Source organism: Endozoicomonas sp. ALD040, assembly GCF_049275945.1.
GTDB lineage: Bacteria > Pseudomonadota > Gammaproteobacteria > Pseudomonadales > Endozoicomonadaceae > Endozoicomonas_A.
Window position 1 is genome coordinate 3,232,058 of sequence record NZ_CP184829.1, and the last position, 57,671, is coordinate 3,289,728.

At 48.6% G+C, this 57,671-nt stretch carries 46 protein-coding genes, 1 tRNA gene and 2 pseudogenes (2 of these 49 running past the window's edge); 14 read left to right on the forward strand and 35 right to left on the reverse strand.

What is annotated here, in order from left to right; genetic code table 11:
• Nucleotides 1-734: the 5' portion of a PLP-dependent aminotransferase family protein gene (locus ACOJUN_RS11720; protein WP_422136783.1), read on the reverse strand. The gene continues 664 nt to the left of window position 1, outside the view; the window shows 734 of its 1,398 coding nt (coding positions 1-734); its start codon is at nucleotides 732-734; its stop codon lies off the left edge, out of view.
• Between the two features lie 202 nt (nucleotides 735-936).
• Here ACOJUN_RS11720 and ACOJUN_RS11725 point away from each other — a divergent pair, with 202 nt between their 5' ends.
• The 3 genes from ACOJUN_RS11725 (at nucleotide 937) to ACOJUN_RS11735 (ending at nucleotide 2,841) form a co-directional block, all read left to right on the forward strand.
• Nucleotides 937-1,161: a PhzF family phenazine biosynthesis protein gene (locus tag ACOJUN_RS11725; protein WP_422136784.1), complete on the forward strand. Its 225-nt coding sequence runs from the start codon at nucleotides 937-939 to the stop codon at nucleotides 1,159-1,161.
• A complete protein-coding gene (locus tag ACOJUN_RS11730) occupies nucleotides 1,161-1,775 on the forward strand; it encodes a LysE family translocator (protein ID WP_422136785.1) in 615 nt (204 codons plus the stop codon). Before ACOJUN_RS11725 ends, ACOJUN_RS11730 begins: the two co-directional genes overlap by 1 nt.
• 127 nt (nucleotides 1,776-1,902) lie before the next feature.
• Nucleotides 1,903-2,841, forward strand: a complete 939-nt coding sequence (locus ACOJUN_RS11735; protein ID WP_422136786.1) for a universal stress protein — start codon at nucleotides 1,903-1,905, stop codon at nucleotides 2,839-2,841.
• Nucleotides 2,842-2,872: 31 nt separating this feature from the next.
• Here ACOJUN_RS11735 and ACOJUN_RS11740 read toward each other — a convergent pair whose 3' ends face one another.
• Complete coding sequence (locus ACOJUN_RS11740; RefSeq protein WP_422136787.1) at nucleotides 2,873-3,322, reverse strand: c-type cytochrome; 450 nt, start codon at nucleotides 3,320-3,322, stop codon at nucleotides 2,873-2,875.
• Nucleotides 3,323-3,692: 370 nt separating this feature from the next.
• A complete protein-coding gene (locus ACOJUN_RS11745; protein ID WP_422136788.1) occupies nucleotides 3,693-4,352 on the reverse strand; it encodes an RING finger domain-containing protein in 660 nt (219 codons plus the stop codon).
• A gap of 534 nt (nucleotides 4,353-4,886) precedes the next feature.
• Between ACOJUN_RS11745 and ACOJUN_RS11750 the strand changes: the two genes are divergently transcribed.
• A tRNA-Arg gene (locus ACOJUN_RS11750) sits at nucleotides 4,887-4,961 on the forward strand.
• Between the two features lie 550 nt (nucleotides 4,962-5,511).
• On the forward strand, nucleotides 5,512-5,736 hold the full coding sequence (locus ACOJUN_RS11755; protein WP_422136789.1) for a hypothetical protein: 225 nt from the start codon (nucleotides 5,512-5,514) through the stop codon (nucleotides 5,734-5,736).
• Nucleotides 5,737-6,506: 770 nt separating this feature from the next.
• On the opposite strand, the gene ACOJUN_RS11760 is transcribed toward ACOJUN_RS11755, so the two are convergent.
• Nucleotides 6,507-8,123 carry a VRR-NUC domain-containing protein gene (locus tag ACOJUN_RS11760; RefSeq protein WP_422136790.1) on the reverse strand — a complete coding sequence of 539 codons (1,617 nt, stop codon included), beginning with the start codon at nucleotides 8,121-8,123 and terminating at the stop codon, nucleotides 6,507-6,509.
• Nucleotides 8,124-8,188: 65 nt separating this feature from the next.
• Here ACOJUN_RS11760 and ACOJUN_RS11765 point away from each other — a divergent pair, with 65 nt between their 5' ends.
• Nucleotides 8,189-8,452 carry a hypothetical protein gene (locus tag ACOJUN_RS11765; protein ID WP_422136791.1) on the forward strand — a complete coding sequence of 88 codons (264 nt, stop codon included), beginning with the start codon at nucleotides 8,189-8,191 and terminating at the stop codon, nucleotides 8,450-8,452.
• Between the two features lie 18 nt (nucleotides 8,453-8,470).
• On the opposite strand, the gene ACOJUN_RS11770 is transcribed toward ACOJUN_RS11765, so the two are convergent.
• On the reverse strand, nucleotides 8,471-8,965 hold the full coding sequence (locus ACOJUN_RS11770; protein WP_422136792.1) for a threonine/serine exporter family protein: 495 nt from the start codon (nucleotides 8,963-8,965) through the stop codon (nucleotides 8,471-8,473).
• On the reverse strand, nucleotides 8,965-9,753 hold the full coding sequence (locus ACOJUN_RS11775) for a threonine/serine ThrE exporter family protein (protein ID WP_422136793.1): 789 nt from the start codon (nucleotides 9,751-9,753) through the stop codon (nucleotides 8,965-8,967). Before ACOJUN_RS11775 ends, ACOJUN_RS11770 begins: the two co-directional genes overlap by 1 nt.
• 485 nt (nucleotides 9,754-10,238) lie before the next feature.
• Between ACOJUN_RS11775 and ACOJUN_RS11780 the strand changes: the two genes are divergently transcribed.
• The 3 genes and pseudogenes from ACOJUN_RS11780 to ACOJUN_RS11790 all read left to right on the forward strand — a co-directional run.
• Nucleotides 10,239-10,922, forward strand: coding sequence for a zinc metallopeptidase (locus tag ACOJUN_RS11780; RefSeq protein ID WP_422136794.1), 684 nt, complete (start codon nucleotides 10,239-10,241; stop codon nucleotides 10,920-10,922).
• An 816-nt stretch (nucleotides 10,923-11,738) separates the two neighbouring features.
• Nucleotides 11,739-12,086: pseudogene (locus ACOJUN_RS11785) on the forward strand (UPF0149 family protein); the annotation flags it as partial.
• 225 nt (nucleotides 12,087-12,311) lie between these two features.
• Nucleotides 12,312-12,380: pseudogene (locus ACOJUN_RS11790) on the forward strand (SEC-C metal-binding domain-containing protein); the annotation flags it as partial.
• Between the two features lie 88 nt (nucleotides 12,381-12,468).
• Here ACOJUN_RS11790 and ACOJUN_RS11795 read toward each other — a convergent pair.
• A complete protein-coding gene (locus ACOJUN_RS11795; RefSeq protein WP_422136795.1) occupies nucleotides 12,469-13,464 on the reverse strand; it encodes a CobW family GTP-binding protein in 996 nt (331 codons plus the stop codon).
• 156 nt (nucleotides 13,465-13,620) lie between these two features.
• Between ACOJUN_RS11795 and ACOJUN_RS11800 the strand changes: the two genes are divergently transcribed.
• On the forward strand, nucleotides 13,621-14,238 hold the full coding sequence (locus tag ACOJUN_RS11800; RefSeq protein ID WP_422136796.1) for a hypothetical protein: 618 nt from the start codon (nucleotides 13,621-13,623) through the stop codon (nucleotides 14,236-14,238).
• Between the two features lie 15 nt (nucleotides 14,239-14,253).
• On the opposite strand, the gene ACOJUN_RS11805 is transcribed toward ACOJUN_RS11800, so the two are convergent.
• Nucleotides 14,254-14,718: a hypothetical protein gene (locus ACOJUN_RS11805; RefSeq protein WP_422136797.1), complete on the reverse strand. Its 465-nt coding sequence runs from the start codon at nucleotides 14,716-14,718 to the stop codon at nucleotides 14,254-14,256.
• A gap of 76 nt (nucleotides 14,719-14,794) precedes the next feature.
• Nucleotides 14,795-15,970, reverse strand: a complete 1,176-nt coding sequence (gene chrA / locus ACOJUN_RS11810; RefSeq protein ID WP_422136798.1) for a chromate efflux transporter — start codon at nucleotides 15,968-15,970, stop codon at nucleotides 14,795-14,797.
• A gap of 387 nt (nucleotides 15,971-16,357) precedes the next feature.
• Between chrA and tatC the strand changes: the two genes are divergently transcribed.
• Nucleotides 16,358-17,116, forward strand: coding sequence for a twin-arginine translocase subunit TatC (tatC, locus tag ACOJUN_RS11815; protein WP_422136799.1), 759 nt, complete (start codon nucleotides 16,358-16,360; stop codon nucleotides 17,114-17,116).
• 71 nt (nucleotides 17,117-17,187) lie between these two features.
• Here tatC and ACOJUN_RS11820 read toward each other — a convergent pair whose 3' ends face one another.
• Nucleotides 17,188-17,769 carry a sugar O-acetyltransferase gene (locus ACOJUN_RS11820; RefSeq protein WP_422136800.1) on the reverse strand — a complete coding sequence of 194 codons (582 nt, stop codon included), beginning with the start codon at nucleotides 17,767-17,769 and terminating at the stop codon, nucleotides 17,188-17,190.
• A 414-nt stretch (nucleotides 17,770-18,183) separates the two neighbouring features.
• Between ACOJUN_RS11820 and ACOJUN_RS11825 the strand changes: the two genes are divergently transcribed.
• Entirely contained in the window at nucleotides 18,184-18,852 is a 669-nt protein-coding gene (locus tag ACOJUN_RS11825; RefSeq protein WP_422136801.1) for a YdcF family protein, read from the forward strand.
• Between the two features lie 46 nt (nucleotides 18,853-18,898).
• Here the strand turns inward: ACOJUN_RS11825 and ACOJUN_RS11830 are convergent, their stop codons facing one another.
• Nucleotides 18,899-20,302 (reverse strand): class II fumarate hydratase, encoded by a 1,404-nt coding sequence (locus tag ACOJUN_RS11830; protein ID WP_422137068.1) that lies wholly within the window; start codon nucleotides 20,300-20,302, stop codon nucleotides 18,899-18,901.
• A 277-nt stretch (nucleotides 20,303-20,579) separates the two neighbouring features.
• Here ACOJUN_RS11830 and ACOJUN_RS11835 point away from each other — a divergent pair, with 277 nt between their 5' ends.
• Nucleotides 20,580-21,419: an isopenicillin N synthase family dioxygenase gene (locus tag ACOJUN_RS11835; protein WP_422136802.1), complete on the forward strand. Its 840-nt coding sequence runs from the start codon at nucleotides 20,580-20,582 to the stop codon at nucleotides 21,417-21,419.
• A gap of 79 nt (nucleotides 21,420-21,498) precedes the next feature.
• On the opposite strand, the gene lnt is transcribed toward ACOJUN_RS11835, so the two are convergent.
• The 16 genes from lnt to ACOJUN_RS11915 form a co-directional block, all read right to left on the reverse strand.
• On the reverse strand, nucleotides 21,499-23,043 hold the full coding sequence (lnt, locus tag ACOJUN_RS11840; RefSeq protein ID WP_422136803.1) for an apolipoprotein N-acyltransferase: 1,545 nt from the start codon (nucleotides 23,041-23,043) through the stop codon (nucleotides 21,499-21,501).
• Between the two features lie 106 nt (nucleotides 23,044-23,149).
• Complete coding sequence (locus ACOJUN_RS11845; RefSeq protein ID WP_422136804.1) at nucleotides 23,150-23,989, reverse strand: HlyC/CorC family transporter; 840 nt, start codon at nucleotides 23,987-23,989, stop codon at nucleotides 23,150-23,152.
• Nucleotides 23,990-24,050: 61 nt separating this feature from the next.
• Nucleotides 24,051-24,530, reverse strand: coding sequence for an rRNA maturation RNase YbeY (gene ybeY, locus ACOJUN_RS11850; protein WP_422136805.1), 480 nt, complete (start codon nucleotides 24,528-24,530; stop codon nucleotides 24,051-24,053).
• Nucleotides 24,530-25,552 (reverse strand): PhoH family protein, encoded by a 1,023-nt coding sequence (locus ACOJUN_RS11855; RefSeq protein ID WP_422136806.1) that lies wholly within the window; start codon nucleotides 25,550-25,552, stop codon nucleotides 24,530-24,532. The genes ybeY and ACOJUN_RS11855 overlap by 1 nt, the downstream gene beginning before the upstream one ends.
• 199 nt (nucleotides 25,553-25,751) lie before the next feature.
• Nucleotides 25,752-26,489, reverse strand: coding sequence for a 4-hydroxy-tetrahydrodipicolinate reductase (dapB, locus tag ACOJUN_RS11860; RefSeq protein WP_422136807.1), 738 nt, complete (start codon nucleotides 26,487-26,489; stop codon nucleotides 25,752-25,754).
• Between the two features lie 312 nt (nucleotides 26,490-26,801).
• Entirely contained in the window at nucleotides 26,802-27,245 is a 444-nt protein-coding gene (locus tag ACOJUN_RS11865) for a helix-turn-helix domain-containing protein (RefSeq protein WP_422136808.1), read from the reverse strand.
• Between the two features lie 56 nt (nucleotides 27,246-27,301).
• The gene (locus tag ACOJUN_RS11870) at nucleotides 27,302-27,556 is read right to left on the reverse strand and encodes a type II toxin-antitoxin system HigB family toxin (protein WP_422136809.1); all 255 of its coding nucleotides are present in this window, start codon (nucleotides 27,554-27,556) and stop codon (nucleotides 27,302-27,304) included.
• 565 nt (nucleotides 27,557-28,121) lie between these two features.
• On the reverse strand, nucleotides 28,122-28,574 hold the full coding sequence (locus ACOJUN_RS11875; RefSeq protein WP_422136810.1) for an AAA family ATPase: 453 nt from the start codon (nucleotides 28,572-28,574) through the stop codon (nucleotides 28,122-28,124).
• Nucleotides 28,546-28,653, reverse strand: a complete 108-nt coding sequence (locus ACOJUN_RS11880) for an AAA family ATPase (protein WP_422136811.1) — start codon at nucleotides 28,651-28,653, stop codon at nucleotides 28,546-28,548. The genes ACOJUN_RS11875 and ACOJUN_RS11880 overlap by 29 nt, the downstream gene beginning before the upstream one ends.
• A gap of 552 nt (nucleotides 28,654-29,205) precedes the next feature.
• Nucleotides 29,206-29,460: a hypothetical protein gene (locus ACOJUN_RS11885; protein WP_422136812.1), complete on the reverse strand. Its 255-nt coding sequence runs from the start codon at nucleotides 29,458-29,460 to the stop codon at nucleotides 29,206-29,208.
• A 446-nt stretch (nucleotides 29,461-29,906) separates the two neighbouring features.
• The gene (gene miaB, locus ACOJUN_RS11890; protein WP_422137069.1) at nucleotides 29,907-31,262 is read right to left on the reverse strand and encodes a tRNA (N6-isopentenyl adenosine(37)-C2)-methylthiotransferase MiaB; all 1,356 of its coding nucleotides are present in this window, start codon (nucleotides 31,260-31,262) and stop codon (nucleotides 29,907-29,909) included.
• Nucleotides 31,263-31,541: 279 nt separating this feature from the next.
• Entirely contained in the window at nucleotides 31,542-32,717 is a 1,176-nt protein-coding gene (locus ACOJUN_RS11895; RefSeq protein ID WP_422136813.1) for a hypothetical protein, read from the reverse strand.
• Between the two features lie 180 nt (nucleotides 32,718-32,897).
• On the reverse strand, nucleotides 32,898-34,217 hold the full coding sequence (locus ACOJUN_RS11900; protein ID WP_422136814.1) for a TolC family outer membrane protein: 1,320 nt from the start codon (nucleotides 34,215-34,217) through the stop codon (nucleotides 32,898-32,900).
• 43 nt (nucleotides 34,218-34,260) lie between these two features.
• Nucleotides 34,261-35,586 carry an HlyD family type I secretion periplasmic adaptor subunit gene (locus ACOJUN_RS11905; RefSeq protein ID WP_422136815.1) on the reverse strand — a complete coding sequence of 442 codons (1,326 nt, stop codon included), beginning with the start codon at nucleotides 35,584-35,586 and terminating at the stop codon, nucleotides 34,261-34,263.
• Nucleotides 35,583-37,766 (reverse strand): type I secretion system permease/ATPase, encoded by a 2,184-nt coding sequence (locus tag ACOJUN_RS11910; RefSeq protein ID WP_422136816.1) that lies wholly within the window; start codon nucleotides 37,764-37,766, stop codon nucleotides 35,583-35,585. The genes ACOJUN_RS11905 and ACOJUN_RS11910 overlap by 4 nt, the downstream gene beginning before the upstream one ends.
• Nucleotides 37,767-37,834: 68 nt before the next feature.
• Nucleotides 37,835-48,199: a VCBS domain-containing protein gene (locus tag ACOJUN_RS11915; protein WP_422136817.1), complete on the reverse strand. Its 10,365-nt coding sequence runs from the start codon at nucleotides 48,197-48,199 to the stop codon at nucleotides 37,835-37,837.
• A gap of 319 nt (nucleotides 48,200-48,518) precedes the next feature.
• Here ACOJUN_RS11915 and ACOJUN_RS11920 point away from each other — a divergent pair, with 319 nt between their 5' ends.
• A complete protein-coding gene (locus ACOJUN_RS11920; protein WP_317143534.1) occupies nucleotides 48,519-48,830 on the forward strand; it encodes a DUF1820 family protein in 312 nt (103 codons plus the stop codon).
• Nucleotides 48,831-48,912: 82 nt separating this feature from the next.
• Here ACOJUN_RS11920 and ACOJUN_RS11925 read toward each other — a convergent pair whose 3' ends face one another.
• The 8 genes from ACOJUN_RS11925 to ACOJUN_RS11960 form a co-directional block, all read right to left on the reverse strand.
• Nucleotides 48,913-49,560 carry a hypothetical protein gene (locus ACOJUN_RS11925; RefSeq protein WP_422136818.1) on the reverse strand — a complete coding sequence of 216 codons (648 nt, stop codon included), beginning with the start codon at nucleotides 49,558-49,560 and terminating at the stop codon, nucleotides 48,913-48,915.
• 110 nt (nucleotides 49,561-49,670) lie between these two features.
• Nucleotides 49,671-50,966 (reverse strand): glutamate-1-semialdehyde 2,1-aminomutase, encoded by a 1,296-nt coding sequence (hemL, locus tag ACOJUN_RS11930; protein WP_422136819.1) that lies wholly within the window; start codon nucleotides 50,964-50,966, stop codon nucleotides 49,671-49,673.
• Nucleotides 50,967-50,979: 13 nt separating this feature from the next.
• Entirely contained in the window at nucleotides 50,980-51,594 is a 615-nt protein-coding gene (thiE, locus tag ACOJUN_RS11935) for a thiamine phosphate synthase (RefSeq protein WP_422136820.1), read from the reverse strand.
• A gap of 62 nt (nucleotides 51,595-51,656) precedes the next feature.
• On the reverse strand, nucleotides 51,657-53,030 hold the full coding sequence (gene radA, locus ACOJUN_RS11940) for a DNA repair protein RadA (RefSeq protein WP_422136821.1): 1,374 nt from the start codon (nucleotides 53,028-53,030) through the stop codon (nucleotides 51,657-51,659).
• A gap of 188 nt (nucleotides 53,031-53,218) precedes the next feature.
• Nucleotides 53,219-54,280 carry a hypothetical protein gene (locus ACOJUN_RS11945; protein ID WP_422136822.1) on the reverse strand — a complete coding sequence of 354 codons (1,062 nt, stop codon included), beginning with the start codon at nucleotides 54,278-54,280 and terminating at the stop codon, nucleotides 53,219-53,221.
• 72 nt (nucleotides 54,281-54,352) lie between these two features.
• A complete protein-coding gene (locus ACOJUN_RS11950; protein WP_422136823.1) occupies nucleotides 54,353-55,324 on the reverse strand; it encodes a hypothetical protein in 972 nt (323 codons plus the stop codon).
• A gap of 141 nt (nucleotides 55,325-55,465) precedes the next feature.
• Entirely contained in the window at nucleotides 55,466-56,626 is a 1,161-nt protein-coding gene (locus ACOJUN_RS11955) for a hypothetical protein (protein ID WP_422136824.1), read from the reverse strand.
• Nucleotides 56,627-56,851: 225 nt separating this feature from the next.
• A protein-coding gene (locus tag ACOJUN_RS11960; protein WP_422136825.1) for a hypothetical protein crosses the window boundary here: on the reverse strand, nucleotides 56,852-57,671 show its final stretch. The gene runs 995 nt beyond the window's last position; only the last 820 of its 1,815 coding nucleotides appear in the window; the start codon falls outside the window, past its right edge; the stop codon is at nucleotides 56,852-56,854.

Below are 57,671 nucleotides of genomic sequence, written 5' to 3' on the forward strand. Positions count from 1 at the left end.
GGGTTCTGAAGGTTTGGCGTCAGGTAGAGAAGACGGAGTTTGAATTGATCACAACATTGCTCCAGCGCCTCAGGCGTCAGACCGTGCCGATCCATGGCCAAACCCATATGGCGAAGCTGCCAGTGTCTGGCGGCATTAATAAATCCGCGGTAGGTCAGATATTCTGACGCGATAACATCTCCGGGCCTCATGAGACCCTGGAGGGTAAGCATGTTAGCGTTCTGGCCACCGGATGTTATCAGAATATTGTCTGGCGCCGCTTTCATTCCGTGATAGCCCATCCAGCGAACTATGGTCTCACGGTGCCGGGGGATGCCCGTTTCCGGATGGTAATCCAGTAAAGGCGACAATTGTTGCCATTTTTCGGCTATTGAACTTAGGCTCCTGGCCAGGGTTTGCTCTCGGTTGGCCGGGACGGGCAAGCTGAGGCTAAGGTCGATCAGGTCGGATTCCCGGGGCTCTGGAATAGAGAAATCTCTTTTTTCCCAGACCTTGCCAAGAACAAATGTACCACTTCCCACTCTTGCGATGATAAGCCGCCGTCGTTCAGCTTCAGCGTAGCCACGTGTAATTGTCCCGATGGTGACACCCAGTTGCTCAGATAGAGAGCGATGTGTGGGCAGCCGGTCGCCATTGTTTAGCTTGCCCTCCTTTATGGCTTCTTCTATAGCGTCAGCCAGCGCTTTGTATTTGGGACCGGAAAAACGATCCAGATCAGGTTGCCAGTCGATCATAGATTCAGCTATTTACATGATTGTCATGGTGACAATAAAAGGATTGAACCATTTTAAGCAGCCTATAAACTGCAATCAAATGAAAAAAGCAAAATAAAAATAAAATTGTATGGTGACAATTTATGCCGGTTGAAAGTAAAGGCAAAAAAAACAAGAGAGTCCAAATCGTTTTTGATCGGACAACCGAAGAAAGGAACAAATAATGAAAGTGCTTCCCATTCATAAAGAAGATCCGGTCACCGGTTCAGCTCATACTATGCTAACTCCTTATTGGTCTGGACTATTGGGCAAAAGAACACTCAAAGCTGAACAGATTTCCCGAAGAACGGGGGAGCTGGGGTGTGAATGGGTTGAGGACAGGGTGTTGCTGCGTGGAGCCGCTGTACTCTTCCTCAAAGGCCAGATAACAGTATCGGGAGTTTCATAATGAGTGGCGAGTTGAGCATCGTTTTGTGGCCCCTGCTGGCTTTTGCTTTTTCCAGTACGATTACTCCGGGACCCAATAATGTCATGATCATGACCTCGGGGATGAATTATGGCACCCGACAGAGCATCCCCCATTTTTTGGGCATCTGTCTTGGCTTTCCTCTGATGGTGTTGTTTGTGGGTTTGGGGCTGGGGGCGGTGTTTGATCTTTTTCCAGTGCTTCACGATATTATCAAGGTTCTGGGTGTCGCTTATCTTCTATACCTTGCCTGGCTCATCGCAAAGTCTGCACCTGCCGATTTAAATGGCGGCAAGTCCAGACCACTGACTTTTATACAGTCAGCCCTGTTTCAGTGGGTAAACCCGAAGGCATGGATTATGGCGACAGGTGCCGTGGCTGCTTATACAACAGTGTCCGGAGATGTATTTCTGCAAGTGATTGTCATTGCCCTGGCCTTTCTGGTCGCTGCGATTCCCTGCGTAGGCGTCTGGTTATTTTTTGGTGTTCGTCTGAAAAAGGTGTTGCAACAGCCGTCTTATCAAAGGGCATTTAACATCACTATGGCGCTTTTACTGGTGCTGTCTATTATTCCGGTTATTGGTGAGATGATCTGAGGCGTTTTCTGGAGTCTTGCTTCCGGTGCAGCCAGGAACTGATATACACACTTCGTTCGTTCTGAGCTTGTCGCAGGATGGCGGCACGTAATTCGACAAGCCCGATGCGAACTGTATGGGGTTGACTATGCATGCTTTCAAGACCGTTATGGTGGCCATTACCAGAAGTCATACCAGCGAGCTCGAGTTAAGACAGGCCTTCAGGCTGGTGGCTGATAACCACGCCAGGCTTATTATGGCCTTTTTTGATCAAAGCCTGGAAATTATGCGCAAGCTTCAGTTCATACCTCTGGAAAGCAAGCTGGAGGCTGCCATGAGAAAGCAGTTGGAACTGGATGCCGAGAAGTTCAGGCAACTGGCGTGGGAAGAAGGCATCGAAGCCGAAGTTCATATTGTTGCTGGCAAGCCAAGACAGCTTATTGCGGGTTTAATTGAAGAATTTGGTGTAGACCTGGTTATCAAGCTTGCAGATCCCTCTGGGGCATTGGTTCGTAATCAGTTAACAGGTAATGACCTGGCGCTGCTAAGAAAATGTCCGGTCCCTGTATTGATGATGGCCTGCAGGGATCAGCTGCCTGATTTCACCGGCAAGATTCTGGTAGCGGTCGATGTCGGTGACCCGGACTCTGATGCGGTGGCCCTGAATAGAAATCTGCTCCTTCATGGTCACTATCTCAGCAGTCAGGAAGACGCTGAGCTGCATATAGTGACAGTCTGGAACCTGCCGTTGAACCAGCCTGCATTGAGGATGTTGGGTGATGAGGAGATCTATGATCTTCAGGAGAGCACTCATCAGCGCTATCAGCAGAGACTGGATAAGACACTGGTTGATGCGGGCATTGATCCTGAATCTGACAGGGTAAAAGTACACCTGTTGAAAGGCAACGCTGCCAGAGAAATAGAGAATTTGGCCAACGAAATTAATGTGGATCTGATCGTTATGGGAACTCTGAGCCGTCATGCCCGTGGAGTACTGATGGGGAATACGGCTGAGAATATTCTGAACAATATCTACTGTTCAATTCTGGCTGTTAAGCCGGAAGGCTTTGTCAGTCCACTGGCCTGAGAGCCAGTGAAGCTGACAACACTGAAGCGTATCAGGGCTTGAGACCACTCATGAATTCAATGGCGTTGCTGATCTCTTCGTCAGAGCAATCTCCACAGGTTCCTTTTGGAGGCATGCTGCCGACACCTTTGATGGCATTACCCAGCAGCTTGCTGAAATCACCCGCTGCAGCCAGTTTGGTTTCCCAGACAGCCTTGTCGCCTTTCTTGGGAGCGCCAAGCAGACCGGAAGTATGGCAGGCAGTACAGAACTGGTTGAAGATCTGCTCACCGGAACGAGGACCACTGGCGGTGCTGGCAGTGGCGCCGGCATTGGCAGCACAGTCTTCACCTTCAAGACACACAGAGCCAAGAGGAGCGATGCGCTCGGCTACTTCTTTACGGGAAATATCATCCAGCTCAACAGGCTTGGCGAACGCCAGGGCGGAAAACAGGCCTCCGACCAAGGCAATTAACGTACGTATTTGAGTTACCCGAGACACTCACTTATCCCCTATATCGACAAAGGCCCGCGGCACCATGTAATGAGTCAGTGGCACAATTTACTGTAATTGGCCAGTGGCACTTGGCTACGTCAGGCATCTCAACGCTTATGCTGCTTATGGTTAGATCTGGTGGACCTGAATAAACCATTGAGATGATCTTATTATTGTGTGCTCAGGGCACCGCCAGCAACCGAATTGTTTTTAAGCAACGCGGATTATAGAACAAAACGTTTGTCATATCAGCTAATTGTTTAACAGATTGATTGTATTGAACTATTTGTCGAAATATAAACATTGGTGCTTCTTTATTTGCGACACCCTCGATTGGGCGAGGGTTGACGGCGATTTTGCTAAATAAAATCAGCTGTCATTGTGTCTCTGACTCTGTCTCTGCCTCTGTCACTGTCTCTGTCTCTGTCTCTGTCACTGTCACTGTCATTGTCTGAGTCTGAGTTTCTGTCCGAGTCTCTGTCTCTGTCTGATTCTCTGTCTGAGTCTGTGTCTCTGGCTTGCATGTTATATCCATTATCATTCGAAAAGCTTCTACTGATTTCCACCGATCGGCTTCGCTTAACTCTGAAAAACGCTGAAAGAACAAATCAAGTAATGTTTTGTATAATCTTCTGTCATTATCGTCTCTTGGTGGACAATGGAGTTGTGATTGTACAAATAGAGCTGCTGCAGATAATAACTTAGGACTAGCCGGTTTGTTTTGTAGCTCGACAATCATATTTGCCTGAAGCTCTGGTCTGGAAAGTGCCTCAACCGCAGGTTCTTGCCCAAAACAAACACTATGATCTCCCGAACTTGCACCATGGTGTACTCGGGATCGCTGCCTGCAAACCGGGCATAACAGATCACGATGATTTGATCGCAATGTCTCTATACAATCCTTATGAAAATCATGTCCGCAACAAAGGCTGGTACTTTGCTGACCACTGATAATTTCATGCAGACAAATTGGACATACGTCAGCGTACCCTATTGTTAAAATTAAGTTGAAAACTAAAAAAATAAACAAGCGCATAAACAGCTACACCATTTTGATTTTAATAAAGAGAGCAAGCGTCACAAAAAAATCCACAGGAATGCATCTACTTGGCAGTCCCTGAATTTGTGATTAAGTGCTGCTTTGAGATTTGTGCTTGATGTATAGAAGGCAGTGTCATGTTCGTCCAGATCAGATTTCATCTTTTCCCATCAGTTCCCTGAGTTCATGGCAAATGCTGAATCTTACGTCACCTCGGATAGGGCGTTTGAAAAAGCAAAAAAGGTTGGTCACAGGTATTTCCACCAGACAAGACACGCTTATGCATGCAGGACCCCGGCTGCCAGGAAAGGTTATTAGCTGACAGTTGACGAATCCGCCAAAACCTGTTCAGCTTGAGATACCAGTGTCTAAAACCGTATTTGCGGCAAAAAGCCATAGACAGGCAGGAAGCTGATCAGTAATATTGGCCTCCGCTGAAAGCCCTGAAGTCAATTGGCTTTCAAACAGTCGTAGCTCAGCTGGACAGGGATTCTAACCTGCCTCAGCCCTGTCGAGGCTACGCCAGACGATGCTCTCGTGGTGTAACGGATAACACGCGGCCCTCCGGAGGCTGAGATTGGGGTTCGATTCCCTACGAGAGCGCCATTTCATTGATTGTCCCCGTTGACACCGAATAATGAACCTTTTCGGGTTCAGCCACGCTATTCTCTGCATCACATATCAGAGACTGTGCCTGTCTGGCACTAAGCAATGATCCCCGCTGCTCCGTGATTGTTGACAGAGAGAAAAATTCATTTTTCTGACAAAAACTGTGGAACTTTTTTAATGCACCTTAGTCCAATAAAGTAATAACAACATAAATCATTAATGGAGGTAGGATGTTATGCAGGTATCAGGAAGTGCAACAATATTAGAATGTATTTGCCCAGACCCAACGACGAAAACTGCTCGAAAACACGGCATTCTTGGCGGAACTTCTGCATGTTGTGGAGGCCTGATTGCCGGCTTCACCGGGAATGTGCTGCCTCTCGCAACCGCAAGTACTTACGCAGGATTTCTTATCGGATGCTCTTCTGGTTGCTGTCTTGGTGGCCTGTCTTACGCGGCTTGTAGTGCATACCGGACTGAAGGCTGCACTATCCGCTGCCGTCGTATAACTGAGACAAACGTCGCTTGTCACAGACACCTGCCAGTAATGAACCAACCCGGAAGCAACCCCATGCTTCAGGGGTCATTCCGTGCTGATGAAGACGCCGGTAGCCACTCTTATCCGCCCATTATTTCAATGCAACCGCCACCCTATGAAGAAAGAGACAGTCGAGCCACCCTGACCACACCTGCAGATCCTCCGCCACCCTACCAAAGACATGATTCAGCGTCGGATGGGCAAGAGGAAACTTCTTCAGAAACTACGGTTTGAAAAAGCATTTAAAGTATTAACTCACTCTCAAAGGCTCTGGATGTTTTCTGACAAAAACTGAGGAACTTTTTTCAGATACTTTAGTCCAATTGAATAATGACAACATAAATCATTAATGTGGGTAGGATGTTATGCAGGTAGCAGGAAGTGCAACAATAGTAGAATGTATTTGCCAGGACCCGACGTTGCAAAGTGCTCGAAGACACGGGATTTGTACTGGAATTTCTACAGGCCTTGGAGGTGCTGTTGGTTTCCTTATAGGGAGTATTGCCACTATTGGAAGCGGAACCAGTCCCACAGGACTTATTATCGGTGGCATTACTGGCTCCAGTATTGGTTGTCTGGCTTACCTAGCTGTCAGTGCATATCGGAACGATGGCTGCAGTATCCGGTGTCGTCGTATAACTGAGGCAGATGATGTTTGTCGCAGACATTTGCCAGTAACAGACCAGCCTGGAAGTACTCCCGTGCTTCAGGGTTTACTCCGGGCTGATGAAGATGCCGGTAGCCATTCTTATCCGCCCATTATTTCAATGCAACCGCCACCCTATGAAGAAAGAGACAGTCGATCCACCCTAACTGCACCTGCAAACCCTCCACCAGCTTATCAAAGAAATACCTCAGCGTCGGACGGGGAAGAGGAAATCTTTTCAGAAACCGGACTCTGAAAAAGCATTTAAGCCTGACCACGATAAAAGGAAAGTCGGTCAAGTGTTAGTGTGCTGTAGCCAAAGAGGCTGATCTCGGCGATGGTCATGACACCATTCTGACTACTGCCAATCCAAATACATAACTTCAGCCGGTATATCGTGTTCGGAAAAAAATGAAAGCCAGCGTTTCTGATTGTCCTGAAGTCGGTCACCAGGGCCTTTTACTTCTACCCATCGATACTCCCGGGTTTCTGGCTGAAAAAGAATCAAGTCGGGAAAGCCAGTACGATTATGGGCAAAGTCGAAAACCAGTTTTTCCAGCATGGCTTTCAGGTGAGGCCAGGGTATCAGGTCGCAGGCAAGCGTGATTAACTCTTCTGAAAGCCCGGGCCAATAGATTAAACGGTTGGAAATGCCCCGCTTTTGTTGATAAATAGTCAGAGCCTCCCGGGTCACATCAGACGTTTTCAGTTGTCTGAATCTTTTTTCAAACAAATTCTGTCGTTTACGGTAAAAGTCGGGGGTCGATAAGTCAGCAGGCGCACTCTGGAAAGGATGAAAAAAGGCATCTGGAATATCGGTAAACAGAATGTCCCAGAACAGCAGACCTGCCAGCCCACAGATCAGAGTATTTTCTACATAGAATGTTTTCCAGCCATTATTCTGAAAGTGTTTTTGCACCTGAAATTCAACCCTTTCGCTGCTATCAGGTAGGGAAAGGCGTTTTTCAGAAAAACGGGATTGTTTTCGTAAGGCTTTCTCCCTCTTTAATTTTCTGATGAATCGTTTGGCAAACTCCAGCTCCATATCGCTGGCAGGTTGTTTCAGAATATGGGTGCAAATCGTTTCGCTGGCTTTTATCTCTCCAAGCTTATGGTGGATACGAGCCATTCTTTCCAGAGCTGGCGGCAGGTTTGATTGTGCAAACAGGCTCAGAGCTTCATCGAACCGTTCTTTACGCTCCAATTCTCTGGCGATCCGGTTGACCAGGCGGCTGAAGCGTCTTTTTAGAATGGGGCTGGCAGGTGGGGCGGGGAGTTCATTTTGTAAATGGCAAAGGGCTTGAGAGTCTTTATCAAACTCTGCTTCATAAGCGAGAATGCCTAACTTAGATAGTTGTAAAGCGTCGTTTAATTCCTGCCGGGTTTTGAATAGTCGATTGCTTTTTTCCAGAGGGTAATTTTCAAACTTATAAAGTCCCAGGTCTTGCAGCACAAATTCGTTCAGATTCTGATGGAGATTACCAAAAAACAGGAATTGTAGATTCTGAACCTGTTCGGCGAAAAGAGGCTTATAAATATCAAAAGGCAGATCGGGTGACTGAGAGACTTCAGCCACAATCCGTTCAACAAGTTCAGGTCTTTTCAACTTCGAAGCAATGCCACTGACTGAGCTGAACCACTTCAAGAGCTCTGGCTTGGTGCCAAGTTGAACCAGTTCCGAGACGTTAATATCAGGATTAACAGCCAGTAGCCCCAGCTTCTCAAGCTCACGGGCTGCCGGGGTTATGGCCAATATTTCCGGATACTTCAATAAGTCTGAGCGGAACAAGGGGCCCTTTCTGCAAATCAGACGTACATAGAGACGCCGGGCAGGTTCAGAGGCAGCATGGAAACAGCTGAGAAAACTATTTTCATCATCCACCAACAGGTCTTCATAATGATGATTAACAAAATCCAGCAGTGACAGGAAGTTGGTTAGATAATAGTCTTCCGGAATTTCAACCATTTCAGTCATCGTCAGGCTGCCAATCGATAAGGTAAAACGCTAAGATTACCCCATTTAATAATCGGAAAACTGCCATGATTGATGATGATCTGGTCACTGAGGCGCATTTGCTGGAAATCGTAGAAAACCAGCTGACCGGGAATAACCCCACAAGGGTTAAAGAGACACTGCTCAGGCTGACCATGACGGGTATGGATAGACAGGAAGCCATGGACTATATTGCCTGCGCCCTTTCGGTCGAGATTATCGATGTGATTCAAAATGATGCGACTTTCAATCTGAACAGATATGAGCAGAATCTCGATAAACTGCCTGACACTCCCTGGATGACAACTTAACCAGCTACTTATGAGAAATTAGACTCTTGTGCGACGGGATTTCAGGAAACGGATGTCTTTGACACTGCGATTCTTAAAGAGCAGAGATGGAATGGTGACGCCGACGGCGAGGGATAAAAGAATAAATAGTGTATTCAACCCATAGCTGACGGTTTGCATTAAAAGATCGCTTGAGAAGGTGGTGGCCTGGCTCATCTCCATAAGCCCCATAATGCTTCTATAGGCATAGACGCCCGGCACCATCGGAATAACAGCGGGTGCCATAAAAACAGTAGTAGGCGTGTGCACCCAATGTGCTAACTGAATCGACAGCAAGCCCATGGTGCATGATGCCAGCAGTGTGGATGTCAGTAAATCGAGACCAAACTGCAGGGCTACACCTCTCAGCCCGTATCCCAGGGCAGCCAGAAAAGCTGAAGCCCAGAATGCCCGAATAGGCGAAGTGAACAGCGTAGCATAGCCCATGGCGACCAGAGCAGCCCAAAGACACTTTTCTAACAGCAAGCCGCTCATTATTGATGAACTCCCAACAGTGCGGAGCTGATGACGATACCTGTGGCAATGGCAAATGCGATAACAATGCCCTGCGTGGCGCGTGCCTGTCCGACAATAATATAGCCATGCATGAGATCAATAATACTGTTGATCAGCGGCACGCCCGGAATCAAAAAAAGAACGGAAGTGGCTACAGCTATTTCCGGAGAATCTCCCCAGTGAAACACCAGACCCAGTCCACTGATAGTACTGGCGATAAAGCCAGCAGCGACAACGGTCAGGGCAAGGTTATAACCCTTGGCCAGCAATATATTTCGGGCTGTAAAGCCAATGGCTGTTGCCGCACCTGCCAGCAGCATGGCCAGAACTTCTCCGCCGGCCAGTCGACAAAAGGCCATACCTGCCAGAGTTATCATGACCAGCAATACCATTTTTGGGTAATGAGGAATGCTTCGGATGCGCTCTATTTCTATGGCAATGTCGGTCATGGGCCAGTTTTCAAAAGCGACTTTCCAACTCATTCGACTGATGGCGGATACCACACTGAGGTTTACAGCGTAATGGCCAACTCTTTTAAAAGCAGTGTGTTGAAGGTGGGGGCTCTCTCGATCAGATAGAGTCAAAGTAATCCCGGCAAAGGAGAAGAATAGTTCAATGTCATATCCCAGGGCATAAGATATTCGTCGTATATTACGATCAACCCTGTCAGTATGTGCACCGGATGACGTAAGCAGAACAGCGATATCCAGCAGAAGGCTGGACACGGCTCGGTGATTATACTCAGGGGCAAAATTCGATATAGCCATGAAAAGCAGATTCTGGAGTGAGGCAAGGATTCAGAAACCAGATCGGCCAATAATGCCAGGCTTCCCGATTCAGGTCAGGATTTTAGCAAACAGCAGAGATAGAAATATACCGCCATTGAACCACGCCAGCGACGGACACTTATATGAGCTGGCAGCCGAGATATGATATAAAGCTTCTCAGCCACAAGTGAAAAAGTGAAATTATTTTTCATTATGAAAGACCTTTTCACAAACAGTAAGCGGTAATATGGGCTGAAAAACATGCTGCAATTCTTTAAAGATGTAAAAAATATGCATTGGGCCCCAAGGCTGATTCTGGCCCTGGTCGTCTTGAAAGTGATCGCCGACGTGGTACGTGAACAGGCCATTTTTTAATCCTGAAAGCGTATAAAAACGCTGCAAATCAAGAGAATGGCTGAGCGAAAAGCTCGATAGTTTACGAAATTTCCAAGCTAAAACATTATCAATGGATTGGAGAGCATGGAATGGTCTTTGTCATCCTGGGGTTGTTGATTCTTGTTCTGGTGTTTGGTCCCCAGATCTGGGTAAAGCGAACAATCAGACTACATAGCAGTGATCGTCCGGATCTCCAGGGAACCGGTGGCGAGCTGGTTGAACATCTTGTGGAACGCTTTGGCCTTGAGGGCGTAAAGGTTGTCAAAGGCAGCCAGGGAGAAGACTTCTATAACCCGGAAGAGTGGCTGATTTCGCTTTCTCCGGAAAACTACGATGGACGTTCAGTTTCAGCAGTTGCTGTCGCGGCCCATGAAACCGGACATGCGCTTCAGCATCAGGAAAAACATGCCGGATTTATGCTTCGTCAGAGGCGGATACGTCTCGCCATAACCATAGAGCGTTTCAGTGCCATGGCGCTGATGATTACGCCACTGATTTTCGCCCTGACCCGGGTTCCACACAGCATGTTGCTAACGGTTTTGATCGGTGTCTCCGGTATGCTAGCGGCCATCTGGGTGCAACTGATCAATTTGCCCGTTGAACTGGATGCCAGCTTTAAAAAAGCCCTGCCCATTCTGGCGGAGGGTTACCTGTCAGAAAAAGATATGCCTGCTGCCAGAGAGGTATTAAAAGCGGCTGCCATGACTTATGTTGCTGCGGCGCTGGGCAGCCTGCTCAATCTTGGCCGCTGGATTGCTATTCTCAGACGTTAGTTTGAATGAGCGTCATAATCTCTCCGGAGTATTTATTCTGAAGGAGCTCGAGGATGTTGGATTAGTTGAACTGATCTACTATGATTGCGTGCCTTTCTGTACGGATCACCTTCGGATATCTCCATGAGTCCTTATACCTCTCCTATTTCTGAACTTCTTGGTCTGGGCCACTGCGACTGGCAGGATTGGACGGATTATAGCCGTTTTGAATTTAATGAGTCGCACATCCCGGAGCTGTTGAAGTTGGCTCAGGACTGGACCTTCTTTGATCATGACGATGCCGATACCGTCTGGTCACCCGTTCATGCCTGGAGAGTTCTGGGTATTCTGCAGGCAAAAGAAGCGGTAGAACCTCTGCTGGAGCTGTTCTACAAAGATGATGAACATTTTGTGATTTCAGAGTATCTGCCTTCTGTGGTCGGTCGTCTTGGTAAAGTGGCCACTGATCGCCTTTGGAGCATTGCCAGAAACACCGGGGAAAATGAAGATGCCCGGGATCTGGCTATAGAGTCTCTGCGCTGGAATGCGACTTACCATGACGCGGATCGTGAAAGCACAGTAGCAGGCCTTCAGCAGCTTCTGGAAGACAGGGAAGATGATGGGAACTATCTGAATACGGCCTTGGTCGGTGCCCTGATCGATCTGCACGGCAAAGAAGCAGCTAAAGTCATCCGCGATGCTTTTGAGCGTGGTAAAGTTGATCGTGAGGTTCATGGTGATATTGAGGACGTGGAGATTGAGCTGGGTTTGAGAGAAACCCGTTCCTTCATTCCTGACTGGCGTTTTGACGATGCCCAGAAGGCAACATTGGCAACCATGCTGTCTGAGTATGGCCAGATGTCCTATCAGGAATTGGAAGGTTTCCTGTTTGGTATCTGGGGCTCGCCTCAACCGGTGCCACCCAACCGCTGGTTTAAAAAAATCTTTGGTGAAACACCTGCTTTTACGGATGCGCAGCAGGAAAAAGACGCTCACCGTATATTGTTTAATCTTTGCGACACGATTGAGCGGACTGCTGCAATGGGGCTGGATATCATTCCTGAAGACTGTCTGTCAGAAACGCCGGAAGATGAGTTGTTCCCCAATCTTCAAAAGTGGTCCAAAGGTTTCGGTGAAGCCAATGCCATGCTGGTGAACTTCTGGGAAGAAATATTCCAGCACCAGGCCATGAAAGAGCTGGAAGAATCCTGGACAGCCTGCACCATTCTCCTCAGCGTCTGGTCCAACCCTGAGCAGCTAATGGATAAAGCCAAAAAACCGGGGGGGCCTGACATTGGCAAGATGCTGTCTGCAGTGCCCTCTGTAGCCAGGGAGCTGGCTTCCATTGACTTGGGAGTTCGCACCCGTTGGGAAGCCATTACGGAAACGCCAGATCCGGTTTCTGTTACCAAAATTGGTCGCAATGATCCTTGCCCCTGTGGCAGTGGTAAAAAATACAAGAAGTGCTGCGGCGCTTGATTCTGGCAAGCTTATTATCCAGATGAAACACAACACTTTCTGGAAACGGGATCTCATGGAGGTCCCGTTTTTGTAACTGGTAAAGCCTTCACTCTGAATCGGGCACCAATCCTGCCGCCTGGCACAATAACTCTTCAATCTCATCCCATGCCAGAGGTTCGTTGTGAATCACCTCAATCCGACTGTTATCGCATTCTTCCAGTTCCATGATGCTGACTACTCCATCCTGGGCATTAAATGCCCTTGGCCCGAGATGGGTATTAACCACAGCTTTCAGACGTTTGGCGGGTATGCTGTTGAAGAGATGAAACAGTGCATCGAAGGAAAACACCAGCATTGAACTGTACAGCCAGCCGCAGCTGAAATGGCCCTGTCCCTTGTTCTCTCGCCGGATAAACAGCTCACCATCGGGCAGTTGCAGGGGAGCGGTTTCGGGCATGGCGCTGTGTGAGTGATGCGCATCCGGGTGCAGAGCGACCTGATGACCTTTGGGAAGATCTAGCCATTGCTGCTCCAGTGCGCCATGGGCTACCCAGGCTGTTTTGAATGTTTTGTTTTCCATAGAGCTGCAGAAGTTGTCAAAACGCTCTTTGTCGGAATCCTCACAACAGTCGGTCTTATTGGCCACGATAACGTCTGCCAGAGCGATCTGATCCTGAAAATTTTCGTTATCCAGATACCGCTGGTCTTTCAGATTCCGGGGGTCCACCAGACAGATACTGGCTTTCAGATCGAGTACATCGCAATAGTGCTCACCTGACAGCGTCTGCAGAATCTGCTCCGGATGCCCCAGTCCTGTGGGTTCGATCAGAATACGGTCTGGTTTGCTGCGGGCAATCAGCATATTCAACCCTATCTGCATGGGCAGCCCGGCCACGCAGCACATGCAGCCACCGGGCACTTCCCGGACAACTGCGCCTTTGCCCGACATTATGGCGCCATCGATGCCGATTTCTCCAAACTCATTCACCAGCACACCCCAGGTTTCTTCTCTGGGCTTGTTGGCAAGAAGATGAAGGATCGCAGTAGTTTTACCGGATCCGAGGAAGCCGGTAATCAGGTTAGTAGGGATTGCTTTGGTCATGACATCTGAAACTGATTGAGGTTGTTATAATATAACGTTTTTGCCGAAGGTATGGGAGAAGAATTTCTCTAAACACTGTCCAGTGATGGAAGAAACCTGAAAATCGTCGATAGTTAGATGTAAGGTATTTTCAGCTTTCAAGGAGGATCATGAGCCATGGCTGGACCAGTAAATTTTCTCAAAGGCTTGGTGGGAGCTTCAACTTCACAGAGTTCGAACAAGGTCAAAGGCAAGCAGGTCGGGCGATATGATCATCGAGCAGCTGAGGCTGTCGATGGCAAACCCATCCTGAAGGAGTCAAAAGAATTCTTTTTGGCTCAAGCTGATCATCTGGAAAAACAGGCTGGACAGTACAGGTCGAACGTTGCGCAACAGTGCACACTAGAGCAAGCTCAAAAATTCAGAACCCAGGCGGAAAATGCCAAAACCAGTGCCCAGCTTCAAAATGAAAAAATTCGTAAGGAACAAAGAAGCCGAATGGCCGAAGCAAGGAAAGCAAGACAGAAGGGTCCTCTGAATCAGATAAAAAAAGCCGCAGTTAAGGTTGTTGATGCCGTCAAGCATGAAGCAGAAGAGTTTTATCAGACTGCATCACAGGCTGTCGAATGGGGGGGGCGTCAGGTCAGATTAGTTAACGAACAAGATGTATTGAACAATATGATTAAGCAAAAAGACAAATTGAAGTGGTATAAGAACCCTGCAGAAAGCTTTCAACTGTGGCGGGACATAAGGCAGGTGAGAGCCAGAATCAAGACTCTCGAGAATGAAAAGTAACAGTAAAACATCCGCTCACAGGGAAGTTTTTTTAGTCATATTGACTTCCCTTAGTCCTTCGATATGACTCCCCAGCCGCCAGATTATGAATAAACTCACCAATGTGGCGACGGATTCAAAAATAAGCTCTGACTGTTCCATGGGTGCAAAAGCCAATATTAAAAAGATCGGCAGGCTGAACACCAACGCTCTCATGGTGACGACCCAACCTATTGAAATCAGTCGGGTCCAGAACTGTTCTCCCTGAAGACCCCCGTTGCAGAGCCAGGCGTAAAAGATAGCAATGACAGGAATCAAGAGCTCTATGGCCTCAAGCCAGACTGAATGGGCAGAGCGGTCATTGATGCTTCCAGGAAAAAAAGCCAGGGTTAGAAATGCCAGCCAGCATATCGCATAGAGGTAAGTTTCCCGACCAGAGAGAGGCTTCTTTCTCAGTCGTTCCTTCAGCCAGTTGATATCCCAGAACACCACGAATTGCATAATCGTACCCTCCAAAAGCTTATATAGTTTAGAGTCTCCGGGGAGTGAAAAGTTCCCCGGAAGTGTCTGCTCAGTTTCAGATCAACAGAAAACCAATGCCTGCAAAAAGGGGAACCATCCAGGCAATTGGCAGCTTCCAGACAGCCAGAAGCAGATAAGCCAACAATGCCAGGGCAACATCCTGAGCATCCTTGATGGCCAGAGTAATCACCGGATTGTAAAAGGCTGCCAGAAGCAAGCCTACCACCGCCGCATTAATGCCATTGATAGCGGCTCTCAGCTTTGGCATGGCTTTCAGACGATTCCAGAAGGGCCAGGCCGCTGCCAGCAGAAGGAAAGAGGGAGCAAAAATACCCAACAGAGCGGCCAGTGCATTGGAAATACTGTAGCTATCGCCGTATACACCGCCCAGAAAAGGAGCCAAAGCAAACATAGGGCCAGGTACTGCCTGGGCGGCACTGTAGCCAACCAGGAAAGCGTCCGGAGTAACACCGCCGGGATGTACAACTTCAGCCTGAAGCATCGGCAGAACAACATGACCGCCGCCAAACACCAAGGCACCGGCGCGATAGAAACTGCCAAACAAGCTCAGGCTGGTAGAGTCTGACATATCTGCAAAGAAAGGCAGCAAGATAAGGCCGGCAAGAAAAAGAACCAGTGCAGCAAAGGCCTGTCGTTTGCTGCCTTTAACCCGGGCATGGTCGTCATGAGCAGACTGATCTTTGTAGATGACGAATCCACAGGCTGCCGCCACAAAAATCACCCCAATCTGGGTGAATACATGGGGAAGCAGCAACATGATCCCTGCTGACAACACCGCTAATGTCACCCTGGGACGATCCGGACATAATGATTTGCCCATTTTGATGAGGGCATCCGCCACGACAGCAACGGCAAACAGCTTGATGCCCTGTAGCATTCCCATAGCGGCAGGGATGCCGGATATCTCACTGTAGCCCAGAGCCAGCAGGATCATGATCAGGGCAGAAGGAAGGGTGAAACCCAGGAATGCGGCCACAGCACCCGGCAGGCCGGCACGTTCAAAACCTATGCTCATTCCTACCTGACTGCTGGCCGGTCCGGGCAGCATCTGGCAGAGGGCTACGGTGTCAGCGTAATCTCTTTCGCTGAGCCATTTGCGACGTCCTACAAACTCTTTATGAAAGTAGCCAATGTGGGCTGTGGGTCCCCCGAAGGAGTAGCAACCCAGCACCAGAAAGCGCCAGAAGATGTCGAGAATCGAGTGTCTCATAAACTGTCCTCACAAATATTGCCCGTTATTGTAAGGATGGGTATGTCATTAATCGAATGAATTCACTTAAGTACCTAACCAGTTGGTTTCGCATATTCTGGACGGCGGCTTTTTCCACCCTTCTGCGTTCCAACTCTGGTTGCGTAGCTATGGCTACGCGCCCGTCGTTGCGCCTTGAAGGATGAAAAAATCCACTCGCCAGAATATGCGAAACCAACTGGCCAGGTACTTATTGGAAATCATTTCAGATAGGGTTCTGTGCAGAATGGCGGCTGTTTTTTTCGCAAGTAGTGGCTGTCCTATTGAATCTACTGATTGTGAGAAGGGTTTTCAGTTGAGTATGCTTAAGTATCTGGCCATCGGAGTGATTTTCAGGATAACAAATAAATGTCGTCTACTACCGAGAGCAGTGACAAGCAACAACCTTTGGTTCAGCATCTGCTAGAGCTGAGAACCCGTATTCTGCGCAGCATCGTTGTTATGCTGATTATTTTTGCCGGGCTCTTCTACTTTTCCAGTACGCTCTATGAATTCTTTTCAGAGCCTCTGCGAGTTTTCCTGCCGGAAAATAGCAGCATGATCGCAACGGATGTTGCTTCGCCCTTTCTGGCACCTTTCAAACTGACAATGGTCCTGTCACTGTTTGCCGCTATTCCTTTTATCCTCAATCAGATATGGGGGTTTATTGCGCCGGGGCTATACAGGCATGAGAAGAGGCTGGCTGTACCACTGCTGATTGCCAGTGTCGTACTGTTTTATGTCGGAGTGGCTTTTGCCTACTTTGTGGTCTTTCCGCTGATCTTTGGGTTCTTTACCAGCACCGGCCCTGAGAGTGTCACGGTGATGACCGACATAAACAGTTACCTGAATTTTATTCTGAAACTGTTTTTTGCCTTCGGTATGGCATTTGAGATTCCTGTTGTCACTGTGCTTCTGATCTGGTCGGGAGTCTCAACCGTTGAGTCCCTGTCTGGAAAGCGTCCCTATATTGTCGTAGGCTGCTTTGTTCTGGGCATGCTGCTGACCCCTCCTGATGTAATTTCCCAGACTCTGCTGGCTGGCCCGATGTGGTTGTTGTTTGAGGTGGGCATTATGTTTGCTCGTCTGACGTCACGAAAACCAGAGGAAGCCGAAGTGAAGCCGTGAATCAGAGGCCTTTTACCTGAATGAGCGGAAAGCCCCGTACTTTTAGAGGATGTCAAGATAAAGCTATCTCATCAGCTTAAGGGTGATAAGATGGCTTCTTTGTTCATGACTGATTTAATGACTCTGCAGGGTGCTCCCACTGCCACGCTATTCGCAGGAATGTCACGAGTCACCACACTGCCCGCTCCAATCACAGAATTATCGCCAATAGTCACTCCGGGATTGACGCTCACATTGGCGCCCAGCCAGACGTTATTACCGATGGTGATGGGTTTGCAGAACTCCAGCCCTGTGTTTCGGGTTACTGAATCCAGAGGGTGTCCCGCAGTACTTATGGTGACACTGGGGCCAAACAACACATCATTACCAATGGTGACTTTAGCACCGTCGAGAATCGTGCAGTGATGGTTGGCATAAAAGTTCTCTCCCAAGTGGATATTGTAGCCATAATCACAATAGAAAAAGGGCTCTATCCATGCTTCTGAAAGGGTACCCAGAAGTTCATTGAGAACCTCTGCCTGTTGTGTTTTGTCGTCCGGTGAAACTTGATTAAAGCGGTGACACAGCTTCTTGGCCTCGAGGCGATCCTGGGTCAATTCAGAATCAAATGCAAGGTAATCCAGTCCTGCAAGCATTTTCTCTTTTTCGGTCATAAGGCTACTTCAATAAAAGTTTGTCAGTGGCTTTATTAACTCATGTCTGGATCAGGGGTTTAGTACGTGCTTTCCGATCTATTATCAGGATCTCTTGTCAGATAAATAGTCCTGAGCCGGAATACCGAATACTGGATGTTACGAAAAAGCTTAAAATATCAGCATTAGTGGCGGCTGAATAAGTAAATTCTTATTGATCCCATCAAGCTGGGCCTTGTCATTTTTTTTGACTCATTGCTATCAGGTTGAATGCCTGAATCAGATCATTCTGACAGGCTCCTGAACGGTTAAGCTTTTTTCTCAGTAACGATGTTATATTGTTGGTGAATTACAGTAGCTGATTGGGGTGAGAGGCTGACAGCTTCCCCCCTTTAATATTTTATGGATGCTGATTTTGGGAATGATCTTTAAAACATGATCTTTAAAACAACAATGGGCTTGCTGGCGTGGTTGGCCCTGATTTTTCTCTATCTGCTTTCGGTTGCCCCTATTGCCAATCTTCTCGCCAGGGGGCTGGAGATATATCCTCCTGTTGATAGGAGTCTTTGTAAAAAAGCCGATGCCATGGTGCTGCTGGGAGGGGGAAGGCCGAGAAGCTCTGCTGAACTGGAGGGTTATCAGCCGACTCCTCTGTCACTTGAGCGTATTCGTTATACCGCTTTGTTGTACCGGGAGTGTGAAGTCCCCATTCTGGCCACTGGCGGTGGGAAGCGACCTGAGTCGGAAATGATGGCCAGAGTTCTGAAGAATGACTATAACGTTGATGTCTCATGGAAAGAAACTCAGAGCACGACAACCCGGCAAAACGCCCGGAACAGTAAAAAGCTGCTGGGTAATAAGCTGGCAGGTAAAGAGCAGATAACGGTTGTCCTGATTACTCACGCCTGGCATATGCCCCGGGCAGTGTTGAGTTTTGAAAGGGCTGGCTTCAAAGTGATTCCGGCACCCACAGCATTCAACTCGAAAGAGATCACCTGGCAGAAAGGGGCCAACTGGATCCCGAGGGTTCGCAATCTCAGGCTCAGTGAACTGGCCCTGAATGAATATCTGGGCTTAATCTGGTATCGGCTGACCATTCGTTAAGGGTGTCGAAAACGGGTTTTTGTGACGCCCTCTTTAGCAAGCCGGGCTATTTGACAATGCCGCCTTTGGTGGCCCGTCCAGGGTCCAGAATCTTCTTCAATGCCTCTTCCGACATACCGGTTTTTTCTTTAGCAACTTCGATGACCGGACGTTTCTCACGATAAGCCTGCTTGGCAATTTCAGCCGCCTTCATATAGCCAATCAATGGGTTCAGGGCTGTCACCAGTACCGGATTGCGCCTCAGCGTCTCCTTGATATGAGCTTCCCTGACAGTAAAGTCGGCTATAGCCTTGTCGGCGAGAATCAGGCTGCTATTGGTGGCCAGAGTAATGCTATTGATCAGGTTGTTGGCGATCAGTGGCAGCATGACATTGAGCTGAAAATTGCCAGACTGGGCGGCAATCGCGATGGCTGAGTCCAGCCCCATGATCTGGGCGGCTGCCATGGTAACCGATTCGGAGATAACCGGATTCACCTTACCCGGCATGATACTGGAGCCAGGCTGCAGGGTAGGCAGTTCAATTTCACCAAGCCCTGCCAAAGGTCCACTGTTCATCAGGCGCAGGTCATTGGCGATCTTCATCAGTGACACCGCCACACTGCGAAGGTCTGAGGACAGTTCAAGCGCTGTGGCCGGCAGGCTCTGGGCTGCAAAGAAGTTATTAGCAGGCTTGAAAAGCAAACCGGTATCCTGACTCAGTTGTTTGCTGACTTTTGTTGCAAAGTCGTGATGAGTGTTGGTTCCGGTGCCAACAGCAGTGCCACCCAGAGTGAGTTGATAGAGACGCTCAAGGGTCTGCCTGATTCGTTGTTGGTCATTATTGATCAGTGCTATCCAGCCACTGATTTCCTGACCAAAGGTTACGGGCATGGCATCCATCATATGGGTTCTGCCTGTTTTTACGGTATTCTCAAGCTCTAACCGACGCTTTTTCATCACTTCCAGAAGATGATTCAAAGCGGGCAGCAGGTGATTATGAATCAACAAGGCAGACGATACGTGAATAGCAGAAGGAATGACGTCGTTGCTGCTTTGTCCCATATTGACGTGATCATTGGGCGAGATTTTTAATCCTGAAGTACGATTGACCAGATTACTGATCACTTCGTTCACATTCATATTACTGCTTGTTCCGGACCCGGTCTGGTAGACATCGATAGGAAACTGATCCGCATATTTTCCTTCAATAAGAGTATCTGCAGCTTCGATAATGGCCAGGGCATTCTCTTCAGCCAGTAACTCAAGTGACTGATTGGTTCGGGCTGCGGCTTTTTTGATGCGGATAATGGCTTCTATGAAAGGATGAGGCAATGGCTGCCCACTGACAGGAAAGTTCTCAACTGCCCGCTGGGTCTGGGCACCATAGAGGGCGTCCCTGGGAACAGTCACTTCTCCCAGGCTATCGCGTTCAATTCGCACCCCGGTTGGGCGTTCTGCAGAGCTGTACATGGCTGTCGACTGTCCCATTAGTAGTGCCAGAGTCAAATGTCGCCAGGGTTTTTGCTTGAGGTTGGTGTTTGTCATTGAATCGAAACCCTATCCAGTCCGGAATTCGAATGTGAACGCCAATATCATAGACCCTTATAGCCTATTGGCGGCTATTGAGAATAAAAAATCAATTTTTTGTATGAAGCCGGTTTAATGCTTTTAATACCGCATAAAGCTTGTTCTTTTCTTGAACTGAACGATAAAATCTCGCCACTTTTACTGACCGGATATCAGGATAATGGACGTTAAGGTAGTCGATTATAAGGCCACAGATGCAGCTCAAAAATTTGTTGAATCACTCCGCGAAACCGGCTTTGCGGTTTTAACCAACCACCCTTTGAGTCAGAATCTGGTTCAGTCAATTTACGATAACTGGTTGAACTTCTTTAATTCTCCCGCCAGACAGGATTTTCTGTTTGATCCTGAAAAGCAGGACGGCTATTTTCCACCAGAGGTTTCTGAAGTGGCCAAAGGGCATGAGAAGAAAGATATTAAAGAGTATTACCATATTTACCCCTGGGGCCGGATTCCTGCTGAACTGAAATCAGAAATTACAGATTATTATGAAAAAGCTTCTGATCTGGCGGGTGAGTTGCTGGGATGGGTTGAAAGTAATGCGCCTTGTGAGGTAGCAGAAGGCTTTTCCGAGCCGCTTCCACATATGATTGAAGACACGCCAAATACCTTGCTCAGGGTACTTCACTATCCTCCGTTCACTGGCGAAGAAGAGCCGGGAGCCATTCGCGCAGCAGCCCATGAAGATATCAATCTGCTGACCATTCTGCCAGCAGCCAGTGAGCCCGGCCTGCAGGTCAGATTGAAAGATGGCAGCTGGGTCGATGTTCCTTCAAAGTTCGGCTACCTGATCATCAACACCGGGGATATGTTGCAGGAAGCTTCCGGCGGTTATTTCCCTTCCACCAGTCACAGGGTGATCAACCCGACTGGTGGTAAGGGTGAGAAATCCAGAATGTCCCTGCCTCTGTTCTTGCATCCACGCAGTGAGGTGGTCTTGTCTGAGCGTCATACTCAGCGTAGTTACCTGGTGGAACGACTGAAAGAACTGGGCGTGGTTTGATTTTTTATCAAAGGATGGCCGAATTAAAAAGGGTGACTCAAAGCCACCCTTTTTAATTCAGATAACAGACAGCCGATCCTTACTTCTGTGAATCAGAGACAGATCTTCTTGCGCTGAGAACTGCCACAATAATCATTATCAAACTCAAGAATAAAACAGGCCAGGACCCCAGTAACATGAAAGGAGTGTTGCCTGTCATGACTTTAGCGGTGCCTCTCAGTACTCCGGGTTTGAAACGTTCGATGCTTTCAACCATCTGACCTTTATCGTTTATCAGGGCAGTGATACCGTCGTTGGTCGCGCGAATCATGTATCGACCGGTCTCCAGTGAGCGCATACGGGCCATCTGGAAATGTTGCTCGGGGCCGATAGACTTGCCAAACCAGGTGTCATTACTGATGGTTATTAACAACCCACTGTCTTTTGCCTGCCGGGCAGCAAAGTCGGGGTAAACCACCTCATAACAAATATAAGTGGTTATCACAGTGTTGGGGACTCGCAGTTTTTCCTGACCACCAGGCCCCGGGCTGAATGCCGACATAGGCAGGTCAAAAAAGCTGATCAGCCCGCGCAGGAGTGAATCAAGAGGAACATACTCCCCAAAGGGAACCAGCTTCTGCTTGTAATAGCGACCTTCTCCCAGACCCATGGCGATTATGCCGTTGTAATACTTTTCGTCGAACAAAGATTTTGTGTCCTCAGATCGCTCATCAATAGGTAAGCCGAGAATCAGGGCGCTGTTGTGTTCAGCTGCTTTACGATTGAGCTGACTGAGCACCGATCTGGCCTGACTGTAGTAAAGAGGCATGGCATTTTCAGGCCAGATGATCAGCTCCTGATCCCACTCGTCTTCAGAAAGTCCATAGAAAGTATTCAGTGTTTTCTCAACATAGCCGGGGTCCCATTTCAGGAGCTGGGGGATATTCCCCTGAACAGCGCTGAAGCTTATCTCCCCCACGGGGTGAGTCCACTGTAATTTACCCAGTGGAACCGATGCAACCCAGAACACCAGGGTGATTGACAGTGCGATCAAAGATGGGTTCCGATGGGCTCGATCAGTGACCAGTGTCGCAGTAATCAGGGCTGCAGTCGAAGCCATGAGCAGAGTCAATCCAAAAACACCTACGACAGGTGCCCAGGATTGAACAGGGGTGTCGAGCAGTGAGTAACCCTCAAGAAGCCAGGGGAAGCCAGTGAGTAGCCAGCTACGAACCCATTCAAACAGTGTCCATAATCCGGCGAAAATCAGAGCTTGTTGCCAGGGAGCCTGAATATTGAATCGATGCCTGAGTTTTGCATAAAGATAGAAAAGCGGCATGACCATCAGGGCAGCCATCATAATAACGAACAGAGCGGTTAACAGAGCTGCCAGAGGGACTGAGGCAGCACCAAAGTTATGGATGCTGACATAAATCCATGAAGTCCCTGTACCGAAAAGGCCCAGCCCAAACAGAAAGCCTCGGACAGTGGTCGTCTTTACTGTTTCTGTGCGGGTATAAGCAAAGCCTGCTGCTGTAGCAACGATCAGGACAGGCCAGATGTTAAAGGGACTGAAACCCAGTGGAAACAAACTTCCAGCCAACAGTGTGGCAAGGTGACCAAAGTAGAGCGTTTTTTTGTTCATAAATGGAATTCGGAAAAGTCAGTTTCCTCAGCGGTGACTGGCTGGAGAACCGTCGGACTGAAACCAGTCACACCGTGAGTCCTCCCCACCAGTTTGCCTGATTTTGCTAGACGGGGCTAACTCGCAACAGTCGAATTCGGCGACCGTCAGAATTCAGAACATCAAATCGGAAACCGTTAATTTCCACGAACTCATTCCGTTTGGGCATATGTCCGAACTCCTGCAGGACAATCCCCCCAATGGTATCGAACTCTTCGTCGCTGAAGCTGGATTCAAAGTGCTCGTTGAAGTCTTCTATAGGGGTCAGGGCTTTGACGATAAAAGTACGGGCCTGTTCCTCAACCGGTTTGATGAAGCTGTCCTCTTCAACATCGTGCTCGTCTTCTATATCCCCGACAATTTGTTCGAGAACGTCTTCGATCGTGACCAGACCGGCTACACCACCAAATTCATCAATGACTATGGCCATGTGATTACGGTTGGTTCGGAACTCTTTCAGGAGCACATTCAGACGTTTGCTTTCAGGAATGAAAGTGGCAGGACGAAGGTGGTCCTTGATATTGAATTTACCATTCTGGAGAATCAGCGGCAGAAGATCCTTGGCCAGAAGAATGCCGATAATCTCGTCTTTGGTATCGCCGATGACGGGAAAGCGGGAGTGGGCTGATTCGATCACCCTGGACAGGAAGTCCCGAGGCTCCTGGTCTTCATCAACACAGACCATCTGGGAGCGTGGGATCATGATTTCCCTGACCTGCATGTCAGCCACCTGAACAGCGCCCTCAATAATACTGAGAGCTTCATCGTCAATAATGCCCCTGAGTCCGGCATCATTGAGTAGAGTCAGTAGCTCACTCCGGTTCTGAGGGTCCTGAGCGAACAGAGCCGTCAGTTTGTCTTTCCATGTCGGGGCGGGCGAGTCGCCCGGCGCAGTGTCGTCGTTCATTACCTTGTATTACCGTGAAGGCCTTCTCATGGCATCATCTGCATGATTCGGCCAGCCTCTCCTATGATGATGATCCGCCCTTTTCAGACTGGTACGGATCAGGAAAACCAAGGCTTTGGAGAATCGCTGTTTCCAGAGATTCCATCGCCTCGGCTTCGTCTTCTTCGATATGGTCATAACCCAGCAAGTGCAGTGTGCCATGAACCATCATATGAGCCCAGTGTGCCTGAAGGGTTTTTTCCTGTTCCCTGGCCTCACGTTCAACCACAGGTGAACAGACAACCAGATCGCCCAAAAGCGGCAGGTTGAGTTCTTCCGGCAGGTCAGAGGGAAAAGACAGAACGTTGGTGGGACCGTCTTTTTGGCGCCATTGCCGGTTGAGTTCTGCACCTTCCTCACTGTCAACAATACGCAGACTGATTTCGGCTTCTTCGCGATGATTGCCAACTGCTGCAGCTGCCCATTTGTGCAGATCCGATTGCGAGGGTATTTCGGAACTCCCGCTGGCTATCTGTACGTCGACATGGACGTCTGCAGACATTACTGAACCCCTGCAACAGATTTGTTCTGACTTAACTGATCAAAGCGATCGTAAGCCCGCACAATTCTCTGGACAATCGGGTGACGGACAACGTCCTTGGCGTTAAACCAGTTGAAGCCAATACCGTCGACACCTTTGAGAACATCAATGGCATGAGCCAGACCAGAGCGGGTGCCCCTGGGCAGGTCGACCTGGGTAATGTCACCGGTAATGACGGCGGTTGAGCCAAAACCGATGCGGGTCAGGAACATTTTCATCTGTTCCGGCGTCGTGTTCTGGGCTTCATCAAGGATGATGTAAGAGTTATTAAGAGTACGGCCACGCATGTAAGCGAGAGGGGCAACCTCGATCACATTTTTCTCGATCAGTTTGTCGACTCGCTCAAAGCCCAGCATTTCATAGAGTGCATCGTAGAGAGGACGCAAATAAGGATCGATTTTTTGAGACAGGTCACCCGGAAGAAAGCCCAGCTTTTCACCGGCTTCCACAGCGGGCCTTACCAGCAGGATTCGACGGATTTCCTCTTCTTCCAGAGCCTGAACGGCAGCAGCAACAGCCAGATAGGTTTTACCGGTGCCAGCCGGGCCAATACCAAAGTTGATATCGTGAGTAAGAATGGAACGAACATATTTCTGCTGGTTTTCACCTCTTGGAGTGACTGTGCCCTTGCGGGTGCGCAGAGTGATCAGATTGTCGGATCTGGCTTCGTGGACCCATTCAACAGCTGACTCCTGAAGATAGAGGTGCACTGTCTCAGCCGTCAGGTGTTCTGTTTTTCCGGTCTCCCGGTATAGACGCTTGAGTATCTCCGAAGCAGCCTGGGCACTCCGATCCTCACCCCTGATCGTGAACTGGTTGCCACGATAACGGATATCAACGCCAAGGCGCTGTTCTATCTGTTTCAGGTGCTGATTGAATTGTCCGCAGAGCTCTGCGAATCGATGGGGATCGTCCGGTTCGAGAAGAAACTGACAGGTTATACCTGCACTTTTTGTCGGTGTTGCCTGGATCTGGGTATTCAAGTCGAGAATTCAGCTCTTACTGCGATTTATATTGGTTAAGCATATACTGCAGTCCGATTCTTGCCGTATTTTATTAGCTATGAGTGTATTTTGCTGTGCACTCGCAGCGGGCAAAAATGAGTGAATCAGACTGCTGAAAAATAGGATTTTACCGTAGGTTTTAACAATGTCATCTGTTTAATCCATTCATTCTCTGCGATCAGAGAATATGTTCCAGCCCGTATACCAGTTCAGCCTTGTCGTGGATGTACTCACTGGCCATAAGAATGCCTGGCATGTAGCTTGTTCGTTCAATGGAATCATGACGGATGGTCAGGTACTGACCAGTGTCGCCCAGAATCACTTCCTGAGAGGCTACAAAGCCTGGCATACGGACTGCGTGAAGCTTTATTCCCCTGTAATCACCACCCCGCGAGCCTTCAATGTTGGCAACCTGATCATGGGTACCAATATTGAACTTCTCGCGCTCTTCGCTCATCAGTTCGGCTGTTTTTACTGCGGTACCCGATGGGAAGTCTACTTTTTGCTGGTGATGGTACTCAATGATTTCGGCGTATTCATAATAACGGGCGGCCTGCCTGGCAAACTGCTGCATCAGCACGTTACCCACGATGAAATTAGGTGCAATAAAGCAGCCTTTGCCGGTTTCCCTGACCCAGCTCCGAATGCTCTCCAGGTCTTCAGGCGTAAAGCCGGTGGTACCGACTACCGCTGAAGCACCAGAGAACAGAGTGTTCTTCACAGTTTCCATACGAATTTCCGGACGGGTAAAGTCAACGACAATATCGGCGTCGTTGTTTTTCACTTCCGCTGCCAGGTCATCGCCCAGGTCGATGGATGCGGCCAGTTCCAGACGGCTGTGTTTTTGGACAAACTCAACCACTGTCTGTCCCATTTTGCCTTTGGCTCCGTTCACAGCGATTCTCAAAACTGACATGGTGTGCTCCGTGGTAATTGTCTGATGTTATGGGAAATGCCAACTAACGGGTTTTGGCATGCAGGTGAGTGACGACACTGTAACGGATCAGGTGGAGCTGTCAATGGTCGACCAGCGAACCTGCGAGAAAAGAAAATAGGGCGACATCTATTCTGACACAGAGGGGAAGGCAGCCAGAGAAAAAGCCATTTCCTACAAACCGTACTGAGTGGCTGTCAAATCCGGGCTTGTTCAACAACCGGATAAGATTGCGGCTACGCGCAATCTATCCATATTCGTTAGGTGCTGGAGCTAATTATATTGGGAGTGGTCTCAATCATCTAGAAACATAGATCTAGGAACATTAAATCTATCACTTAATCTATCTATGTGATGTAATTTAAGCGTTGCTTTTCCTGAAATTATTCTTGATACATATGGTTGCTTACCAATTTCAGGTAAATCATATTGTGATAGATTGTTTACCTCCATCAAATGTAATAGAAAATCTATTCCTCTGGCTTCAGGCAATGCTTGAAGATTCTTGTCTTCCCACATTTTCATGAAATGATAAATAAAATCAACTTCTTTATCAGTACCCTTTTTTGAGTCAAGTTCCTCTATTAAATCACAAGCTTTGTTGTAATCTGCTTCTGATGATAGAGGCAAAGAAAATCCGAAGCTCGTTTTAGCTTCATGAGATACTGACGCTACAAACTCTCTCATTTGTTCATATATAGTCATCGTATTCTCTCTATTTTCAAGTGCTACTAACATTGTCAATTCACTTTTTGCATGTTTTGGTGGGAGCTCAAGCTTCCGCACTAGCTATATCATCTATACTCATTCGTAAATTTTTCATACTCTTTATGAGTCCCAACAAATTTCACAAAAACTCTACCCGATCTGAAATTAATTCCGAGTACAGTTCGATATTTGTTACCACCAATATTAATAACCCACCAATCTTCCACGTACTTGAATCTATCTAAGCTTGGGAACAGGTTCTTAAGCTCTTGAGAGTTGTTTGGTTTACACTTCATACTGTCAAGCAACCTGTACGTTCTCAAGATAGGTTCACGATCCATTGGAAACCGAACAGCAAGGTCATCGAATGGTTTTCGCTTTATTACCAGTTTCGCCGTAAAGCCTCGCCCAATGCGGGCGGGGATATAAGGCGGGAACGCGTAGAGCGTTCCGGTTGAGTGTTTGTAGGTAAACTGCTACCTTTTGTCCTGTCTCTTGTAGACCTACCGTCGGGCAGACGGGATGTTAAGTCTGTGGAGTTTGTGTGAGACTTGGGGAGCATGGGGCTAGGCGCCCCCGTTGATTCGCCATCGTAAAAGCTCTCACTGTGGAACTTTTATGCGATAACCAAGCCTGTTCCCTGAGCAACGAACTATGAAACAGAAACGTTCTTGAGCGATCAAGAACCCTCGCCCGATAGGGCGGGGAGTGTCAGATGCAAAAAATCCAATCTCCCATAATCTATGATAGACAAATGATTCCTGCCAAGAATGATGGCTCACAGGAATCGTACTGTCAATTTCATGAGAAGTTTCAGAGGTGGTGTCACCTAACGCTCGGCTCATCGGCGAGTGAAGCGAGTCCGTTGGAGGCCGCAGGCCGGAACGAAATGCAGCCGCTTGTTAGCTACACATTATTCACGATAAATTCTGCCCGTTTCTTGGTAGAACATTTTGGCACTTCCACTAAGTCATAACCGAATTTGTAGTAGGCTTCAACCATGTGTTCGTACGTAGCTACAGCCTCGTTGAAATCTTGTTTTCGTTCCAGATCATTAGTGAATATTGATTCCCAAGGTGGGAACAAAAAAACCGATTTACGATAGCTAATCTCAATGCAATATCTGAGCAACATATTTGATACTGGCAACTGCTCCAGCGTACTATACCCGTAACAATCAATCACACATCGATCAAAGAAAACTGTGTCTTTGATCATTCTATATCTCTCATAATTTATGATCTCCTCTCTCACCATTTCGTCACGAAATGCCACTTTGTTACACCATGGTAACGCGAGACCTTGAGACTCTACTTGCTTCTTAATTACTTCACGACCGACTTCGGGGGGCACACTCATACCCGAGTTCTTTCAAGTGATTAATAACAGATGTTTTACCTGAACCTGGACCGCCAGTAAAAACAATTAGATTTTCCAAATGAACCTCCTGTCGCGCCTAACATTGTGTCAAGGTGCTGCCCAAGCTTGCTATAATTTGAGCGAAGCGAAATCAGCAAGCGTGGGTAGTCACTCTTAAACGCTTTGATGAACCAAGCCGCTAACGCGGTAAAAAAACTCTCAATATTGTCTAATAATTCCTGATACCACATCAATTCTGATGTGTCTGAATAACAGGAATACTGAACATGAATTCAACCGAAAAAACAGTTCGAAGAACTTTGCCAAAAACACCTGACCAATAGAAAAGGGCTTAAATTCACTCAACAGAGGAGAGCCAGCACAATCTGAATACATAATTTCACGACAATGCTCAATTAATGGCTGGGGCGGGGGCACGCTTAGCTTAACAAAAGTCAAAACCAACCTACATCAGCTATGAAGGCAGCCAGAGAAAAAGCTATTTCCTACAAACCATACTGAGTGGCTGTCAAATCCGGGCTTGTTCAACAACCGGATAAGATTGCGGCTGTGCACAATCTATCCTTATTCGTTATGAATCATCCGAACTTTAACTTAAAATTTAGAATTACTAATCATCGTCATCGTCGCAACCAAATCCGATATACCCTGTGATGTCCCAACTATCCCTATTTTTATAGATAGTACGACGATCCCAACCTATAAAACCAACCTCATTCCAACTACTAGCATTTTCATAAATAACATTTTTGAAAACGCTAATATAACCTGTCACTTTTTCTTGATGTGGGGTTTCGTAGAAGATTTTTGAAAAAATACTATAACCCAAGTTATTTGTTAGCTCAAAAGCAAACTTTTGTAGCATGTCAACGTAAACATTTTTATGTGATTTATCAGAAATCTTGTAGATGGTTTGGTTATCTAAACCAATGTAACCAATGGCCGTCCAGCTGTTGGAACTCTTATATACTAGACATGAAGCGTGCCCTAAATTCGAGATGCCTGTAATAAAAAGGGCGCATATAAAGCTCTTGATAAATTAAACTCCTTATATCCGGTACTAATGATTAGTATTTATGCGCTAAAGCCAACTCATAATGAAAGCATGTTACGTGCGATTAACGAAACTCAATAAATGATAGATATGTATGCGAAATCTCTCAATTTTTTGATAATCACGCTTTTCAGGAGCAAAGGCCTACAGGTAAATGTATCCAGTCTGCACGATCTTGGCAGCGGATTTGCCCGAGGGTAAAAGAAGATTGATAGCTGGCCTCGGTGAGCTTGAGACCAGCCACTCTGTTCGAAGGGTCAGGCAACAACACCCAGTTCAGAATCAATCAGGCTGCCACGCAAACTGTGAGGGAACGCCTCAACAATCTCAACCTCGGCAAATCGACCAATCAGGCGAGGTTCGGCACACTTGAAGTTAACCACACGATTGCACTCTGTCCGGCCACTCAGTTCGCCCGGGTCTTTTTTGGAGTAACCCGTTACCAGAATTTTCTGGGTGCTGCCTACCAGACGACGACTGATTTGCATGGTCTGTTGATTGATTCGCTCCTGCAGAATTTTCAGTCGCTGCTTTTTGGTGGACTCAGGAACGTCGTCGGGCATGTCGGATGCCGGGGTTCCGGGGCGTTTGCTGTAGATGAAGCTGAACGAGGCATCGAAACCGATCTCGTTGATCAGGTTCATGGTGTCTTCAAAATCTTCATCGGTTTCACCCGGGAAGCCCACGATAAAGTCTGAAGAGAGACTCAGGTCAGGGCGGTGTTCACGCAACTGGCGAATCTTGTCCCGGTACATCTCAACTTCGTGGTTACGTTTCATCAGGGAGAGAATTCGGTCAGATCCGGCCTGCACAGGAAGGTGCAGGTGGCTGACAAGCTCCGGTACCTGAGCGTAAACATCGATCAGGCTCTGGGAGAACTCTTTCGGGTGAGACGTGGTGAAACGAATTCGGTCAATGCCGTCTATCGCAGCGACTATGGTGATCAGCTCAGCCAGATCACAAACAGTACCATCGTCTTTTTCGCCACGATAAGCATTTACATTCTGCCCCAGCAGATTGACTTCCCGAACCCCTTTCTCAGCCAGACCGGCGCACTCGGCAATTACGTCATCCATGGGGCGGCTGACTTCTTCACCACGGGTGTAAGGAACAATGCAGAAAGTACAGTATTTGCTGCACCCTTCCATGATGGAAACGAAGGCCGTTGGCCCTTCTACAGAAGGCTCTGGCAGCCGGTCAAACTTTTCAATTTCCGGGAAGGTGACATCGACCACAGGGATATGGTTGCTCTGGGTGGCATCGATCATCTCTGGCAGGCGGTGCAGGGTTTGTGGTCCGAATACTACGTCTACCTGGGGCGCACGCTTGCGGATAGCTTCCCCTTCCTGGCTGGCCACGCAGCCTCCGACACCGATCACCAGGTCGGGATTGGCTTCTTTCAGTTTTTTCCAGCGACCCAGTTGATGGAACAGCTTTTCCTGGGCTTTTTCCCTCACAGAGCAGGTGTTAACCAACACAACATCGGCTTCTTCCGGATTGTCTGTTAACTCCAGAGTATGGGTTTCTCCGAGCAGGTCAGCCATTCGAGCTGAGTCGTACTCGTTCATCTGGCAACCGTGGGTTTTGATATAAAGCTTTTTTGTTGCGCTCATACTTTTGCTTTCTGGGTTCACATTTTTTTCGCTCAGGGCTGTTTGTTCGCTCAGGGCTGTTTTGGTTATTTCAGACGCCAAAGCCGGATTCCTGTCTGCTGTATAATGGTCTGAGACCCTGAAGCTGTAATGTTCAGGCCTCAGGTGACTCAGAATAGCAAAATCAGCGATCACTGATCTGGCTGGTGAAAAAGTCGCCATTATAACGGCAGTCGACCCCGTAAGGTAGTGAGCAATATTTCTGACCCTCCATACAGAGACTACGTGATAACCATTCGGCTATAGTTCGTCTTTCAAGCCTGTTTTGGGGGTGTAGACAGGCATCAGTGTCATTTTTACAACCCCGGTTTTCATGACGACATAACTTTGCACGTCGGTTCTTTGCAGACGAACGGTATCCAGGAGATCATCGGCATTCATTCTGCCCAAGGCATCATAGAATTCGGTCTCTTCCGATGAGAAGCGATTATTGAGCGTATCGAGAGCACTCTTGATATGGCCTATTTCAGGATAACTGGCGCTGGCCAGCTGTATTCCAATGGCTACAGCCTTGCTGAGGATTTTGCCGATCAGTCTGAAGGGGATTTCCCAGTCATTTTCCATCAGAGTCAGCTGTACGGAGTCTGCATTCATCCAGATAATCAGTTCTGTTTTGCCTTTATTGACGCCTTTTTCTTTTGCCCAGGGGATTTCAATCGTATCCTCACGAATGGGCTGGTCGCCATTGTAGTAGGTCAGATGCATGTAGATTTCAGGCTTGGTGAAATACTCGCCGACCCGTTCCAGGTTGAGCTCCAGAAGATAATCACGTTCAGGCAGGCGCTCTGTGGCAGTGGTGTTGGGGTCGACAATGGGTTTCGTATGCGTTACCGGAGTACTGAGTCGGGCAGGGCGATGAACCAGCAGGATGACATCTTTATCCAGGTCATCGACATTCTTAGTGGTGAAGTCGCAGTGTTTATCCCGGCAGGATGAAGAGCTGGTGACTTCCGCTTTGCGGGGCTGATCCCGCTCCTTTGGTAACAGGAAGCCAATATAGGGGCTATCGGTGTCTTGTACCTTCCGGTAACGCAGTTTCATCAGCGACTCTTTGTTTCGCTTACCAAAGTGGAAACAGTCTGCCACCCTATCGAGTTCTTCTATCTGCTGACTAATATCTTCCTGAATGGTTTTGGGCACTTCCGGATAATTTTTTTGAATGATTTCAGGGATGCTTTGCAGGGCAAGATCCCCTGCTTCATCTAATTGCGAGGGGTTGGTGGCCTCTTTACGAATATGATCCAGGTGTTTCCAGGGTTTAAGGGTTTCGATGAAGCGCTGTTTCATATCAATCAATCTTTGCTGCTTCTCTTTCAGGCCAAGAGCGTCAATGTCGGAACACTCTTTGTCGGCAAAAGCAGGAGGGATAAAAAGAGACAGGAGTATCGGTATAAGCAGTGGGAGTCGTGTATTCATGAGGAGCCTTAGGAGATGTTAAGGAATGAACAGGCAAGATATTGGAAGGAAAGCGGAGCACATATTTTAATTAGATACGATTGTCGAATCTGTCAAATTCCGCTGTGGAATATCGGAATCAGTCGCTAACACCTGTTGTATTTCATCCCAAGTGAGCCCTGGGTGGTACACGCTCCTTGCTTATGGAGTCGTCTTCTTTGGCCCTTTTTGCAACAGTGGCCGTATAGTATTGATTCGCATTGCACCCAGGATATTGCTTATGCTCGCAAGAACACGGTATTGGGCATAAACGTACTGATAATCAGCAGCGAGGTATTGCTTGCGCGCTTCAAACAGCTCGTTCTGAGTATCAAGCAAATCCAATAACGTACGATGGCCAGCCTTAAATTGTGCCAGATATAACTCCGTACTCTCTCTGGATTGCTCTACATAATCGTGTAAATGGACGCGTGATTGCTTTAGTGTCACGAAAGCGTCCCAAGATGATTCTGCATTGGCCTGAACCTCGCGATACACCTTATTCGAACGCATCCGGGAGGCTTCCTCCCGATAGAGAGCCCGACGATAACGGGAGCTGCTTTGTCCCCCGGAGTAGAGGTTCCAGTTCATTTCTACAAGCAGTCGCGATTCATCTTCCCGACCATCAAAACCAGACACATTATCTTTCCAACTACGATCTGCAACTAAGTCAAAGCTGGGATAGTTTTCAGATTGAACACCTTTCACATCAGCTGTTGAAGCATTCACATCGAGTCTGCTGGCGATGAGTAGCTGATTATTCTGAAGTGCTAATTTAATGGCTCGATCCTGGCTTTCAGGTAAATAAGACTGATCGACCTCCGGACGGATAAAGTCACCGGGATAGTCACCAGTGAGTTGCTTGTATAAAGTTTCAGCATCAGCCAGGTTGTTACGGGCAGCTAGTATATTGGCTCTGACTCTGGCAATACGTCCTTTGATTTGCGTAAGATCAGATTTATCCGATATGCCTTGTCGCTTGCGTGCAGCGACCATATCGTAAGTTTCGAGATGTTGCTCCAGGTTTTCTTGCGACAAACGCAGTACCTCTTGAGCATTCATTACATGGGTATAAACCTGCGCCACCTGTAAAGCGAGTGATTCAGCTTGTGCCAGTGTCTGATGATAATGAGCCTGCATGTTGAAGTCAGCGCGCGAGTATTCACTGGTATTGGCAAAACCACGAAATAGCGGGATTGATAATTTCAGCCTGGCCTGCTTGCGAGTTTGATTGGTTTCTCCAACATTAGCTCTATCCTGATCTTCTCGCCCACTATCAGCTCTTAAATCAAGACTGGGTAGAAACCTTCCCTGGGCAATGTCGAGTTCAGCCTGCGATGCAAAGTAAGACTGTAAGGTTACAGCCATATCCGGGTTGGTCTGTATGGCATCATTAATCGTTTGCTCAAGGCTTTGTGCCCAATTCGTGTTGCACCAAAGCATACCAAGCACTGTTAGTGTGGTGCGTAATACAGGCTTCATTGTCATCAGCTCCAATATAAACACATAATCGCCACTGCAATTATCACTTTAAAGCTCTCAATAGTGGCTTCATGATGTACTGCAATACACTGCGTTCTGCCACGCTGATGTCGACAGTTGCCTGCATGCCAGGAATGACATTCAGGTGGCTGTAACCCTCGCCAAAGTAAGCTTTTTCGACTCTTACTTTTACGATGTAAAAACTATCGCCATGGGGGTCAGTAATGGAATCTGCGGAAATGGTCTGTACTCTGCCATCCAGCCCACCGTAAACAGCAAAATCAAACGCCGAAATTTTCACTTTTGCATGCTGGCCGTGCTGCACAAAACCAATATCTTTAGGCTTTATCTTAGCCTCAACCAATAGCTCATCATCTACTGGCACAATATCGATAAGCTCAGCCCCTGGTTTTGCGACACCACCAATGGTTGTGACATACAATTTTTGAATTACCCCATCAACCGGCGAATGCAGCTCGGTGTTTTGAACACTTGCCTCGTTGACGGTTTTTTTACCACGTGCAATACCGAGACGAGTTCGCACTTCGGATAGCTGTTCCTGAGCTTCCGCCCGGAAGCCCGACAGAGTACTGCCTTCTTCTTTCTCAAGACGCTGAATCTCTGCTTGCAGCTTTGGGATCTGGTTGTTTGTTTTATTAACCTCTGATTGTGCCTGACTGAGCCTTTGTTTAACGTCAATCACAACAGACTCAGATACTGCACCCATTTTAAGTAGAGGCTCGTTCATTTTGAGCTGCTGCTGGATCAAATCAACCTGTCGCTGCTGATCTTCCACCTGCTGTTGAGCTGAGACAAGTTCCTGGCGAGCCTTGCTTGTTTTCAGATGGATGTCATCAAGCTGCATATGAAGCTCATCCTGTCTCACCTTATAGAGCTTTAACTGTGTATCTATAAAAGTGTTATGGGTAGCAATTTGTTCAGGGGTAAATTCTGGGTGAGTACCAGCAACTTCTGCTGCAAGGCGCGTTTCTTTTGCAAGTAACGATGAAGTCTCCACGACCGACTGTGTCAATGACCCGCTCGCTACCGTTGGATCAAGTTCCATGAGCAGCTCACCCTGCATGACCGACTGCCCTTCAATGACGTGGATTGCTTTAATAGTACCGCCTTCGAGGTTTTGAATGACCTGTGTACGGCTAATGGGGGTCGCTTTGCCCTGGCCGCGAACGATTTCATTGATGTTGGCAAAATAGGCCCAAACCAGCAAAAACAACACCATCACAAATACTATCCAAAGCGTCACTCTGGCTGCAGACGGTGTTCGCATTAACTCACCTTGAGAGGCGTCAGTGATAAAATCGAGATCGGCCTGAGTGAATGCTTTGCCTTTTAACCGTGATAAACTCATACAGCCCTCATCCTGCCGGGAGATTGACTCGCAAGCTGATCAAGAATTTTTCGCTTTTGTCCTTTCATCAGTATCTCGCCATCATCCATAACCGCGATGGAATCAAGTAAACTCAATATGGCAAGCCGTTGTGTAAAAACAATGATGGTTTTATCAGGTGCCAGTCGATTCAGGCGCTGTATCAGTTTTCTTTCCGAGTCTTGATCAAGGGCACTGGTGGGCTCGTCAAAGATCAGAATTTTAGGATCCCGGAGCAAAGCGCGAGCAAGTGCCACACACTGTCGTTGACCTCCGGAGAGCATTCTCCCCTGCTCGCCGCACTCTCGGTTCAAGCCGTCCGGGTGCGTCCCGGTAAATTCGATGACGCCTGCCATCTCTGCGGCTTTAAGAATCTGCGCATCGGTAGCATAAGGTGTACCCGTGGCGATATTATCGCGTATCGTTCCAGAAAACAGGGTCGGCAGTTGCTCAACTGAGCCTATCATCTTGCGCAGGTCACTTGGATCAAGTTGACGAATATCAATACCGTCGAGCTTAATGACACCTTCGGTAGGCGTATAAAGTCCCATTAAGAGCCGAAGCAAAGTGGTTTTTCCGCAACCAATGCGACCAATTACCGCCAATCGACTTCCCGCAGGAATATTAATGGACACTCTTTTGATAACAGGAACAGTTTGCTCAGGAAAGGTTAACGAAACATTTTCAAGCTGATAATGACCGTCAGTAAGGTCGCACTGAAGGTACTGTTTTTCATCTTCCCGTTCGACAGGCATTGCCATAATACCGGCAATACCCTTGTAAGCTACTTTGGTTTGCCCCCATCGTGCGATTAAGCCTGCAACATGGGTCATTGGAGAAATTACACGCCCTGTTAACATACTGGCCGCAATCAACCCACCCATGGTCAGATCATGGTTTGCAATTTTATACACACCAACAATGAGTACGGCAACCGTCGACATTTGCTGGATAAAGCCAGACGTACTCGTACCAAAGGTTGAATAAAGCCGGGAGCGATTGCTCCAGTACGAAGCTTCGCCAATATTCTGTTCCCACTTTCGCTGATTTAACCCCTCCATTCGATTACTCTTAACGGTTTCCAGGCCATTAAGGGTTTCAATCAGCAACCCATTCTTTACCGAGGATGCACCATAGCTATGAGAGATAGCCTCATCAACTGGTCGACGGATCAACAGTGTAATGACCAAAATAATAAAAATTGAAACCATCGGGACAATAACGAGGTAGCCACTAAATATATAAATTGCGATCAGGAAAATAATGACAAAAGGTATATCAACCAATGTGCTAAGTGTTGCAGAGGTAATAAAATCCCGAATACTCTCAAATTCACTCACCATTCTGGCAAATGAACCCACTGACCTGGGTCGGTGTTCTAATTTCAAAGCCTGAACATGAGCAAAAATTCTGGATGAAAGAATGACATCCGACTTTCTCCCTGCAACATCCAGGAAAAAGGTCCGAATCAATTTAAGCAAAAGATCGAAGAAAAAAATAATGGCGACGCCAATTGAAAATGCCCACAAGGTATCAAAAGCTGAGTCAGGGACGACCCGGTCATAGATATTTCGGACATAAAAGGGGGTGGCGAGTACAAATAAACTAATAACAACAGAGGCAATGATCACATCACGATAAATTGGGAAAGACAGTCGCAAGGTGTCCCAAAACCAATGTTTGCCCGCCTCACCGGTTATCAGGCGGCGGCCTTTATCAAATTTATACTCACGCTTAATAAAAAAACAGAACCCTGTGTACAGCAGACGCAGCTCATCAAGGTGCATTTCAGCCTTGCCCAGACCTGCTTCCGGGCGAATAATTGTGGCTTCGTCAGCTGTAATGTCGAGCTTGGTCAGCACGCAGGCATTGCCATTGTGAAGCAACAAAATAGCTGGCAAGACTTCGGGAAGTATTGTGTCGAGTTCACGATTCAATAAGCGCGCAGACAAACTGGCTCGTTCAGCCGCCAGTGGTAACAGAGCAAGGGTGAGTTTATTCTCAATCAAAGGCAAGCCTGCACTTAAGGCAGTCGCCGTACTTGGTTTATCATACAACTTAGTCACGATAACCAGGCTATCGAGCAAGGCATCAAAGTGTGTCCGCTCGGGAGATCCTGTATCCCATCGATCAGTGGCTTCAGTGTTGCTCTGATCTGTCATCTATTCTCCCAAACATTGAGTTTTGGAACGGTTCTTGTCTGCGTTTGCACCGATTGTCAGTTGTGTCGTTAAATCGGTGGAAAGGAATTATCATCCGGCTTTGGTACCAGATTCTCTATGTGAAAGCTTGAACTCCCTGAGGTTGCATCATCGTGGGTAGTCTCTGTGTTACTGCTTGCCAAGGGTTTTTCATCAGTCGGCTGTGATGGTTCGCTTTTTAGCTCATTGGAAATGGTTTGTTCTCCAGCGTTCTCGCTTTGTTGTTCATTGAGATGTTGCTCAACCTGACGCCGTAAAGAGCCCTCGGCTTCATTTTCGGTAGCTGCTTCAAGAACGACCTCGGCACGTATGATCCGGGCATTGTTGATATCACCCTGAGTACGGGGTTGATTTTGATCACGCAGCGCCTCCAGATTGACTTGAGGTTCATTATCAGAAACGCTTACCTGTATAGGTCCTTCAGTTGCTTGTCTATCATGTTGAACGTTAATGTCGGCGCTTTCACTCCCCGGAGCCTGCTCATGGCTTGAAATCGGCGGTGCTGGTAAAGGCTGGGTCGGATCCATTATCAACGGCGCAGAATGTTCACTGACCGTATCACCTCCTGCACCGGAGGTTGTTACGACTAGCCGGATATTCATATTTTGCGCATTCCCACCTGGTAACAGTGCAGTCAAGTCGGTGGTTGTCCAGTTTTGAACATCGACATGTTCTGTCATTTGGGTAATTGTGTGAGCGTGACCATGGCCATCACTTAATACCGTTCCGACATTAAAACCTGTGAGTTCAATCTTGCTGATACGGTCTTGCGGATCAGCAGGTGGTGTTATCTTTGGGTGTAAATGCAATAGTGCAGAGCTATTGGGAGTAGCGATATCCGTATCGACTGATACCTTCTGTTCGGTCAATGCTCCGACCTGTGATAACTGATGATGACCTGTCACATCGACAAGCATGCCAGAATAGTCTGCCTGTATATCAAAAACCAGGCCTGCATTTTTTGATATTACTTTGCCCAGGGGAGAATGAGTCAGCAGAGTTTTGTCAACATCAACATTGGCAGCCATCGATACACTGAATATCTGACCATGATAGGCATCGTTAGGGTTAAATCCATGGTTTCCTGTGGCAGCAGGTCCCGACTCTTCTGCATAATGATCCTGGTCCTGGGCAAGAGCAAAAACGCCGTGCCCCGGGATCTGGTAGCCTGTTGCAATGTGGTCATGACTGTAAGCGCTCTGGCCATCGACAAGAACATCCAGGTGACCGGTCACTGAGTCCCATAATAATGAGTAGCGATGGCTATTTCCGTCAGTTGTATCAATGCCGGTAGCGTATTCATGGTGACCTATTCCAATGGTCAGGTTATCTGGTCTCCAGACATAAAACTCATTTGGATCTGCCGGGACGCCATAACTCAGAAACGTAGCGCCGTGATGAGCACTTGTGGCAACTTGCTGACTACCGATAATGTTAAACTCAACGGCCAACTTTGTAATAGGGTCTGGTGTATCAAGCTGGCCCTGGTTCAGAACCCCCCCGGTTCCCGCACTGCTAAAGGTCATAACTTTTTGCTCAGCGGAAAAACTTAAAGCAACTGATGCTGCATCAGTTACAGAGTTGGCCATGACCGAAACAGCTTGGGGAGGAGAGGTAACAGAGTGGGTGCCATCAGTCGTCGTTGCAGTGACGTATAACGGCATGGAGCCCTGATAATTCGTTGGAGGTGTTAAAGTCAACGATGAGACATCGCTCGCATTTACTACCCACCCACCGGAACCATCGCTATGACCTGATGAAAACTGAGTACCGGCTAAAAAACCTGTGAGGGTAATGCTTTCCAGGGTATCACCGTGTGATGCAATAACCAGGTTTAGTGCGATGGCCTTATCTTCATCTCCTGCAGGTGGGGCACTGGTTGAAATGGCAGCGGCATCAACAACACTCGAAACACTGATGTTGCCAGTTGCTATGGCTGAATCTGCCGTACCATCGTTAACGGTATAAGTAAAATGTACATCGCCGTTAAAATTGGCGGCAGGGGTGAATACCAAATTGGGGATAGCACCGGTCACTATATTTTGGCCGACAGTCACATCTGCACCATTTAACTGGAATTTGCCCTCATTGGCTGCAGGCAACCGGGTGATGGTGACATGATCCAAAACTGCACCCGCATCCACATCCTGAAAGCCAAAGTCACTGGCACTGAAGGTATAGGCTGTGTCTTCAGTACCACTTAGAGGAACTGTTGCAACCGTGGGTTCATCATTGCTACCCGTGATGGTGATATGAACGGTTTGAGTATTGCCATCACTGGCCGTAAATGTGTAAGAGTCTGCAGCCTGGCGCTTGCTGGCATCCGGAGCAGACGGGTTTAGTTCCTGCACCTTGCTCTGGTCAAGCAGATAGGTCCACAAGCCATTAACCATGGTGAAATGACCATAGGTTGTTGCAGTGGGCGACACATTGTGGAAAACCGGATTATCACCAGCATCAACATCACTAACAGTGAGCATGCCTCTGACATTAGTGATATCACCGATGTCACCTTCGGCAACAGTGGCAACAAGGTTTCCGGATATTATCGAAGGATGATCAATAGCAGCCAGATTCATTGAAGCCGTCTGGGTGACAGAGGATTGATGCTCGTCCTTGACCTCATAGCTAAATTGCACCGGGCCGTTGTAATTTACAGTCGGGATGAAGGTGTATGTGCCGTTATAATTATCAGTAATACGACCATGGTCTGCTGACAGCTTATGAATACTAAGCTGAGCACGGTGATCCACATCAGTGGCGTGAGCCAGAAGGTCAGAAGCCTTTATGATAACCACCTGATCCTCTGTACCCGGAGGCAACACTACTGTTGAAGAGAGTGCTGGTGCGTCATTGGTGCCGCTAACCGTCATCATCAAGGCTTTAGTGTCAGTAGCGCCACTACCGTCAGTCACCATGACCGGGATCACGATTCTTTGCGTATCGCCTTGAGCTAGACCATCGTAGGCCGGATCGGCCGGGTCGAAAGAATAGTTGCCATCGGCATTCAATGTAAACCCTGGCACTTTCATAGTGCTGGAGTAAGTTGCAGTGTCGCCCGTATCGATATCGGTGGAAGTAATGCTTCCCGTGGTCGGCTGGCTGTCACCTTCTATTGCAGAGGCGGGGGAAATGGCGTTCAGTACAGGGCCATCGTTAGAACCGTTAACGGTGATAACAATATTATGGGTTGTGCCATCCGCACTCTGAATCTCGATTGTGTCGGTCAGGCTGTTAGTGGTCGTTGCGCCAGCCCCCAGCGCCTGAACGTCGGCATGGGTCTCGTCCAGGTTATAAGCCCAATGACCATTAGCATCAAGATTTAAGTTGCCATGGGTTGCAGCGTAGTTACCTGCCTGGAAGTGATCCTGCCCTGCATCCTTATCGCTGATACTCAGATTACCAGTGACTTGTAATAAAGAATCCTCGGTGACGCTACCGGACTCTGCTCCAGCAATCACCGCAGCATCCGATTGACCATGCACAGTAATGACCAGATTCCGGGTATCAGTAGCTCCATGTTGATCCGTAGCCGTAATGGGGATAGTCACTGTTTTATCCTGACCGGCCGCAAGAGACTGGTAGGCAGCATGGCCCGGATCAAAAGTATATTGACCATCCCTGCTGAGCATGAAGCCATCAACCGGAGTAGCGATTGAATAAGCGACGGATGCATAGTTATCCGGATCTTTTGACGTGATCTGTCCGCTAAGTGGGCTGTCGTCTTCCGTCGCGCTTTGTGCCTGTATCTGATCAAGCACGGGGGCGTCGTTGGTGCCGCTAACCGTCATCATCAAGGCTTTAGTATCAGTAGCGCCACTTCCGTCAGCCACCGTGACCGGGATCACGATTCTTTGCGTATCGCCTTGAGCTAAACCATTGTAGGTCGGATCGGCTGGGTCGAAAGAATAGCTGCCATCGGTCTTCAGCGTGAACCCTGCCACTGTCGCTGTGGTGGAGTAAGTTGCAGTGTCACCCGTATCGACATCAGCGGAAGTAATGCTTCCCGTGGTCGGCTTGCTGTCACCTTCTATTGCGGAGGCGGCAGAAATGGCATTCAGTACCGGGCCATCGTTAGAACCGTTAATGGTGATAACAATATTATGTGTTGTGCCGTCAGCACTCTGAATCTGGATTGTATCTGTCAGGCTGTTGGTGGTCGTTGTGCCAGCCCCCAGCGCCTGTACATCGGCATGGGAATTATCCAGGTTGTAAGCCCAATGACCATTAGCATTAAGGTAAAGGTTGCCATGAGTCGCAGTGTAGTTAGCCGTCTGAAACTGATCCTCCCCGGCATCTTTATCGGTAATACTCAGGATACCAGTGACTTGTAATGAAGAATCCTCGGTGACGCTACCGGAGTCTGCTCCAGCAATCACCGCAGCATCCGGTTGACCATGTACAGTAATGACCAGATTCCGGGTATCAGTGGCTCCATGTTGATCCGTAGCCGTAATGGGGATAGTCAGCGTTTTATCCTGACCGGCCGCAATGGACTGGTACGCGGCATGGCCCGGATCAAAAGTATATTGACCATCCCTGCTGAGCGTGAAGCCATCAACCGGAGTAGCGACTGAATAAGCGACGGATGCATGGTTATCCGGGTCCTGTGAAGTGACTTGTCCGCTCACTTGACTGCCATCTTCCGTCGCGTTTTGTGCCTGTATCTGATCAAGCACAGGGGCGTCGTTGGTACCGCTAACCGTCATCACCAAGGCTTTAGTATCAGTAACGCCAAGACCGTCGGTCACCGTGACCGGGATCACGATTTTTTGTGTATCGCCCTGAGCTAAACCATCGTAGGCCGGATCGGCTGGGTCGAAAGAGTAGGTGCCATCGGCATTCAGTGTAAACCCTGGCACCGTCATAGTGGTGGAGCAAGTTGCAGTGTCGCCTGTATCGACATCAGTGGAAGTAATGCTTCCCGTAGTCAGCTGGCTGTCACCTTCTGTTGCAGAGGCGGCGGAAATGGCATTCAGTACCGGGCCATCGTTAGAACCGTTAATAGTGATAACAATATCATGTGTTGTGCCGTCAGCACTCTGAATCGGGATACTATCGGTCAGGCTGTTGGCGGTCGTTGTGCCAGCCCCCAACGCCTGAACGTCGGCATGGGTGTTATCCAGGTTGTAAGCCCAGTGACCATTGCCATCAAGATGTAGTGTGCCATGGGTTGCTGTGTAGTTACCCGCCTGGAAGTAATCCTGCCCTGCATCGTTATCGGTAATACTCAGGATGCCAGTGACTTGTAATGAAGAATCCTCGGTGACACTACCGGAGTCTGCTCCGGCAATCACCGCAGCATTGGATTGACCGTGTACGATAATGACCAGGTTCCGGGTATCGCTGGCCCCGTGTTGATCCGTAACCGTAATGGGGATAGCCAGCGTTTGATCCTGACCGGCCGCAAGTGACTGGTAGGCAGCATGGCCCGGATCAAAAGTATATTGACCATCCCTGCTGAGCATGAAGCCATCAACCGGAGTAGTGATTGAATAAACGACGGATGCATGGCTATCCGGGTCTTGTGAAGTGATCTGTCCGTTAAGTTGACTGCCGTTTTCGGTCGCGCTTTGTGCCTGTATCTGATCAAGTACAGGGGCGTCGTTGGTACCGCTAAGCGTCATCACCAAGGCTTTAGTATCAGTAGCGCCACCGCCGTCGGTCACCGTGACGGGGATCACGATTCTTTGTGTATCGCCTTGAGCTAGACCATCGTAGGCCGGATCGGCTGGGTCGAAAGAGTAGGTGCCATTGGCATTCAGTGTAAACCCTGCCACCGTCGTAGTGGTTGAGTAAGTTGCAGTGTCGCCCGCATCGAAATCGGCGGAAGTAATGCTTCCCCCAGTCAGCTGGCTGTCACCTTCTGTTGCAGAGGCGGCGGAAATGGCATTCAGAACCGGGCCATCGTTAGAGCCGTTAATGGTGATAACAATATTATGGGTTGTGCCATCCGCACTCTGAATCTGAATGGTATCGGTCAGGCTGTTGGTGGTTGTTGCGCCAGCCCCCAGCGCCTGAACGTTGGCGTGGGTGTTATCCAGGCTGTAAGCCCAGTGACCATTGGCATCAAGATGTAAGTTGCCATGGGTTGCTGTGTAGTTACCTGCCTGGAAGTGATCCTGCCCTGCATCCTTATCGGTGATACTCAGGCTACCAGTGACTTGTAGGGAAGAATCCTCGGTGACGCTACCGGCGTCTGCTCCGGCAATCACCGCAGCGTCCGATTGACCGTGCACAGTAATGACCAGATTCCGGGTATCAGTGGCTCCATGTTGATCCGAAGCCGTAATGGGGATAGTCACCGTTTTATCCTGACCGGCCGCAAGGGACTGGTAGGCAGCATGTCCCGGATCAAAAGTATATTGACCGTCCCTGTTAAGCGTGAAGCCATCAACCGGAGTAGCGATTGAATAAGCGACGGATGCATGGTTATCCGGGTCTTGAGAAGTGATCTGCCCGCCAAGCTGGTTGCCATCTTCTGTCGCGCTTTGCGCCTGTATCTGATTAAGTACGGGGGCATCGTTGGTACCGCTAACCGTCATCACCAAGGCTTTAGTATCAGTAGCGCCACTACCGTCAGTCACCGTGACGGGGATCACGATTCTTTGCGCATCGCCCTGAGCTAAACCATCGTAGGCCGGATCGGTTGGGTCGAAAGAATAGGTGCCACCGGCATTCAATGTAAACCCTGCCAGCGCCGCAGTGGTGGAGTAGGTTGCAGTGTCGCCCGTATCGACATCAGCGGAAGTAATGCTTCCCGTGGTCGGCTGGCTGTCACCTTCTGCTGCAAAGGCGGCAGAAATGGCATTCAGTATCGGGCCATCGTTAGAGCCGTTAATGGTGATAACAACATTATGGGTTGTGCCATCCGCGCTCTGAATCTGAATGGTATCGGTCAGGCTGTTGGTGGTCGTTGCGCCAGCGCCCAGCGCCTGAACGTCGGCGTGGGTGTTATCCAGGTTGTAAGCCCAGTGACCATTAGCATTAAGGTTCAAGGTGCCATGGGTTGCTTTATAGTTACCTGTCTGGAAGTGATCCTGCCCTGCATCCTTATCGGTGATACTCAGATTACCAGTGACTTGTAATGAAGAATCCTCGGTGACGCTACCGGAGTCTGTTCCAGCAATCACCGCAGCATCCGATTGACCATGTATGGTAATCACCAGATTCCGGGTATCTTTGGCCCCATGTTGATCCGTAGCCGTAACGGGGATAGTCAACGTTTTATCCTGACCGGCCGCAAGGGACTGGTAGGCATCATGGCCCGGATCAAAAGTATATTGACCATCGCTGCCGAGCATGAAGCCATCAACCGGAGTAGCGATTGAATAAGCGACGGATGCATGGTTATCCGGGTCTTGTGAAGTGACTTGCGCGCTAAGCTGGCTACCATCTTCCGAAGCGCTTTGCGCCTGTATTTGATCAAGCACGGGGGCGTCGTTGGTGCCGCTAACGGTTATTACCAGGGCTTTAGTATCTGTAGCGGCACTTCCGTCAGTCACCGTGACCGGGATCACGATTGTTTGCGTATCGCCTTGAGCCAGACCATTGTAGGTCGGATCGGCTGGGTCGAAAGAATAGGTGCCATCGGCCTTCAGCATGAACCCTGCCACTGTCGCTGTGGTGGAGTAAGTTGCAGTGTCACCCGTATCAACATCGGCGGAAGTAATGCTTCCCGTGGTCGGCTGGCTGCCACCCTCTGTTGCAGAGGCGGCGGAAATGGCATTCAGTACCGGGCCATCGTTAGAACCGTTAATGGTGATAACAATATTATGGGTTGTGCCATCAGCACTCTGAATCTGAATCCTGTCGGTCAGGCTGTTGGTGGTCGTGGTGCCGACCCCCAGCGCCTGAACGTCGGCATGGGCGTTATCCAGATTGTAAGCCCACTGACCATTAGCATTAAGGTTCAAGTTGCCATGGGTTGCTTTGTAGTTACCCGTCTGGAAGTGATCCTGCCCTGCATCCTTATCGGTAATACTCAGGCTACCAGTGACTTGTAACGAAGAATCCTCGGTGACGCTACCGGAGTCAGCTCCAGCAATCACCGCAGCATCCGATTGACCATGGACACTAATGACCAGATTCCGGGTATCGGTGGCTCCGTGTTGATCCGAAGCCATAATGGGGATAGTTACCGTTTGATCCTGACCGGCCGCAAGAGACTGGTACGCAGGATGGCCTGGATCAAAAGTATATTGACCATCCCTGTTAAGCGAGAAGCCATCAACCGGAGTAGCGGTTGAATAAGCGACGGATGCATGGTTATCCGGGTCCTGTGAAGTGACCTGCCCGTTAAGTTGGCTGCCATCTTCCGTCGCGCTTTGTGCCTGTATCTGATCAAGCACGGGGGCGTCGTTGGTACCGCTAACCGTGATCACCAGGGCTTTAGTATCAGCAACGCCACTACCGTCAGTCACCGTGACCGGGATCACGATTGTTTGCGTATCGCCCTGAGCTAAACCATCGTAGGCCGGATCGGCCGGGTCGAAAGAATAGGTGCCATCGGCCTTCAGCGTGAACCCTGCCGCTGTTGCTGTAGTGGAGTAAGTTGCAGTGTCGCCCGTATCGACATCGGCGGAAGTAATGCTTCCCGTGGTCGGCTGGCTGTCACCTTCTGTTGCAGAGGCAGCGGAAATGGCATTCAGTACCGGGCCATCGTTAGAACCCTTAATGGTGATAACAATATCATGCGTTGTGCCATCTGCACTCTGAATCTGGACTGTATCGGTCAGGCTGTTGGTGGTCGTTGTTCCAGCCCCCAACGCTTGAACGTCGGCATGGGTGTTGTCCAGATTGTAAGTCCAGTGACCATTAGTATTAAGGTGCAAGGTGCCATGGGTTGCTGTGTAGATACCTGCCTGGAAGTGATCCTGCCCTGCATCCTTATCGGTGATACTCAGGCTACCAGTGACTTGTAATGAAGAGTCCTCGGTGACACTACCGGAGTCTGCTCCAGCAATCACCGCAGCATTGGATTGACCGTGTACGGTAATGACCAGATTCCGGGTATCGGTGGCTCCGTGTTGATCCGTAACCGTGATGGGGATAGTCAGCGTTTTATTCTGACCGGCAACAAGGGGCTGATAGGCGGTATGGCCTGGGTCAAAGGCATACTGACCATCTCTGCTGAGCGTGAAGCCATCGACCGGAGTGGCGATTGAATAAGCGACGGATGCATGGTTATCCGGGTCTTGTGAAGTGATCTGTCCGCTAAGTTGGTTGCCATCTTTCTTTACACTTTGCGCCTGTATCTGATCAAGCACGGGGGCGTCGTTGGTGCCGCTAATTGTCATCAACAGAGCTTTTGTATCAGAAGCGCCGCTAGCGTCAGTCACCGTGACCGGGATGACGATTTTCTCCGAATCGCCCTGAGCCAAGCTGTTGTAAGCCGGATCGGTTGGGTCGAAAGAATAGGAGCCATCGGCATTCAGTGCGAACCCTGCTACTGTCATCGTGGTAGAGAAGGTTGCAGTGTCGCCAGTATCGACATCGGTAGAGGTAATGCTGCCAGTGGTCGGTTGACTGACACCTTCAACTGAATGGCCTGCATGTCCACCATTTACGACTGGCAAGTCATTAGAGCCTTGAACTTCAACAGTAAACGCGCGGGAGAAATCAACACCGTTTGTATTTAGAGCATGTACGACAAAATGCTCAGATACACGCTGTCCATCATGCAGCCCCTGAACATCAGATGCACTGTTATCCAGCGTGTAGCCCCACGCACCACTTTCCTCAATGGTCAGAACACCATATTTACCCTGATAAACTTGCGCGGGGAAAGTGCCCTCCCCATTTTTTAAATCCAATTGTCCATAAGCACTGATCTGCGAATCTTCGATCACTTGACCAGCAAAACTGCCGACAATTGTCAGAGGTAAATTACTCGAAGCAGCATTTTCGGATAATGCTGGTGACCTTCCTGCTATCTGTGGAGCAACGGTCCCGTTTCGTGAATTTAAAAAAGATTTTTCATTAAATAGCGAAACTGAGCCAGAGTCTGTATTTAAATCGCCGGTGTAGTCTCGTGCAGATTGATCATTAGCGGAAGCTTGTCCTTTCGAAACCTCCACTTCAAGGTTAACGCGCTCCACAATAGCTGCTGCCTTATGATGCCCGTCTTCAAACTCTATAACATGCATAACCCGACGGTCATTATGCTCTCTGGCTGTTTCAGTCGCTTGCAGTGTTTCATCTGAACCACTGTCAGGCAAACTATTGGCTGAGTGGACACTGTTTATTGCAGAATTAGCAGCATTATTCTGCAAGATGTCAGCCACAGGTTGAAGGTCTTTCACTAAAACAGAGATCGGGGATCCTGATTCTTCCTGAAGAACCACATGATGCTCATCGGGACTTGAAATTATCGTGCTCTCAGAAATCAGCATGCCCGATTCAAGGGACTCAAGCTCACCAGAGTTAGCTAGATAGAAAACCGGGCCCGAAATTTGCGACACTGTAAACATATCGAATACAAACCATGTTCCATAACCAGCCCACAGTGAAATATAGTTTAGATATCGAAAAATTACTAAAGTCCAATAAACCCCCGTTTTCATTAGCTCATGGTCGCCCAGTCTGTGCTATGCTAGCCGCCTTTAGTATTACATGCCCGAAATGACCATAGGCGTTAGAACCAGTCCCTAATCTCCTTTGGAAATGAATGTTTTTCATTAAAGTTTCCGGCGTCACAGGTGTTTGGAGTCAATGTCGAAATCTCAGATTTTTCGCGTTATTTTTCAGAATGAGTCTGAAGTCTTTGAAGTGTATGCTCGACAGATTTTCCAGAGCGAGCTCTGGGGATTTATTGAAGTAGAGGAATTTGCTTTTGGTGAGCGTAGCCAGTTGCTGGTCGATCCCAGTGAAGAGAAACTAAAGAGCACTTTCGAAGGTGTTAAGCGGAGTTATATTCCTTTGTCGTCTATTATTCGTATTGACGAAGTTGAAAAAGAAGGGGCAGCCAAGGTTTCTGAAGCAAAAGGCAATAACGTCAAACTGTTTCCAATGCCTCCGGCATGAGCCTTCGGGTTTGAGCCCTGATCGCGCATTTGTTTGCCGGTCGCCTGCTGCTGGCAGTGCAGCAGGAAAGGGGAGGGTTCGTTTATTCCTGATTGATGTCTGCTTGTTCGAAAGGCCGGTTCTGGTTTTTCAATAGCATGAACAAACCGGTTGCCATCAGCAGGCTTCCCAGGGCAAGCATGTAGCGGAATAGGTTAAGCCTCAGGTATCCGCCCAGGGTGCCCTGATTGCCAATGACCAGGCCGCCAATAAAAAAGCTGATGAACGCAATGAGCAGTAAGCCTTTGGGTCCGGGCTCTACCTGTGCTCTGACGACACTGTAGAGGGCTATGAGCAGGCTGACAGCCAACAGGGCGTCCCTGTAGAGTGTTTCAACCCCGTACCAGCGGCTTATTTCGTAAGCCAGACAGAGTCCGATGATCATCCTTCCCCAGGCCGGCTTGCTCCACACCCTGTTAGACAGAAGCAGGGCAATGGCTGTACCAACTAATGGTGGCGAAAGGTAAGTAGCGGCGTTATTCAGAAAGAGATAGACACCGGTCCAGATCTCTGAAAAGCCATACTTCAGGGTGCCCGCTGCCGACGCCAGAGCAACTAGCAGGAAGCCCAGGAGGGCCCCCTTGGTAGCCGTTCTGTGAATCTCGGCAAATGCCTGTTGCTGGCAGAGCAGGAAAACAGCAAAGGTGCTGGCAGCTGCCAGCACCGCATCCGAAAGAGCCAGTGAACTCATAGTGAATACAGCCGTGAGGTAAGAAAACTATTTTGCGTCATTCTCATGTATGAATCCGGTGAGCATGGAAAACGACGCAGTAAAATATTTTTCACGGTCAATTGATTACCTTATCGACAGTGAAGAAAAGCACGATCCGCAGCCTCTATGGTTTTCTGAATCTCCAGATCACCATGAGCTTCGGATATAAATCCGGCTTCGAATGCGGAGGGAGCCAGATAGACTCCCTCATCCAGCATGGCGTGGAAGAAGCGACCATAGAAGGTTCCATCGCAGGCCATTACCTGATTAAAGCGGTCGACGCGAGGCTGGTCAGTGAAAAATAAACCAAACATACCACCCACTTGAGAGGTTTGCAGGGGAATACCATGTTGTGAGGCTTTCTCCTTGAAGCCTGCCAGTAACTTCGCTGCTTTTTCGGTAAGTTCTGCGTGGAAGCCGGGACGGCTCAGGTTTCTCAGTGTCGCCAGCCCTGCGGCCATAGCCAACGGGTTACCAGACAGGGTACCAGCCTGATAAACCGGTCCCAGTGGAGCCAGGTGCTCCATGACCTCTTTTCGGCCACCAAAAGCACCCACTGGCAGACCGCCACCTATGATTTTACCCAGTGTCGTCAGATCTGGTTTTACGCCATAGTGAGCCTGTGCTCCACCCAGGGCAACACGGAATCCGGTCATGACTTCATCAAAGATTAGCAGGGCGCCGTACTCACTACATACTTCTCTGAGACCTTCAAGGAAACCTTTGACCGGGGGAATGCAGTTCATGTTACCGGCCACTGGTTCGACGATGATACAGGCCACTTCGCTGCCTGTTTCTGCAAAAGCCTGTTTAACAGAGTCAATGTCGTTGTACGTCAGTGTAATAGTGCTTTCTGCCAGAGCTTGAGGAACTCCCGGAGAACTTGGCACTCCCAGAGTCAGTGCGCCAGAGCCAGCCTTTACCAGCAGTGAGTCAGAATGGCCATGGTAGTTGCCTTCAAACTTGACAATTTTGTCACGGCCGGTAAAGCCCCTGGCCAGACGAATAGCACTCATGGTGGCTTCGGTGCCCGAGCTCACCATTCTGAGCAGTTCCATGGAGGGAAAAATTTCACGGACTTTCAGAGCCAGCTCGGTTTCCAGGGTTGTGGGCGCACCAAAGCTCATTCCATCCAGAGCCTGATCGCGAACGGCGCTGACAACATCCGGATGGTTATGTCCGAGAATCATCGGACCCCAGGAACCCACATAATCAATCAGGCTGTTGCCATCGACATCTTGAATATAGGCACCTTTGGCACTTTTGAAGAAGACTGGCTTGCCACCGACACCCTTGAACGCTCTGACCGGTGAGTTGACTCCCCCCGGGATGACAGCCTGGGCTTCAGTAAACAGAGTGCTAGAGCGTTCATGGGGAAGGGACATGATCTATTCCTGATTAAAACAATTCAGTAAAACTGCGGGCACGACTCTGAATATCTGTGGAAGCAAATAAATTATGAACCACTGCCACCATATCAGCACCCACTTCTATGAGCTGCGGGGCATTATCCACAGTAATTCCTCCAATAGCTACAACAGGGACTTCAAAGGTCTCCCGGGCAGAAGGCAGAAGTGACGGCTCGGCAGGCTTGGCGTCAGGCTTGGTATGTGAGGGGAAAAAACGTCCAAAGGCAATGTAATCGGCACCCTCCTCAACAGCCTTGTGGGCCAGATCGAGAGATCCTTCACAGCTGATACCAATAATAGCGTATTCCCCGAGCCTTTTTCGGGCGGATTTTATGGATTCATCCTGTTGTCCCAGGTGCACGCCGTCTGCTTCCGATTCTGCAGCCAGTTCAATGTCATCATTGATGATCAAAAGGGCCCCGTAAGTGTGGCAGAGCACCCTCAGAGTACTGGCCTGACGGAACCTCTTTTCATGATCCAGACTTTTGTCTCGGTACTGAAGTACTTTCATGCCGCCCATCAAAGCCTGTTCAACCGCTTCCAGTAGAATACGATCGTCGGGGAGAAGCTGGCTGTCGGTTACACCGTAGAGACCTTTGAGCATTTTCTAACCTGATTTCAAACATTTCGCCGGATTATAACAGGATGAGTGTCGACCCGGATAATTCAGATAGCCTCCAGTGCCTCGGACAGTTTGTGAACACCGACAACAGTTAATCCTTCAATGGGTTTTCTGGGCTTGTTTGCTGCCGGAACAATGGCTCTTCTGAAACCATGTTTGGCCGCTTCAATCAGGCGCTCCTGACCATTGGCAACGGGCCTGATTTCACCCGCAAGGCCCACTTCCCCAAAGGCAAAAAGGTCTTGGGGCAGAGCACTGTCGCGCAGGCTGGAAACGACTGCCAGCAAACCGGCCAGATCGGCGCTGGTTTCTGTGACTTTCACGCCCCCTACCACGTTGAGAAAGACATCCTGATCGCTGGTAAAAATACCCCCGTGTCGAGTCAGTATCGCCAGCAGCATGGCCAGCCTGTTTTGATCCAGTCCCACTGTTACACGTCTTGGGTTGCCTAGCTGCGAGTCTACGACCAGTGCCTGAATTTCCACCAGAAGAGGGCGGGTGCCTTCCCACAAAACATTGATAATGCTGCCTGAGGTGGGCTCAGATGCCCGGGACAGGAAAATGGCTGAAGGATTTTTGACTTCTTTCATGCCCCTTTCCGTCATGGCAAAGATGCCCAGCTCATTCACCTGACCAAATCGGTTCTTGGTTGCCCGCATAACCCTGAAGCGTGAATCATCAGTATTTCCAAGCATGATCTGGGTATCAATAATATGGGACAGGGTCATGGGGCCTGCCAGAGAATTATCTTTGGTCACATGGCCCACCAACAATAAGACAGTGCCTGTCTGTTTGGCAAAACGGGTGAGAAAGGCAGCGGACTCCCTGACCTGGGCAACGCCTCCGGGAGCCGCATCCACACCGTTCATATACATGACCTGGATAGAGTCGATAACAATAACCCCTGGCTTCTCCTGTTCGGCCACAGCGACAATATTTTCGGCTGAGGTTTCTGCCAGCATCTTCAGGCGATCAGCAGGCAGGTCGAGGCGTTTGGCCCGGGCTGCAATCTGTTGCAGTGATTCCTCACCGGAGACATAAAGGGCATTCATGCTCTGGGCAACATGACACAGGACCTGAAGCAGGATGGTACTCTTGCCAGCCCCCGGATGGCCGCCAATCAGGACAGCACTGCCTTTGACAAAACCACCGCCGAGAACCCGATCAAACTCTGACGTGCCACTGCTGAACCTGGGCGCTTCAGCAACATCCACCTCACTCAGGGTCTGAAGACCACTGAGGGTGCCTGCAAAGCCTGATTTATTGACGGCACCAATAGAGGGGGAAGCCGCAGGTCCCAGGTTGACCTCTTTGAACGTATTCCAGGCTTTACAGTCTGGACATTGCCCCTGCCACTTGGAGGACTCGCTGCCGCACTCGGTGCAGACATAGGCTTTTCTGGATTTTGCTTTGGCCATTAGAAGGTTTCAGATAAAACTGTATGGTAGCCTGTCCTTGTGTCAGCTCCAACTTAAAGCGCCATCTCTTTGTTGCGAGTCTGAAGCCTTTTTCGCACAGGGCTCACAGCCATGACAGCAAAAGTCGTATGTGCAATCAGTCAGTTTTTTAGAATCCTGTTTACTTCGAGCTTCAGGGCTGCTCCCTGTCATGGCCCGGGTGCTGGGGGGTGGTATCTTGCTATGTGAGTCCTCAGGGCCGCATAATTACTGAAGACTATCCCACATTGCCGCAGGCCGTCATTCTCGTCGATTAAGATCATGTTGCAAGCTATTGGACCACGTACTCTCGAATGGATATCGAAAGAGGCCGTTTGTGAGGAGCTGACACCCCGGGACTCGTCATAAGGCTCCGGCAAGTGCTGCTGTGCCCCATCGCGTACTACAAAATCTGGTGAGTTTGCTAATGAAGACAGGCCTACTCTGCAATACGGGCAGATTTCCGGAGTTGTCTGAAATATATTTTGTAAACAATGTTTGTCAATTTTCTGTGAACAGCAGGGCGTAAGAATCGCATTGGTAAACATTTCAAAGCATATAGGGCAATCGGCACTTGCTTCAGGTAGCTTTCTGCTCTCAGCTGGTGGTCGTAATCGACAAACGCCTTTACAAGAGTCGACGTAACAATCTAAACCGTAAGTGTGCTGCTGTTGTTCGGGGTCTCCATTACCGTCGCGGTGGCAAGAGAGAAGCCTGGCAAAAGAGCCTATAAGACGGTTGATTGTTCCTGAGGCCTGCTGACCAGATGATGCTGATGTCTGGCTTTGCTGGCCACTTTCTGTTTGACCCTGTCCCGGAAGGACCATAGTGGTGATCGCAAACGGATGATCCTGACTTGCCTGCGGTTGATCCAGCGGATTAAACAGAGGTGAATCCGGGTTCCCATAGCTTTTCAAAAGCATTCCGACAGCAACAAGCGCTTCTAATGGTATCCATGAATAAAGTCTGGCGCTCAAAGAGGTGTCACTGGTGTTCAGGAGCAGTTTGTTAGCCGCCAGCAGATGAGTGGCAGAAATCAGCTCCCACGATATCGATTCAATAAAAGAGGTTGTTTCAACGTAACTGTTGAGTTTTATAGAAACGCTCCCTTTTGGAACGCCTCCATTCTGTTCAAACTCGGCAATAAAATAGCTTTTCGACGGTTCGGCGGAACATATAACAGAAACCGACATTAACAATAACAGCAGTGCCGCTGAAAATGGGTTTTTCAAAGGTTTAACCTGACAGCTATTTTGTGTCTTTGAGAATGTGGAGGCTAGACCAGAAACTCATCAGGGGTATATTTATTCGAGATACCCGATCAGGTCTCTAACATACTTGTAGACTCTTTGACATGGCCCATCCTCGCCAACTATTGGCAAGTCTCCGTTAACAGAACCTGTTAAGTCCTGCGGTGCCTCTGCGCTTGCTATAAAACCTAGTGATCGTAATACTGATAACGTGCCTGCTGTGCAAAATGGGCAGTGTCCCGACTCCGACCATACCAAAGCATCCAGTAGACAACATGTCTCGACTCTTTTCGAACAACAGGGAGTCACAAGTACATCATCTCTAAACATTTGATGGCATATAGGGCACTCCCCATCTGCTTCACTTGGAGAAAAATCCGGTGATTGAGCTAGAAAAGACAAATCTTCTCTGCAATATGGGCAGGTGTTCCCAGTTTTCTCAAATGCCTCTTGCAAGCAGTGTTTGTCAATTTTCTGTGAACAACAAGGAGTAAGAATCGTATTGGTAAACGTTTCACAGCATATAGGGCATTCGTCACTTGCTTCAGGTGACATACTGCTAGCAGCGGGTGATCGAAATCGACAAACGCCATTACAGGAATCGACGTAACACTCTAAACCGAAAGTATGTTGGGGTTGTTCAGGGTTCCCGTTACCGTCGCGGCGGCAAGTCTGGAGCTGGGCGAAACAGTTTTTAAGGTGGGTGGTTGTTACTGAGGCCTGCTGATTGGATGATGCTGATGCCTGGCTTTGCTGGTCATTTTTTTGTTGACCCAGTCCGGGAAGTACCATAGTAGTGATGGCAAACGGATGATCCTGACTGGCCTCCAGTTGATCCGTCGGGTTGAACAGCAATGAATTGGAGTTCCAATCACTTTTCAAAAGCATGCCGACGGCGACAAACGCTTCTACCGGTATCCATGAATAAGGTTTGGCGCTCAGGGCATTGTTGTAAGGTTCGGCGTAACAGATAACAGACAACGACATCAGCAAGAACAGCAATGCCGCAGAAAATGGTTTTCTCAAGGGGTCATCCTTAATATCTATTTCGTATTTTTTGAAATAGAGAGGCTAGATCAGAACGTTGTTAAATCAAGAAAAAATGATCGATTGGTATGAAATTCCCCGCTCCAATCATAGAGGGGGCTCTCTGGCCACGTCACAGTTTCATCGGCGAAAGTGGAAGTGTGATACATGATTGGCCAGGGCTGCGTGATTTTTGCAGACCTTCCCACATGGCAACACCCTGCCAATCCCGTCCATTAGGATCACCTCGCAGACTGCTAGATCAAGTGCTCTCATAGTGTTAGTGAAAGAGGCCGTTTGTGAGGAACTGATACCCGAAGGCTTGTTATCAGCAACTGTTAAGTCCTGCTGTGATTCTACACTTGCTGCAAAATCCGGTGATTCTGCCAGGAAAGACAGATCTCTTCTGCAAAATGGACAGGTTTTCGTTGACCCTGGTGAAGTGCTCAGAAATATCTCTTTTAAACAGTGTGTGTCAATTTTATTCGAACAACAGGGAGTCACAGTTACTTTTCCAAACATTTCAAAGCATATGGGGCACTCCTCACCTCTATCAGGTTGCCTGCTGCTATCAGCTTGTGATCGGAATTGACAAACGCCATTACAGGAATCGACGTAACAATTTAAGCCGAAAGTATGCTGATGTTGTTCGGGGTTTTCTTTGCCTTCGCCAGAGCCGCGAGACAGAAACCTGGCGAAAAAGCCTCTACGGGTGATTGTTCCTGAGGCCTGCTGACCGGATGATGCTGATGCCTGGTTTTGTTGGCCATTTTCTGTTTGATCCTGTCCCGGAAGCACCATAGTGGTGATCGCAAACGGATGATGCTGACTTGTCTCCAGTTGATCCACCGGGTTAAACAGCGATGAATTGGAGTTCCAATAGCTTTTCAAAAGTATGCCGACAGCGACAAACGCTTCTGCGGGTATCCATGAATAGGGTTTGGCGCTCAGAAGCGGGGCGCTGGTGGTCAGAACCAGCTTGTAAGCAACCAGCAGATGAGCGACATAAATCAATTCCCACGGGATTGATTCAATAAGAGGCGTTGTTTCTCCATAATCGCCAAGTCTGTATGATTTGTGATCAGGCGGAAAAATTGATCCTGAGTCATCATTTGTTTCGGCAGAGTATGACTTATCGTACGACAATGTGTTTTTATTGTATTCTATGAAAAAACTCCTTTCTGGAACGCCTCCATCTTGTTCAAACTCGACAATAAAATGTCTTTTAAAAGATTTGGCATTACAGGTAACAGGCAGCAATATTAGCAATAACAGCAGTGCCTTGGAAAATGGCTTTTTCAAAGCTTTATCCTTACATCTGTTTTGTGTTTTTAAGAATTGAGAGGCTAGACCAGAAAATTGATAGATCAAGAAAATAAGTATTTTTTCAAAAACAAAGGTTTCACCGTGCTAGAAAATGTCTTCTAAGTAATTAACGCCCGGAGTATTCATGACAACACTGGCCTTATCAGCAGTTTTTTGGCGTTAGTTGACAATTTTTATTTCAACTGTCGATACCAAACACCTCTACTCATACAACCTTGGCTTCAGGCCGTGTTTCGGCCGCAGGCATGGTCTTGCCTGCGATGCCGAGTTCATTTGTCTATCGTCGTTTATGATTCGGTATTGACTTGAGCTGCCAATTTCCTCTGATTTCAAACCTGAATCAGGTTTGATTTCCGAGAGGGTGGCAATTTCAAAAGAGAGTGATTGGGCGATGGCTATCAACGTTCTGTAACCAGCACTTTCTACCTGTCTGGGTAACTTCAGTACTTTGCTTAACATATCCGGGTTGTTTTTCAGGAAGCTCTTTACCTGAGCTGCGAAAGCGTTGGGAAACCGGCAAACCACGGGAGGTGTTGCTGACATTTGTCGGGTGATCAATTTATGAAAACCGGAAGGGTTTCCAGAAAAGAGCTGTTGCCAGTTTTCAATACTGAGCTGGGTCGCATTTTCTGCGATAAACCCGGGCCAGAAGTCGACCAGATCAGGGTGAGCAAGTAGTTTTTTAAAAACAGTCGGCTCAATGTCGAGAGCCGCTTTTGGGTAATGTTTGATGAATTCCAGAGTGATAGTTTTTTCCTGGGTAAAGTCAGACAGTAGCAGTGTACTTCGGGTGGCTTTGCACAAAAGCGGTGACCGGGCAACCATCAAGCCGTTCTGGTGCCTCAGATAATGTTTTGAGGCTACGGTAATATAGTGCTCTTCCATTTCCGGGCTGAGTTGAATCAGAAGAATGAGCTGATGCACGAGGGCTGACTTACATCGAGCCAACACATTCGGGTATTTCAGATAAAGACCAAGACCCATCATGTCAGGATCATCCTGTGGCAGACGGGCAATAATG

Excerpts from the sequence above, each read along its gene's own strand:
- ACOJUN_RS11845 (WP_422136804.1), bottom strand. The coding sequence starts at position 23,989 with ATGAACGACGACACTGCGCCGGGCGACTCGCCCGCCCCGACATGGAAA.
- ACOJUN_RS11905 (WP_422136815.1), bottom strand. The coding sequence starts at position 35,586 with ATGAGTTTATCACGGTTAAAAGGCAAAGCATTCACTCAGGCCGATCTC.
- dapB (WP_422136807.1), bottom strand. The coding sequence starts at position 26,489 with ATGTCAGTTTTGAGAATCGCTGTGAACGGAGCCAAAGGCAAAATGGGA.
- tatC (WP_422136799.1), top strand. The coding sequence starts at position 16,358 with ATGTCGTCTACTACCGAGAGCAGTGACAAGCAACAACCTTTGGTTCAG.
- radA (WP_422136821.1), bottom strand. The coding sequence starts at position 53,030 with ATGGCCAAAGCAAAATCCAGAAAAGCCTATGTCTGCACCGAGTGCGGC.
- lnt (WP_422136803.1), bottom strand. The coding sequence starts at position 23,043 with ATGAACAAAAAAACGCTCTACTTTGGTCACCTTGCCACACTGTTGGCT.
- ACOJUN_RS11760 (WP_422136790.1), bottom strand. The coding sequence starts at position 8,123 with ATGACTGAAATGGTTGAAATTCCGGAAGACTATTATCTAACCAACTTC.
- ACOJUN_RS11830 (WP_422137068.1), bottom strand. The coding sequence starts at position 20,302 with ATGTACAGCTCTGCAGAACGCCCAACCGGGGTGCGAATTGAACGCGAT.
- ACOJUN_RS11910 (WP_422136816.1), bottom strand. The coding sequence starts at position 37,766 with ATGACAGATCAGAGCAACACTGAAGCCACTGATCGATGGGATACAGGA.
- ACOJUN_RS11775 (WP_422136793.1), bottom strand. The coding sequence starts at position 9,753 with ATGGCTATATCGAATTTTGCCCCTGAGTATAATCACCGAGCCGTGTCC.
- ACOJUN_RS11895 (WP_422136813.1), bottom strand. The coding sequence starts at position 32,717 with ATGAATACACGACTCCCACTGCTTATACCGATACTCCTGTCTCTTTTT.
- ACOJUN_RS11765 (WP_422136791.1), top strand. The coding sequence starts at position 8,189 with ATGATTGATGATGATCTGGTCACTGAGGCGCATTTGCTGGAAATCGTA.
- ACOJUN_RS11885 (WP_422136812.1), bottom strand. The coding sequence starts at position 29,460 with ATGCTACAAAAGTTTGCTTTTGAGCTAACAAATAACTTGGGTTATAGT.
- ACOJUN_RS11805 (WP_422136797.1), bottom strand. The coding sequence starts at position 14,718 with ATGCAATTCGTGGTGTTCTGGGATATCAACTGGCTGAAGGAACGACTG.
- ACOJUN_RS11920 (WP_317143534.1), top strand. The coding sequence starts at position 48,519 with ATGTCGAAATCTCAGATTTTTCGCGTTATTTTTCAGAATGAGTCTGAA.
- ACOJUN_RS11745 (WP_422136788.1), bottom strand. The coding sequence starts at position 4,352 with ATGCGCTTGTTTATTTTTTTAGTTTTCAACTTAATTTTAACAATAGGG.
- ACOJUN_RS11770 (WP_422136792.1), bottom strand. The coding sequence starts at position 8,965 with ATGAGCGGCTTGCTGTTAGAAAAGTGTCTTTGGGCTGCTCTGGTCGCC.
- ACOJUN_RS11800 (WP_422136796.1), top strand. The coding sequence starts at position 13,621 with ATGGCTGGACCAGTAAATTTTCTCAAAGGCTTGGTGGGAGCTTCAACT.
- miaB (WP_422137069.1), bottom strand. The coding sequence starts at position 31,262 with ATGAGCGCAACAAAAAAGCTTTATATCAAAACCCACGGTTGCCAGATG.
- ACOJUN_RS11825 (WP_422136801.1), top strand. The coding sequence starts at position 18,184 with ATGATCTTTAAAACAACAATGGGCTTGCTGGCGTGGTTGGCCCTGATT.
- ACOJUN_RS11725 (WP_422136784.1), top strand. The coding sequence starts at position 937 with ATGAAAGTGCTTCCCATTCATAAAGAAGATCCGGTCACCGGTTCAGCT.
- ACOJUN_RS11735 (WP_422136786.1), top strand. The coding sequence starts at position 1,903 with ATGCATGCTTTCAAGACCGTTATGGTGGCCATTACCAGAAGTCATACC.
- ACOJUN_RS11795 (WP_422136795.1), bottom strand. The coding sequence starts at position 13,464 with ATGACCAAAGCAATCCCTACTAACCTGATTACCGGCTTCCTCGGATCC.
- ACOJUN_RS11875 (WP_422136810.1), bottom strand. The coding sequence starts at position 28,574 with ATGAGTGTGCCCCCCGAAGTCGGTCGTGAAGTAATTAAGAAGCAAGTA.
- ACOJUN_RS11915 (WP_422136817.1), bottom strand. The coding sequence starts at position 48,199 with ATGCTGATTTCTGAGAGCACGATAATTTCAAGTCCCGATGAGCATCAT.
- thiE (WP_422136820.1), bottom strand. The coding sequence starts at position 51,594 with ATGCTCAAAGGTCTCTACGGTGTAACCGACAGCCAGCTTCTCCCCGAC.
- ACOJUN_RS11780 (WP_422136794.1), top strand. The coding sequence starts at position 10,239 with ATGGTCTTTGTCATCCTGGGGTTGTTGATTCTTGTTCTGGTGTTTGGT.
- ACOJUN_RS11820 (WP_422136800.1), bottom strand. The coding sequence starts at position 17,769 with ATGACCGAAAAAGAGAAAATGCTTGCAGGACTGGATTACCTTGCATTT.
- ybeY (WP_422136805.1), bottom strand. The coding sequence starts at position 24,530 with ATGTCTGCAGACGTCCATGTCGACGTACAGATAGCCAGCGGGAGTTCC.
- chrA (WP_422136798.1), bottom strand. The coding sequence starts at position 15,970 with ATGAGACACTCGATTCTCGACATCTTCTGGCGCTTTCTGGTGCTGGGT.
- ACOJUN_RS11730 (WP_422136785.1), top strand. The coding sequence starts at position 1,161 with ATGAGTGGCGAGTTGAGCATCGTTTTGTGGCCCCTGCTGGCTTTTGCT.
- hemL (WP_422136819.1), bottom strand. The coding sequence starts at position 50,966 with ATGTCCCTTCCCCATGAACGCTCTAGCACTCTGTTTACTGAAGCCCAG.
- ACOJUN_RS11900 (WP_422136814.1), bottom strand. The coding sequence starts at position 34,217 with ATGAAGCCTGTATTACGCACCACACTAACAGTGCTTGGTATGCTTTGG.
- ACOJUN_RS11925 (WP_422136818.1), bottom strand. The coding sequence starts at position 49,560 with ATGAGTTCACTGGCTCTTTCGGATGCGGTGCTGGCAGCTGCCAGCACC.
- ACOJUN_RS11835 (WP_422136802.1), top strand. The coding sequence starts at position 20,580 with ATGGACGTTAAGGTAGTCGATTATAAGGCCACAGATGCAGCTCAAAAA.
- ACOJUN_RS11870 (WP_422136809.1), bottom strand. The coding sequence starts at position 27,556 with ATGGATCGTGAACCTATCTTGAGAACGTACAGGTTGCTTGACAGTATG.
- ACOJUN_RS11755 (WP_422136789.1), top strand. The coding sequence starts at position 5,512 with ATGAACCAACCCGGAAGCAACCCCATGCTTCAGGGGTCATTCCGTGCT.
- ACOJUN_RS11865 (WP_422136808.1), bottom strand. The coding sequence starts at position 27,245 with ATGTTAGTAGCACTTGAAAATAGAGAGAATACGATGACTATATATGAA.